Annotated in this window: 59 protein-coding genes and 1 pseudogene (1 of these 60 only partly in view); 37 read left to right on the top strand and 23 right to left on the bottom strand. The window is 71.8% G+C overall.

What is annotated here, in order from left to right; all coding sequences use genetic code 11:
- The 5 genes from AC067J_RS07920 to AC067J_RS07940 all read right to left on the bottom strand — a co-directional run.
- Positions 1-935: hypothetical protein (locus tag AC067J_RS07920; protein ID WP_478297376.1), on the bottom strand; the 935-nt coding region annotated here is incomplete at its 3' end.
- A gap of 95 nt (positions 936-1,030) precedes the next feature.
- Positions 1,031-1,603: a WhiB family transcriptional regulator gene (locus tag AC067J_RS07925; RefSeq protein WP_401001838.1), complete on the bottom strand. Its 573-nt coding sequence runs from the start codon at positions 1,601-1,603 to the stop codon at positions 1,031-1,033.
- Between the two features lie 102 nt (positions 1,604-1,705).
- The gene (locus tag AC067J_RS07930; protein ID WP_360012944.1) at positions 1,706-2,410 is read right to left on the bottom strand and encodes an ATP-binding protein; all 705 of its coding nucleotides are present in this window, start codon (positions 2,408-2,410) and stop codon (positions 1,706-1,708) included.
- On the bottom strand, positions 2,410-3,396 hold the full coding sequence (locus AC067J_RS07935; protein ID WP_401001837.1) for a hypothetical protein: 987 nt from the start codon (positions 3,394-3,396) through the stop codon (positions 2,410-2,412). The genes AC067J_RS07930 and AC067J_RS07935 overlap by 1 nt, the downstream gene beginning before the upstream one ends.
- On the bottom strand, positions 3,396-3,596 hold the full coding sequence (locus tag AC067J_RS07940; protein ID WP_401001836.1) for a hypothetical protein: 201 nt from the start codon (positions 3,594-3,596) through the stop codon (positions 3,396-3,398). The genes AC067J_RS07935 and AC067J_RS07940 overlap by 1 nt, the downstream gene beginning before the upstream one ends.
- A 913-nt stretch (positions 3,597-4,509) precedes the next feature.
- Here AC067J_RS07940 and AC067J_RS07945 point away from each other — a divergent pair.
- Entirely contained in the window at positions 4,510-5,457 is a 948-nt protein-coding gene (locus AC067J_RS07945; RefSeq protein ID WP_401001834.1) for a quinone oxidoreductase family protein, read from the top strand.
- A gap of 105 nt (positions 5,458-5,562) precedes the next feature.
- Positions 5,563-6,414: an IclR family transcriptional regulator gene (locus AC067J_RS07950; protein WP_478297063.1), complete on the top strand. Its 852-nt coding sequence runs from the start codon at positions 5,563-5,565 to the stop codon at positions 6,412-6,414.
- Positions 6,415-6,485: 71 nt separating this feature from the next.
- Here the strand turns inward: AC067J_RS07950 and AC067J_RS07955 are convergent, their stop codons facing one another.
- The 14 genes from AC067J_RS07955 to AC067J_RS08020 form a co-directional block, all read right to left on the bottom strand.
- Positions 6,486-7,478: a hypothetical protein gene (locus AC067J_RS07955; RefSeq protein WP_478297064.1), complete on the bottom strand. Its 993-nt coding sequence runs from the start codon at positions 7,476-7,478 to the stop codon at positions 6,486-6,488.
- A gap of 164 nt (positions 7,479-7,642) precedes the next feature.
- A complete protein-coding gene (locus tag AC067J_RS07960; protein ID WP_401001831.1) occupies positions 7,643-8,077 on the bottom strand; it encodes an NUDIX hydrolase in 435 nt (144 codons plus the stop codon).
- Between the two features lie 240 nt (positions 8,078-8,317).
- On the bottom strand, positions 8,318-9,226 hold the full coding sequence (locus AC067J_RS07965) for an aKG-HExxH-type peptide beta-hydroxylase (RefSeq protein ID WP_478297065.1): 909 nt from the start codon (positions 9,224-9,226) through the stop codon (positions 8,318-8,320).
- A gap of 94 nt (positions 9,227-9,320) precedes the next feature.
- Positions 9,321-9,458 carry a hypothetical protein gene (locus tag AC067J_RS07970; RefSeq protein WP_401001829.1) on the bottom strand — a complete coding sequence of 46 codons (138 nt, stop codon included), beginning with the start codon at positions 9,456-9,458 and terminating at the stop codon, positions 9,321-9,323.
- An 87-nt stretch (positions 9,459-9,545) separates the two neighbouring features.
- On the bottom strand, positions 9,546-11,426 hold the full coding sequence (locus tag AC067J_RS07975) for a radical SAM protein (RefSeq protein WP_478297066.1): 1,881 nt from the start codon (positions 11,424-11,426) through the stop codon (positions 9,546-9,548).
- Positions 11,427-11,465: 39 nt separating this feature from the next.
- Positions 11,466-13,229: an NAD(P)-dependent oxidoreductase gene (locus AC067J_RS07980; protein WP_401001827.1), complete on the bottom strand. Its 1,764-nt coding sequence runs from the start codon at positions 13,227-13,229 to the stop codon at positions 11,466-11,468.
- Positions 13,226-13,714 (bottom strand): NUDIX domain-containing protein, encoded by a 489-nt coding sequence (locus tag AC067J_RS07985; protein ID WP_401001826.1) that lies wholly within the window; start codon positions 13,712-13,714, stop codon positions 13,226-13,228. The genes AC067J_RS07980 and AC067J_RS07985 overlap by 4 nt, the downstream gene beginning before the upstream one ends.
- Positions 13,715-13,758: 44 nt before the next feature.
- A complete protein-coding gene (locus AC067J_RS07990) occupies positions 13,759-14,625 on the bottom strand; it encodes an isocitrate lyase/phosphoenolpyruvate mutase family protein (RefSeq protein ID WP_401001825.1) in 867 nt (288 codons plus the stop codon).
- On the bottom strand, positions 14,622-15,290 hold the full coding sequence (locus tag AC067J_RS07995; protein WP_401001823.1) for a dTMP kinase: 669 nt from the start codon (positions 15,288-15,290) through the stop codon (positions 14,622-14,624). Before AC067J_RS07995 ends, AC067J_RS07990 begins: the two co-directional genes overlap by 4 nt.
- A 3-nt stretch (positions 15,291-15,293) precedes the next feature.
- On the bottom strand, positions 15,294-16,028 hold the full coding sequence (locus AC067J_RS08000; RefSeq protein ID WP_401001822.1) for a hypothetical protein: 735 nt from the start codon (positions 16,026-16,028) through the stop codon (positions 15,294-15,296).
- Between the two features lie 117 nt (positions 16,029-16,145).
- The gene (locus AC067J_RS08005; protein WP_401001820.1) at positions 16,146-16,541 is read right to left on the bottom strand and encodes an ATP-binding protein; all 396 of its coding nucleotides are present in this window, start codon (positions 16,539-16,541) and stop codon (positions 16,146-16,148) included.
- Positions 16,542-16,564: 23 nt separating this feature from the next.
- On the bottom strand, positions 16,565-16,828 hold the full coding sequence (locus tag AC067J_RS08010; RefSeq protein ID WP_478297067.1) for a hypothetical protein: 264 nt from the start codon (positions 16,826-16,828) through the stop codon (positions 16,565-16,567).
- Between the two features lie 20 nt (positions 16,829-16,848).
- A complete protein-coding gene (locus AC067J_RS08015) occupies positions 16,849-17,784 on the bottom strand; it encodes an NAD(P)-dependent oxidoreductase (RefSeq protein WP_401001817.1) in 936 nt (311 codons plus the stop codon).
- Positions 17,781-17,936, bottom strand: a complete 156-nt coding sequence (locus tag AC067J_RS08020; RefSeq protein ID WP_401001816.1) for a hypothetical protein — start codon at positions 17,934-17,936, stop codon at positions 17,781-17,783. Before AC067J_RS08020 ends, AC067J_RS08015 begins: the two co-directional genes overlap by 4 nt.
- A 241-nt stretch (positions 17,937-18,177) precedes the next feature.
- On the opposite strand from AC067J_RS08020, the gene AC067J_RS08025 reads away from it, so the two are divergent.
- From AC067J_RS08025 to AC067J_RS08035, 3 genes are read left to right on the top strand one after another with little or no spacing between them, the layout of a single operon-like run.
- Positions 18,178-19,053, top strand: a complete 876-nt coding sequence (locus AC067J_RS08025) for a helix-turn-helix domain-containing protein (protein WP_401001815.1) — start codon at positions 18,178-18,180, stop codon at positions 19,051-19,053.
- Positions 19,050-19,277 (top strand): DUF397 domain-containing protein, encoded by a 228-nt coding sequence (locus AC067J_RS08030; protein ID WP_401001813.1) that lies wholly within the window; start codon positions 19,050-19,052, stop codon positions 19,275-19,277. The genes AC067J_RS08025 and AC067J_RS08030 overlap by 4 nt, the downstream gene beginning before the upstream one ends.
- Positions 19,274-19,540 carry a DUF397 domain-containing protein gene (locus tag AC067J_RS08035; RefSeq protein WP_401001811.1) on the top strand — a complete coding sequence of 89 codons (267 nt, stop codon included), beginning with the start codon at positions 19,274-19,276 and terminating at the stop codon, positions 19,538-19,540. Before AC067J_RS08030 ends, AC067J_RS08035 begins: the two co-directional genes overlap by 4 nt.
- Before the next feature lie 101 nt (positions 19,541-19,641).
- On the opposite strand, the gene AC067J_RS08040 is transcribed toward AC067J_RS08035, so the two are convergent.
- Positions 19,642-20,346: an HAD family hydrolase gene (locus AC067J_RS08040; RefSeq protein ID WP_401001809.1), complete on the bottom strand. Its 705-nt coding sequence runs from the start codon at positions 20,344-20,346 to the stop codon at positions 19,642-19,644.
- 2 nt (positions 20,347-20,348) lie between these two features.
- Positions 20,349-21,863, bottom strand: coding sequence for a helix-turn-helix domain-containing protein (locus AC067J_RS08045; protein WP_478297068.1), 1,515 nt, complete (start codon positions 21,861-21,863; stop codon positions 20,349-20,351).
- 403 nt (positions 21,864-22,266) lie between these two features.
- On the opposite strand from AC067J_RS08045, the gene AC067J_RS08050 reads away from it, so the two are divergent.
- The 14 genes from AC067J_RS08050 to AC067J_RS08115 all read left to right on the top strand — a co-directional run bounded on the left by AC067J_RS08050 (position 22,267) and on the right by AC067J_RS08115 (position 39,826).
- Positions 22,267-23,469 carry a helix-turn-helix transcriptional regulator gene (locus tag AC067J_RS08050; protein WP_401001807.1) on the top strand — a complete coding sequence of 401 codons (1,203 nt, stop codon included), beginning with the start codon at positions 22,267-22,269 and terminating at the stop codon, positions 23,467-23,469.
- A gap of 26 nt (positions 23,470-23,495) precedes the next feature.
- A complete protein-coding gene (locus AC067J_RS08055) occupies positions 23,496-24,137 on the top strand; it encodes an HAD-IA family hydrolase (protein ID WP_478297069.1) in 642 nt (213 codons plus the stop codon).
- A gap of 205 nt (positions 24,138-24,342) precedes the next feature.
- Entirely contained in the window at positions 24,343-24,729 is a 387-nt protein-coding gene (locus AC067J_RS08060) for a hypothetical protein (RefSeq protein ID WP_401001804.1), read from the top strand.
- 336 nt (positions 24,730-25,065) lie between these two features.
- On the top strand, positions 25,066-26,046 hold the full coding sequence (locus AC067J_RS08065; RefSeq protein WP_401001802.1) for a hypothetical protein: 981 nt from the start codon (positions 25,066-25,068) through the stop codon (positions 26,044-26,046).
- Positions 26,047-26,116: 70 nt separating this feature from the next.
- The gene (locus AC067J_RS08070; protein WP_478297070.1) at positions 26,117-27,610 is read left to right on the top strand and encodes an amino acid permease; all 1,494 of its coding nucleotides are present in this window, start codon (positions 26,117-26,119) and stop codon (positions 27,608-27,610) included.
- Positions 27,607-29,022 carry a glutamine synthetase family protein gene (locus AC067J_RS08075; RefSeq protein ID WP_478297071.1) on the top strand — a complete coding sequence of 472 codons (1,416 nt, stop codon included), beginning with the start codon at positions 27,607-27,609 and terminating at the stop codon, positions 29,020-29,022. The genes AC067J_RS08070 and AC067J_RS08075 overlap by 4 nt, the downstream gene beginning before the upstream one ends.
- A gap of 87 nt (positions 29,023-29,109) precedes the next feature.
- Positions 29,110-30,639: a Mur ligase domain-containing protein gene (locus AC067J_RS08080; RefSeq protein WP_478297072.1), complete on the top strand. Its 1,530-nt coding sequence runs from the start codon at positions 29,110-29,112 to the stop codon at positions 30,637-30,639.
- A 151-nt stretch (positions 30,640-30,790) separates the two neighbouring features.
- On the top strand, positions 30,791-31,033 hold the full coding sequence (locus tag AC067J_RS08085) for a hypothetical protein (RefSeq protein WP_478297073.1): 243 nt from the start codon (positions 30,791-30,793) through the stop codon (positions 31,031-31,033).
- Between the two features lie 70 nt (positions 31,034-31,103).
- Positions 31,104-31,637: a hypothetical protein gene (locus AC067J_RS08090; protein WP_478297074.1), complete on the top strand. Its 534-nt coding sequence runs from the start codon at positions 31,104-31,106 to the stop codon at positions 31,635-31,637.
- 32 nt (positions 31,638-31,669) lie between these two features.
- Complete coding sequence (locus AC067J_RS08095) at positions 31,670-33,562, top strand: glycoside hydrolase family 15 protein (protein ID WP_478297075.1); 1,893 nt, start codon at positions 31,670-31,672, stop codon at positions 33,560-33,562.
- 14 nt (positions 33,563-33,576) lie between these two features.
- The gene (locus AC067J_RS08100; RefSeq protein ID WP_478297076.1) at positions 33,577-35,706 is read left to right on the top strand and encodes a hypothetical protein; all 2,130 of its coding nucleotides are present in this window, start codon (positions 33,577-33,579) and stop codon (positions 35,704-35,706) included.
- Between the two features lie 187 nt (positions 35,707-35,893).
- Positions 35,894-36,877: a phosphotransferase gene (locus tag AC067J_RS08105; RefSeq protein WP_478297077.1), complete on the top strand. Its 984-nt coding sequence runs from the start codon at positions 35,894-35,896 to the stop codon at positions 36,875-36,877.
- Positions 36,878-37,102: 225 nt separating this feature from the next.
- Positions 37,103-39,262, top strand: a complete 2,160-nt coding sequence (locus AC067J_RS08110; RefSeq protein WP_478297078.1) for a Helicase associated domain protein — start codon at positions 37,103-37,105, stop codon at positions 39,260-39,262.
- A gap of 9 nt (positions 39,263-39,271) precedes the next feature.
- Positions 39,272-39,826, top strand: a complete 555-nt coding sequence (locus tag AC067J_RS08115) for an HD domain-containing protein (protein WP_401001785.1) — start codon at positions 39,272-39,274, stop codon at positions 39,824-39,826.
- Here the strand turns inward: AC067J_RS08115 and AC067J_RS08120 are convergent.
- Together AC067J_RS08120 and AC067J_RS08125 are read right to left on the bottom strand one after the other, a co-directional pair.
- Positions 39,814-40,284: an NUDIX domain-containing protein gene (locus AC067J_RS08120; RefSeq protein ID WP_401001784.1), complete on the bottom strand. Its 471-nt coding sequence runs from the start codon at positions 40,282-40,284 to the stop codon at positions 39,814-39,816. The genes AC067J_RS08115 and AC067J_RS08120 overlap by 13 nt on opposite strands.
- Complete coding sequence (locus tag AC067J_RS08125) at positions 40,281-41,030, bottom strand: helix-turn-helix domain-containing protein (RefSeq protein ID WP_401001782.1); 750 nt, start codon at positions 41,028-41,030, stop codon at positions 40,281-40,283. Before AC067J_RS08125 ends, AC067J_RS08120 begins: the two co-directional genes overlap by 4 nt.
- A gap of 304 nt (positions 41,031-41,334) precedes the next feature.
- On the opposite strand from AC067J_RS08125, the gene queC reads away from it, so the two are divergent.
- The 18 genes and pseudogenes from queC to AC067J_RS08215 form a co-directional block, all read left to right on the top strand.
- Complete coding sequence (queC, locus tag AC067J_RS08130) at positions 41,335-42,036, top strand: 7-cyano-7-deazaguanine synthase QueC (protein ID WP_401001780.1); 702 nt, start codon at positions 41,335-41,337, stop codon at positions 42,034-42,036.
- Positions 42,033-42,434, top strand: a complete 402-nt coding sequence (locus AC067J_RS08135) for a 6-pyruvoyl trahydropterin synthase family protein (RefSeq protein ID WP_401001778.1) — start codon at positions 42,033-42,035, stop codon at positions 42,432-42,434. Before queC ends, AC067J_RS08135 begins: the two co-directional genes overlap by 4 nt.
- Entirely contained in the window at positions 42,431-43,144 is a 714-nt protein-coding gene (locus AC067J_RS08140) for a 7-carboxy-7-deazaguanine synthase QueE (RefSeq protein WP_401001776.1), read from the top strand. Before AC067J_RS08135 ends, AC067J_RS08140 begins: the two co-directional genes overlap by 4 nt.
- A gap of 160 nt (positions 43,145-43,304) precedes the next feature.
- On the top strand, positions 43,305-44,087 hold the full coding sequence (locus tag AC067J_RS08145) for an RNA-directed DNA polymerase (protein WP_478297079.1): 783 nt from the start codon (positions 43,305-43,307) through the stop codon (positions 44,085-44,087).
- 9 nt (positions 44,088-44,096) lie between these two features.
- A complete protein-coding gene (locus AC067J_RS08150) occupies positions 44,097-44,663 on the top strand; it encodes a formylglycine-generating enzyme family protein (RefSeq protein ID WP_478297080.1) in 567 nt (188 codons plus the stop codon).
- The gene (locus AC067J_RS08155) at positions 44,660-45,103 is read left to right on the top strand and encodes a hypothetical protein (RefSeq protein WP_401001772.1); all 444 of its coding nucleotides are present in this window, start codon (positions 44,660-44,662) and stop codon (positions 45,101-45,103) included. Before AC067J_RS08150 ends, AC067J_RS08155 begins: the two co-directional genes overlap by 4 nt.
- On the top strand, positions 45,100-46,137 hold the full coding sequence (locus tag AC067J_RS08160; RefSeq protein WP_478297081.1) for a glycosyltransferase family 2 protein: 1,038 nt from the start codon (positions 45,100-45,102) through the stop codon (positions 46,135-46,137). Before AC067J_RS08155 ends, AC067J_RS08160 begins: the two co-directional genes overlap by 4 nt.
- A complete protein-coding gene (locus AC067J_RS08165) occupies positions 46,134-47,081 on the top strand; it encodes a radical SAM protein (RefSeq protein WP_401001769.1) in 948 nt (315 codons plus the stop codon). Before AC067J_RS08160 ends, AC067J_RS08165 begins: the two co-directional genes overlap by 4 nt.
- Complete coding sequence (locus AC067J_RS08170; protein WP_401001767.1) at positions 47,078-47,638, top strand: phosphoribosyltransferase; 561 nt, start codon at positions 47,078-47,080, stop codon at positions 47,636-47,638. The genes AC067J_RS08165 and AC067J_RS08170 overlap by 4 nt, the downstream gene beginning before the upstream one ends.
- Positions 47,635-48,768 carry a glycosyltransferase family 4 protein gene (locus AC067J_RS08175; protein WP_478297082.1) on the top strand — a complete coding sequence of 378 codons (1,134 nt, stop codon included), beginning with the start codon at positions 47,635-47,637 and terminating at the stop codon, positions 48,766-48,768. The genes AC067J_RS08170 and AC067J_RS08175 overlap by 4 nt, the downstream gene beginning before the upstream one ends.
- Positions 48,768-49,631, top strand: a complete 864-nt coding sequence (locus AC067J_RS08180) for a 5'-3' exonuclease (RefSeq protein WP_401001764.1) — start codon at positions 48,768-48,770, stop codon at positions 49,629-49,631. Before AC067J_RS08175 ends, AC067J_RS08180 begins: the two co-directional genes overlap by 1 nt.
- Positions 49,628-50,245 carry a PIG-L deacetylase family protein gene (locus AC067J_RS08185; protein WP_478297083.1) on the top strand — a complete coding sequence of 206 codons (618 nt, stop codon included), beginning with the start codon at positions 49,628-49,630 and terminating at the stop codon, positions 50,243-50,245. Before AC067J_RS08180 ends, AC067J_RS08185 begins: the two co-directional genes overlap by 4 nt.
- A gap of 133 nt (positions 50,246-50,378) precedes the next feature.
- Positions 50,379-50,612 (top strand): annotated as a pseudogene (locus AC067J_RS08190) (SAM-dependent methyltransferase); the annotation flags it as partial.
- Between the two features lie 17 nt (positions 50,613-50,629).
- Positions 50,630-51,532, top strand: a complete 903-nt coding sequence (gene folE, locus AC067J_RS08195) for a GTP cyclohydrolase I (protein WP_478297377.1) — start codon at positions 50,630-50,632, stop codon at positions 51,530-51,532.
- Positions 51,508-51,792: a hypothetical protein gene (locus AC067J_RS08200; protein WP_401001761.1), complete on the top strand. Its 285-nt coding sequence runs from the start codon at positions 51,508-51,510 to the stop codon at positions 51,790-51,792. Before folE ends, AC067J_RS08200 begins: the two co-directional genes overlap by 25 nt.
- 127 nt (positions 51,793-51,919) lie before the next feature.
- The gene (locus tag AC067J_RS08205; RefSeq protein WP_401001760.1) at positions 51,920-52,246 is read left to right on the top strand and encodes a MazG-like family protein; all 327 of its coding nucleotides are present in this window, start codon (positions 51,920-51,922) and stop codon (positions 52,244-52,246) included.
- A gap of 85 nt (positions 52,247-52,331) precedes the next feature.
- Complete coding sequence (locus tag AC067J_RS08210; RefSeq protein WP_401001758.1) at positions 52,332-54,323, top strand: ATP-binding cassette domain-containing protein; 1,992 nt, start codon at positions 52,332-52,334, stop codon at positions 54,321-54,323.
- A 205-nt stretch (positions 54,324-54,528) separates the two neighbouring features.
- Positions 54,529-55,652, top strand: partial view of an NUDIX hydrolase gene (locus AC067J_RS08215; protein WP_478297084.1) — the 5' portion only. Its footprint extends 247 nt past the window's final position; only the first 1,124 of its 1,371 coding nucleotides appear in the window; the start codon lies at positions 54,529-54,531; its stop codon lies off the right edge, out of view.

Raw genomic sequence — 55,652 nt, forward strand, 5'->3', positions numbered from 1 at the left:
CCGCCGGACCGAGAAGCCGGACCGTCCACGCCCGGACCGCCGGACCGAGAAGCCGGACCGTCCACGCCCGGACCGCCGGACCGAGAAGCCGGACCGTCCACGCCCGGACCGCCGGACCGAGAAGCCGGACCGTCCACGCCCGGACCGCCGGACCGAGAAGCCGGACCGCCCTCACCCGGACCGCCGGACCGAGAGCCCGGACCGCCCTCACCCGGACCGCCGGACCGAGAGCCCGGACCGTCCACGCCCGGACCGCCGGACCGAGAGCCCGGACCGCCCACGCCCGGACCGCCGGACCGAGAGCCCGGACCGCCCACGCCCGGACCATCCCGGTCGATGCGTCGGAGGATCCGTGTCGCGATGCGCTCGCGCAGCCGTGTGCCCTTGCGGTGCGCACGGAGCTTGTCCTCGGCGGACCTCGGCGCTGGCGTCGGTTTGGGAGCGGACTCCAGTTCCGCTCGGGCGGTCCGGGTGACGGCCTGCGGCCGCGTGCTCTCTGCAGTGTCGACGTGGTCGGTCGGCGCGGAGACGGGATGGGTGCCCGTGTCGGCGGTGGGGCCTACTGCGGCCCACGGGGTGGGTTGGTCTGCGGGTTCGGGCGTGGTGGTGCCGTGGCGGGTGACGATGATCCCGAGGTGGACGGCGCCGGCCAGTGCGAGTGGCGCGATGGTGCTCAGGGCTCCGACGGCGGAGTCGCCAAGCTGCAGCGTGTCCGCGTGTACGGCGGCCTGTTGGTTCAGGCGGACGGCGTGGGCGGCGTTGGCCCACACGCTGGTGCCGGTGGCGCTGGAGAACAGCGCCCAGGTGTAGGCGCGAGCGGTCCAGGGTGCTTCCCGCAGGATGACCAGCGCGCGGACGCCGTAGCCGATGAAGCCGTCGACAACCACCGGGAACAAGTAGGAGAGCTGTCCCCGGACATGGATCGCCTGTGCCATCTGCTGGAGAGCGTCGTAGGACAGGGCGAAGCCGAAGGCGCCGAGTACCCCGATCGCCGCGACATCCCAGGGGGATACCCGGGGTCGGCGGTTGATCACGCGGCCACCACCAGGCGCATCGTGGGGATCGTGCGCAGTTGCTTCGACAGTGCGATCTCCTGGTGGCGCATCGAGGCGGGGATGCTCTCCAGCTGGGTGTTGGCCCGGCTGCGGCGCTTGGCCGCGGCTTTGTAGCCGATGCCCAGTGCTTCGGACCAGACGGCGAGCGGGATGCCGGCCTCGATGGCGACGCGGACGACGGCGCGCTTCTCGCGTTCGGACAGGCGCGGGCGCTGGGTGCTGGTGAGGGTGGCGCGGACACGGTCGAGGTCGAGTCGGCGGTCCTCGTGGTAGGTGACGATCTCGTCGAGCTGGTCTTCGGTGTGGCCTCCACGGATGCCGTCGCGAACGCCGCACTCGACAGCGTCCTGGAGGCACTCGCTGCGGACGGGGCACTGCCGGCACAGGGCGAGGGCCTGGCGGTGGCCGGCGATGCGGGGCGGGGCGAAGAAGATGTCGGGGTTGGGGATGTCGGCGCACTCGGCCTTCAGGCGCCAGCGGGGGTCCGGGCGGTCGGGGACGGTGTAGGCGGCGTCGAGGTCGGCCGCAACAGCGGTGGTCGTGTTCATTCGGGGCAGGTCTCCGGTCGCGCCGCCGTATCGGCGGGCGGGCATGGCGGATCCCGGGGGCGGCTCGGCCGGCCTCGCGCGGGAGCGCTGGGTGTACGGGGATCAGAAGAGGGGGGCGCGTCGCCGGTCGGGTCCGGCGAGGACGGCCTTGTGGCACATCTGGCGCAGGCGGCTGGCCGTGCGGTCGCCGAGCAGGGCGGCCAGTTCGGCAGGGGTGATGTTGCTCGTGATGATGGTCGGCAGCTGCTGCTCGTACCGGTGGTTGATCAACCGGTAGGTCGTCTCCTCGGTGAACTCCGAGGCTCGGCCGGCGCCGAGGTCGTCCACGAGCAGCAGCGGGGTGCGCTCCAGGTCGCGCATCTCGCGTTCGGCGTCCGCGCCGGGGCGCGGACGCATCATGCCGTACAGGCTGACCGAGGTGACCGCCTGCCAGCGCAGCCGGACGCCGGCTCCGAGCAGCGAGCGGATCGCGCCGTAGGCCTGGTGGGTCTTGCCGGTGCCGGTCTCGCCGAGCAGCAGCAGCGAGGAGGCTCGGGCGATGCCGAGCTGCCCCTCGGGGCCGCGACGGGCGGCCTGCTTGACGTGCTCGACCCAAGCAAGGACCTGCGGGTCGTCGGCGGCGGCGTCGTGGAAGCGGGGCGGGATCCGCGAGGCAGCCAGCTCCAGGGCGTCCCGGTTGGGCCGCGGGGCAGCGGCACGCTCGGGCACGCCGATCACGGCCGGATCGACACCGAGGCGCGCAAAGCGGTCGACGATGCCCTGCAGGCCGGTGCCGGCACGGCGCGGTTCGCGGTCGCGGCCGGCCATCACAGCTCCCCGGTGTAGGCGGAGGCCCCGCCGGTCGGGTTGGTCCACGCCCGGTACGGCGCGCCGGCGCTGCGGGGGCGGCCGGGGGTGAGCGCTTCCTGGACGAAGCCCTCCAGCGCGGAGGGGTTCATGGGCTTGTGGGCCAGCAGCCGCAGACCCGCCCGGACCTGCTCCTGGCTGTAGCCAGAGGCAAGGAGCTGCTGCACCTCTCGCCCGAGGTGACTGCGGAAGCGCGGGCTGGGCGGCTGCGGGCAGGTACGGACGTACTCGGCGACCAGGGCGTTGGCACCGGTGGTGTGCGGGTGCATCGCGGCGACGCGCTCGGCGTCCGGTTCCTCCACCGCGCAGTCCTGGGTGGGCGCGGCGTAGCCGCCCCCCGGAGGGGGTGATCCAGGATCCGTGATCCTGGATCCGTTCGTGGAGGGTGTCGTCGAGGGTGTCGTCGAAGGGTGCGGGGTCTGCTCTTCGGCGCTCTCCGTGTGTCCGGCGGTGTCCTGGTTCCCGGTGCCGGGGACTTGGGTGGAGAGGTGCTCGGGGTGGCGGTCGGTGGCGGCCTTCCTGCGGGTGCGGGCGGCGGGGGCCGGCCGGTCGAGTGCGGCTTCCTGGGTCTGGTGGAGCGGGCAGGGGGCCAGTCTGCTCTGGCTGGGGCGGTCGATCTTCTGGTGCTTGTTGAAGGTGACGATGTGGAGGAGTTCCTCGCCGTCGTCAGCGGGGTTGAGGTAGCGGCAGACGAGGCCGACTTCGGCGAGCTGGCTCAGGTCCTCCTCGACGCGCTCGGCAGTGTGGACTCCGCCGTCCCAGCTCTTCTTCCTCTTCCAGATGAGCCCGCGGACGATTCCGGCGTCGTCGATGATCCGGCCGTTGTCGTCGACGTAGTTGAGCATGTACATGAATGTTCGCTCGGCGCTGAGGGAGACCTCCGCGAGCTTGGCGTCCCGGGACATCTCGGGCTTGTGGGTGCGGATGCGCCCGTCCTGGACCGCCATCACGCCGCCTTCGCGAGCGCGCCGGCCGGGACCACGGTTCCGGTGGCGAGGTCGACGTCGTGCTGGTGGCGCCAGTCCAGGGAGGGGAGGTCTCGGGCGACCCAGCTGGCCACCGCCTCCTCGACCGCGAGCGGCAGTCCGACGGACGTGTGGGCGCGGTCGTAGGCCCGGGCCAACCACAGATCGTGAGGCTCGGACACCGAGATCCGCACGATGCGGGCATCCGGGGCGACCCGTCGGAGACTGTCCGTGACGGCGTGCCGGGTGCCTTCCGACAGCCGGTCCAGGACTGGGGGGCGGTGCGCGGTGGGCCGACCCTGTGCCGGTCCGCCTGTACGCAGAAGCGCAAGCATGGTTCACTACCTTCTGTGTGGTAGCAGGCTGGCCGGGCTCGTCCAAAGGCAGGCCGCCTGCGGGTTGTGTCGAACAACTCACACGGTGTTACGACAGGCGCTCGGAGTTTCCCGCTCCGGGCGCCGTCGTCGTTTCCGCCCCAACCCTCGGGGCTCAGTCAGGGTCGCCGCCCTGAGTCACCACCGACCGCCGCCGAGATCGCGGCGGCGGGCGACGGCGGCGGGCGATGTCACTGTTCGTACAGGCCGCACCTTGCGCAGGTTTTCACCCACCGTGACAGCCGCCGCCGGGCGGTCGATGACCTGCGGAGCGACCCACGCCGGAACCGGCCATATATATTGGCCCGCCATCGAAATGTGACCCCCCGTCAACAATGCGGCGCAGGTCTGCACCGCCGGGGACGACAATAGGTAGCCACCTGGATACCGGTCAACGAATTCGCGGAATCTACGCGGGTAGCACGACCGGTTTTCCAGAGGCTGGAAAATGATCTTGGATTGCCAGCTGGAATTACCCTCCGCAAGGGGCCGCGCAGCCCATGCGCATACCTCCACCTGCAATCCTCACGGTGAGCAACACTCCGACTTCTGCAACTCTGAGTAACGTGACGCAGAACACTGGGTAAGGGATCTTGATCGATTCGACGCCCGGAGACCCCTATATGCAAAATCGAAGTCGTCGATTCGGCGGCCGGTATATTCCATAGCCGAGCCCCCCGGGTTCGCATGAATACCAACTTCGAATGTCCAGGATTAAACAATGCGTGCGATTGCTGTGAAGGAATTCGGCGGCCCCGAGGTCCTGGAGCTGTGCGAGATGCCCGAGCCCGAGATCCGGCCGGGCCGGCTGCGGCTGCGCACCATCCTCGCCGGAGTGAACTTCGCCGATATCCACCTGCGGGAGGGCACCTACCCCGCGCCGATGCCCTGCCCGTTCGTCCCGGGCAACGAGGTCCTCGGCGAGGCCGAGGACGGCCGGCGCTACGTGGCCCTCGGCAAGGGCGGCGGCTACGCCGAGGTCGTCGCGGCGCACCGGAAGCTGACCTTCGAGGTCCCCGACGGCGTCAGCGACCACGACGCCGTCGCGCTCATGCTCCAGGGCAACACGGCCTGGCACCTCCTGCACACGGACCTCAAGCTGACCGCCGAGGACACCCTGCTGGTGCCCGCCGCAGCGGGCGGCGTCGGCTCGCTCGCCGTGCAGCTCGCCAAGCGCACCGGGGCGAAGGTCGTCGCCATGGCCGGCACCGAGGACAAGCGCCGGATCGCCCTCGGCCTCGGCGCCGACGCCGTCGTCGACTCCTCCACCACGGAGAACCTCGCCGAGCGGATCGTGGAGGCCGCCGGCGGCCAGGTCACCGCCGCCCTGGAGATGACCGGTGGCGACGTCTTCTACGCCACGCTCAACGCCCTCACCCCCCGCGGCCGGATGTCCGTCTTCGGCGCGGTCACCGGCGTCGAGGGGCTCGTCCCGATCACGCAGCTCGTCGGCCAAAGCAAGTCGGTCACGGGCTTCTGGCTGCCTTCCCTCTACCCCTCGCGCACCCACATCAACGAGTCGATGACCGCGCTGTTCGACGCCGTCCAGGAGGGCTGGCTCAAGCCGCTGCCGGGCCCCGTCTACAAGCTCGGCCAGGCACGCCAGGCGCACACCGACCTCGCCGCCCGCCTGACCTCCGGCAAGGTCGTCCTCAACGTCCGCAACTGACCCCGGGGTCACCCACTCCTCGCCGGCCCCCACCGAGCAGGCCGGGCAACCGTTGTAGTCGCGCCCCTGACAGGGCGCGACGATCCTCCCTGGGGAACTACACACATGACCATCAGCACCGCACGCGAGGACAGCGTTCCCGCGCAGCGTCAGGGCAGTGCACAACCCGCGAAGTCCGGCTCCCTCGCCGCCCGCGCCTACGTGGTCCAGCAGGCGCTCGCCCAGCTGCCGGGCGACGTCCACGCACTGCGGGACATCGCCCGGCTGGCCAAGCTGCCCGAGGCCACCACCCACCGCATCCTGCAGGACGGCGTCGACAAGCACATCTTCGAGCAGGTCGGCAGAGGGATGTACCGGCTCGGCACCGGTACCGCCCGCGCCGGCGTCCAAGCCATGAACCGCCTCCCGGGAGCCACAGGCACGCACACCTACCTCGTCCGGCTCCACCAGGCCACCGGGGGCCTCGCCCTCCTCTACGTCCTGTCGGCGTTCGGCGGCGCGAAGCGCCTGTGTACCGACTACGAGATCGGCGGCATGGACCCGGCAGAGGTCGGCATGACGGCGGAGGACGTCGTCTCGGTCTCCCGGTCGCTGCGCACCGGAGCCTCCGGCCGGGCGATCCTCGCTCATCTGCCGCAGGACGCCCGCGACCAGGTCCTCGCGGAGGAGGTACCCCCCACCGCGGGCCCCGGCGTGATCAGGGACAACCGGGCGCTGGCCGACTCCCTGCTCGTCATCCGCGAACGCGGCTACGCCATCGGCCGCCAGGAGTGCATGGCGGGCTGGGACAGCGTCGCGGCCCCCGTGTTCTGGCGCTCCCAGGTCATGGGCTCCGTCCTGCTGCTCAAGCCCACCAGCACGATGCCGGAAGACCTGCGCCCGCTGATCCACCACACCCTGCGGGCCGCCAAGGACATCAGCGACCTGACCGCTACCCCGGTCTCCGCCGTCCTCTAGCCGCGCCGAGCCGTGTCGGCCGTCCCTTCGAGGGGAGGGGACGGCCGACGCCACCCTCGGCGCACCCGCTGTCACACCGTGGTCGGCTGCCGCCGCGCACGCATCGCAGCCCGCGCCCGCGCCGCACCGGCCGCCGTGTACGGCTCGCCGCTGCCGATCCCGGCGACAACGGGGCCGGAGCGTCCCGAGCACGGCCCGCACAGCCCCGGCCTGCGCATCGGGGCCTGGCAGTTGTCGCACTCGTGCTCGCGCACGGGCGCCGACGGCTCCGCCCTGCGGGGCGGGGGCGGCATCTTGCGAAGGAGCCGGTCGCGTACCACCGCCACCGGGGAGAAGATCTGCCCCGGCAGCCCCGGCAGCAGCGCGGCGGCCAGCTCCGCCGGACCGCAGCCCACCCCCAGCCAGCGCCCCACCAGCGGCGCCAGCTCCACCACCTCCGCCTCGCCGAGCCGCAGACGCGGCTCGTCCTTCAGCACCCGGTACAAGGCCAGGGCCGCCGCCTGCATCGGTCCCTTCAGGTCCTCGATCGAAGCCGTCGCCCTCCCGCCCTCCGCCTCCGGGCGCCGCGCTGGCGACGCGGAAGGCTTCCGGTCACCTTCGTCGCCACGGGCGGGGAGGGAGGGTTCTTTCTCCAGGTCCTTTAGTACAAGGACGCCAGCACCCCCGGAGTCCGGTACACCGGACGCCGGGCGCGCCACACTCGGCTCCACCTGCGGCTTTGCCGCCTCCAGCAGTTCCTCGGCGGCCTTCAGGCCAGGGAGCTGCGGGGTGTCGTAGACGTGCGCCTCGCTACGAATCCGCCCGTCGGCCCCGCGGATCTTGCGAACCACGTAGTAGCCGGCCTCGATCAGCTCCTTCAGCGCCTTGCGGACCGCCGCCCGGCTGTCGGGGCCCGAGTCGGCCATCTGCCGGGCGTCTTCCCGCCAGGTCTTGGGCCGGGACAGAAGGTCGCCGAGAAGGCCCCGGGCGGCCAGGCTCAGCCGCCGGTCCTGAAGGATCGAATTGGGCAGCACGGTGAAGTTGCGCGCGTGGGCGCTACGATGTACCTGCATCGGGAGTCGCATCTCCTGTTGCCGGACCCCGGGGTGTTAGCGCACCGCCGGGGTCACCTGTGTTCGATTGGACTACGGAACGTAGCACACACAAGGCCCTTGACCTGAAGCCCAGTTCGAGCGGCCTTGATCACGTCCGGTTCTCCTGCGTGAAGGGGCGCGAGGGTCGCCTGTGGCTAGTCGAACAGGCGCCCCAGTAGGGCGCCCTGGCCGGACTGGAGGACATGTGCAGCCTGCAGCGGGATCCAGAAGCACTCGAAGTGGGTGGGCTCCTGTTCGCCATCGTGGCCCTCCTGGCTAGCCCAGCGCTCCGGGGTGGGCTCGGTGAGTTCCAAGTGGAAGACGTGCCTGTGCTGGACCTCGGCCCGGTACGGGGTCATGTCGTACTCGGTTTCGCCGAGAGAGCGCACGATCTTGAAGCCGCTCAGGCCGGTCTCCTCGCTGGCCTCGCGCAGGGCGGCATCCTCCGGTGTCTCCCCCGGACGAATGCTGCCCGCTGGGACCTGGATCCCGACTTCCTCATAGCTGTAGTCGGTGTGACGGAAGACCAGGAGCCGGTCGTCCCGTACGACGTAGACCAGCACCTTTTCCTTGGTGACCTTCTCGGCCATGGAGCCTCCGGTTGTTCATGAATCTGCGTCCGGCTGCACCCGCGCCGGAGGTCGCCTGTTTGGGGCACGCCCAGTCACGTGGAGCCCCCGGCAAGTGGGCCGGCGCGAGGTAGGGAGCCTCCGGGCTCGCAGGTACCGGCGCGGCGGACCTGTCCTTGTTGAATGTCACCCCTGACAGAACATCACAGTACAGACCGGTAGCCCCCACGCTTCCAAGCACCGGGACTGACCGGCCAGCGTTCACAACGCGAGAGCGTGCCGGTAAACGGCCCGCAGCCGGGCCCGCAGGGGCGAGTCGCTGATGGTCTGCAAAGCGGTTTCGTGGTCGCCTGCAACGGTGCGGAGCTGGTCGCGCTGCCGGTCGAGGTAGGTGGCGAGGAAGTTGTGAGTCTCGCCGCCGATGGTAGGCAGGACGGCGGCGACGTACAGGGAAACGAGGGAGAAGGACCAGCAACCGTGGATGAAGCCGTACGCCGGGCGCTTGGTCTTCTTCCACGGGGAGTAGAAAGTCTGGGTGTTGTCGATCTCGCACCTGGTGGCAGTGAGCGCGTCGTTGAGCCAGTTGTGGCCCGCTTCGTGGACGAGGTCGCGTCCGACCATGACGGGGTTGTCGGGGACGTAGTCGAGGACGACGGTGCCGGGCATGCGGCTGATGGTCCAGCTCCGCAGCGGGCTGCCGAGGGACTTGCCATCGAGAAGGACGACGACGGGGGCGTGGTCGGCGACCAGGTCGCCGAAGCCGTGGTCGGCGGCAAGGTCGGCCGCTCCCCGGGTGAGCTTGGGCAGGTGCTCGGGGGCGGCCTGGGTGGTGGGGCCGAGAACGTAGTACGGGGTGTCGGAGATGCCGGAGGTGAGCAACCCGTCCTCGCCGGGCTCGACGGTCAGCGGGCCGGCGGCCTCGGTGAGGTGGGCGGCTCCGGCGTCGGGGTGCTCGGCGTACCAGGCGAAGGTGTCCTGGTCACTGTTGCGGGCGGCGTGTTCGGCGCCTTCGAGGATGTGGTGGGCGAGCGCGTACGCGGCGGCCTGCGCCTGCGCGGGTGCCGTGATGGTGCGGCCGGTGCCGCGGCCGATGGCTTGGTGGATACGCTCGGTCCTGGCCTGGTGGTGGGTGTGGATCGCGGGCATGTGGAAGACAGTGCTGAGGTCCATCGCAGTCTCCTTCGCGCGGGGTGGGGTGGGGCCAGGGCGGGTGGGCCCTGGCCCCTGCGGGTGCCCGGTGGGACGGGCACCCGCCGTTTCGCTGTCAGGCGTGGACGGTCGGCTCGGTCGGCCAGTCGTCGGCGCCCTCGCGGGAGGAGTGCGCGGTGAAGCGGATGGAGCCGTCGTCCTCGCGGAGCTCGTCCACAATGTCGAGGAAGTCCTTGGCCCAGCTGTCGCCCATCGTTGATTTCCTTTCTGTACTGGCTGGTTGGGGTTGCACTGGGTGTTCGGCGGGGGTTCGGGGGGCCTCTCGCCCGCGTTGCCGGGCTCACGCGGCCGGAAGGGGCTCGGGGAGGGTGCCGGCCCAGGCCGGGCAGCCGCAGCCGGTCTCGCCGTCGGGCCTCTCGGCTTCGAGGGCGGCCGCCAGGAGCTCGGTGGCCTGGTCGAGGGCGGCGAAGTAGGCGGTGGCAGTGGTGCCGGTGGCGGGCAGCAGTCGCAGGTCGAGGACCGGGTGGGTGCGGCCGGTGTTCTCGCAGGTCAGGTTGTTGCGGGCGATCAGGAGCCGAACGGCGGACGGCATCGCCCGCTCGCACCGTTGGGCGGCCCGGCACAGGGCGGCCGCGGTGGCGGCGTATTCGGCGCTGCCTCGCGGGAGGATGCCGACTTCCCTGGTCTGGTTCTTCCGGCCGGGCTGGTCGTAGTGGTGGCCTTCGCAGCTGTCGTAGGTGACGAGGTTCCAGCGGCTGGTGAGGTGGTAGACGAGGGGTTTGATGCCGGGCTCGATCGCGTCGGCCCACTGGGGGTGGGCGGGGTCGAGGTCGTCGGCCGGCTGGGTGCCGGGCAGGCCGACGGTGTTGATGTTGCCGAAGTCGCTGGTGCGGAGCTCCGCCTGCTGGCGGCTGGCGGCCGGGTTGTCCCAGGTGGCGAGGAAGCCCTGGACATCGCGCATCCGGTTGACGGGGGTGGGCCGCCAGTGGGCGGTGCGGCACCGGGCGCCGTCGGGGTGCTGGGGGTTGGCGAGGAGGGCGGCGGTGCCGTCGATGAGCCGTATCCGGTGGTCGCAGTACGCGTCGTGCTGCCCGGCGAGGTTCATGCGCCAGCGGGTGGCGATGCAGCCGCCGCCGCAGGTGGTGCGGTAGTCGCAGGTCAGGCAGCCGGTCATGAGGCCGCGGCCTTGGCCGAGGAGGTTGGAGCGGCGCTGTGCGGTGGTGATGTCGGCCGGGCTCGTGGCGGGTTCGAGGACGGTGAGCTGGGCCTGTGGCCAGGGCAGTTCGTCGCAGCTGCCGAGGCGGCCGCCGGGGTAGAGGGTGAAGACGTGGTCGCACTTCATGTCGGAGAAGTGGCAGAAGGAGACACCGAGGCCGCGCAGGCGGCGGATGGTGGGCACGGCCGGGGAGAGCTTGAGGCGGCGGAACAGGCCGGTGGTGATCCAGTGGGCGGTGGCGGCGAGGACGAAGTCGGTGTACTGGTCGGGGGTGATCGCCCAGGCCGGGCCGCCCGCCCGGGTGAGGGCGGCGCGCTGCAGGGTGCGGCTGGCCGGGCGGCGCCGGCCGGTGTGGGGGGTGGGGCGGGTGATCGCGGTGTCGAAGCACGGCACGAAGCTGACTGAGGTGACCGCGTCGAACCCGGCCAGGCGGTCCAGGACCTCGGCCGGGCGGCCGAGGACGGCGGGGGTGACGGTGGTGATGATCCCGCAGCGGCGGCCGCGCTCGGCCAGCAGGGCGAGGGCCTTGATGACGGCCGGGTAGGTGGGCTCGCCGTCGTAGCCGACGCGCCACCGGTTGCCCTCCGCGTCGCCGTCCAGGGAGATCCCGATCTCCAACTCCGGGTAGTACGCGTCGAAGAGGTCGAGCCATTCGTTGTCGAGCTGGACGCCGTTGGTCTGCAGGGATACCCGCTTGACCTGCGGGGTCGCGGCGAGGGCCTTCAGCAGGCCCGCGATGTGCTCCTTGCCGGCGGTCAGCGGTTCCCCGCCATGGAGTTCGACGGCGAGCGGTCGGCCGGGGAAGACCTTCGGGAGGACGTGGACCTGGTCGGCGCTGATGACCCGGCCGCCGGGGGCTTCCTTGCGTTTCTCGTAGCAGTGCAGGCAGTCGATGTCGCAGGTCTCGCCGCGGACCTTGAGGATCACCGAGACGGCGTCGTCGTCGGAGGTCTCCAGCGTTCGGTACAGGTGAGTGATCTGCTCGACCGCGGTGGTGGGGTGCATCGGGTGCCTCCCAGGAAGAAGGGGTTGGGCGGGGCCAGGTCAGGGGTGGATGGCCTGCTGCCACGCGGCGAGTTGGCCGGGGGTGAGGCGGATGGTGGTGTCGGCGCGCTTGATCCGCCAGCCGTCGCTGTAGCGCTGGGGCAGCCAGCCGGGCTCCAGCCAGAGCACGGGCACCGCACCGTCCGGTTCGGCGGTCTCCGGCCACACCTCAAGGAGCGCGGCGAGCAGCCGGACCCTGGCCTGGCGGAGGGCCTGGCCGACCGGTCCGGCGGGCGGTGGCGGCGTCGCGGCTGCGGCGAGGACGGGGGTCCACTTGTCGCCCAGCAGCGGGTGGCCGGCGGCGGTGTTCTCGGCCTGCTGGACGGCGGTCTGCAGCTGCATGGCGACCAGTTCGGCGGCGTCGGTCATCCCGGCCCGGGACAGGCCATCGAGGTCTTCGGCCAGGCTGATCGCGTGCTGGATGCGGTCGGCGAGCGCCCACTTGCGGTAGACGTCCTGCTCGGCCTGGTCGAGGACCGGCTGTTCGCCGCCTGGCAGGGTGCGGGCGGTGGCCAGCACGGTCAGGGCCGCGAGGCGGCGGCGGACGGTGCGGAACAGGTCGACGTCGTCGGCGAGGATGTGGAACTTCCGCAGCAGGCAACGAAGTTCGTCCACCTCGGTCGCCGCTTGGGCTTCCAGGTCGACACGGATGTCGTCGACGATGCGGGACTGCAGCACCGGGACGGGGCCGTCCGGGATCAGGACGCGCAGGTCGACGTCGCTGCGGGCGTGGGCGAGGCCGCAGGCCACGGGCCCGGTCATCCACACCGGCGAGCCGGGGTACTCCTCGGCGAGCTGCGCGGCGACCTGGCGGGCCGCCCGCACCCTGGCATCCACGAGCTCGGCCGCGCTCCCGGGTGCGGGCCGTCGAAGGAGAGCGTGGGCGGTGTCGGTGACCCAGTCGTCCAGCACGCGGCGCACGTCGCGGCGCTGGGCGCCGATGTGCGGGGTGACCAGCAGGTTCAGCGGCTTCGGCCCGGTCCGGAAGAGGTGGGCGTCGGTTGCCTCGACGGGGTCTACGGCCAAGCCCGACAGGCGCCCGTCGGCCAGCGCCTCCAGGCACGCGCCGGTGTCGATGGTGGCCAGGCGGCCGGCGACGACGAGCAGGGGTGCCCGGCCGGAGGCCGCGTCGAGGAACGCGGTGTTGAACAGGGCGGTGTTCTCGGCGGTGGCGGGCAGCGCGACGACGTGGGCGTCCGCCCAGCCCGGCAGGTCTGGGGCGGGCATCTGCGGCAGGCCGGTGATGCTCCGCCGGGCGGCGAACGCGATGTCGCTGACGAACGGGGCGAGCAACGTGGCCGCGGCCCGGCCGACCGGTCCGGCGCCCCAGATCGCGACGTTCGCCGACGACAGCGGCGCCCCGGTGCAGGCGGCCTTGAGGTGGTCGCCGGCCGCGAGGCCCTGGGCGCCGAGCGGGATGCGCCGAGCGAGGGAGAGCAGAGCCGTCAGGCACCACTCGGCGACCGCGTGGGCGGAGGCGCCGGGGTTGCGGTGCAGGCCGATCCCCCGCTCGGTAAGGAGGGCGGTCTCGATGCCGTCCAGGCCGGAGCCGGCCCGCACCACGTGCCGCAGGTTCGGGAGGGCCGCGAGCTGGTCGGCGCCGAGGTGGGTGCCGGAGCGGATGACGATCAGCTCCGCCCGGCGCGCGGGCCCGACGACGTCGGTGAGGTCGGTGAACTCGTAGACATCGTGCGAGCTGATGCGGCGGACCAGGGCAGCCGGGTTGCAGGCACCCTTGGCGACCAGGATCGTCGGCGACCTCACCGGCCCCGCCCCACCTGGGCATGGTCCACGAGGACGTCGCGGCTGTCCGCGAGGCCGGCGAGGACCGCAGGGGCGACCTGCGGGATCAGCACCTTGTCGGTGAGTTCCTCCAGCGGCACCCATTCGAAGCCGACCTGGTCCGGGTCGCGCGGGTCGGAGAACCGGGGTTCGGTGCGGCCGTCGGTGATCTCGGCGAGGAAGTTGTGCTGGGTCTTGTGCTGGGGTCCGAGGTCCTTGCCGAAGCGGCCGGGCACGTACTCGACGACGAACATCTGACGCACGGTGCGCACGGTGAGGCCGGTCTCCTGGAGAACCTTGCGGACGACCGCGTCCCGCAGCGGCTCGCCCTCGATCGCCTTGCCGCCGGGCAGGTTGTAGTGGAAACAGCCGCCGTCGGCGCTGTCGTCGTAGGACAGCAGCAGGATCTTGCCGTCGTGGACGATGGCGGCTTTCACGGACACGCTGATGCTGGGCAATTCGCTCAACTGGTGCCTCCGGGCAGGGACGTAGGGACAGGAGGTCGTGCCGGTCACAGGGCGGCGCGGGCGTCGGGGTCGCCGACGCGCATCAGGTCCTGGACGTCGGCGAGCCGGCGGTTCTCGAACACGCCGGTGGTGCGGAACTCTCCGGCGGCCCCGCGCATCGCGGCCAGCGCGGCACGGGAGAGCTGATTGGCGTAGATCGCCAGGCGGAACCCGGCGTCACCGAGGGCCTGGTGGTCGAGGTGCGGGAAGGCGGTGGGGACGGTGGCCAGCGGCGCCCCGGTCCACCGGTTGCCGACTTCCAGCGCCTGGCGGCCGGTGGCGTCCTTGCTGTGCACGAGGACCGCGTCCGCGCCGGCCGCCTCGAACAGCTCGGCGCGGGTCAGTGCGTCGGCGATGCTGCCGCCGCAGATCAGCGTCTCGGTGCGGGCGATCAGCAGCAGGCCGGGGGCGGCGGCCCGCACCTCCTTGATCTGCTCGCACACCACCTCGGTGTCCGCGAGCTGCTGGGCGCGGTGCTCGGAGAAGGAGTTGCACTTGGGGTAGCGGGAGTCCTCCAGGCACAGGGCGGCGGCGCCGGCGGCCTGGAGGTCGAAGCCGTACCGGGCGGCCGACGGCCCGGTACCACCGGCGTTGTCCACGTCCACGATCACCGGCAGGTCCGTGACGCGGCGAAGGGAGGTGACGACGTCGGCCAGGTCCCGGGAGCCGAGCACGTTCTCGTCGGGGAGCCCGGAGGCCGCGGAGACCTCCAGGCCCGACACCCACAACGCGTCGAATCCGGTCTCGACGGCGACGCGGGCGGCGATCGCGTTAACCGCACCGATCGCCTGCACCGGAAGCCCCTCACCGGCGGCGAGGGCGGCGCGCAAGCGGCGGCCGGCCGGGGCGAGCGGGGATATGGCGGTGCTCATCGGGGGCTCCCTGCTAGGTCGGGGGTCAGGCCGCGCTCCAGCAGCGCGGTCCAGGCGTCCGCGAGCACAGCGGCCCGGGACTGGGAGGCATCGATCCGCAACGTTGGGCCGATCTTCGGGAAGCCAGCCGGGTCGGCGGTGATCGCCCGGTAGGTGTCGCGGACGGTGGTCTGCACGTGGTCGACGTCCCAGTCCTCTCGCACCGAGTCGCCGGCGGCGCGAGAGGCGGCGCGCTCCATGGAGGTACTGGTCGCGGCGTCCAGGATCAGCGTCAGGTCCGGGACCGGGTCGATCTCGGCGGCGAGTTCCGCGTAGGTGAGCTGGGGGTCCTGGCCGTGCTTGACGTGGAAGAACGCGAGTTCCGACAGCAGCCACCGGTCAGCGATCACTGGCCGCACTGGGAGGGAGGGGGTGATCAGGATCTCGACGGTGGCCCGCTTGTCGGCGGCGAGCGCCGCCAGGTAGCGGTCCCGGTTAGTGGGGGTGGGCGTGTACTTGCCCTCCGCCAGGTCCGCAGCCACGTAGGGATCGAGCCAGTTCGTGGTGAGGACCGCCAGCGGCGTCACCCCGTACAGGTCTTCCAGCAGCCGGTACAGGCCCTTGCGGAGTGTGGTCTTGCCGCTGCCGTCCAGGCCCTCGATCACGATGAAGGGAAATCGGTCCATTGCCTACTCCACCTGCCCCGCTCCGGTGCCCGACTGGTACTTGGTGAACTGGCCGCGCCACGGGACCGAGGTGGTCACCAGGTCGGTCAGCCGCATCCCGCCGATCTCCTGCAGCAGGTCCGGCAGCGTCGGTTCCAGCACCACGCTCTCGGCGACGGCCCGGCAGTATGCGGCCCGCAACTCCCGGTCTTCTTCGCCCTGGTGCCGCAGGGCCGCGCGCAGGACGCGGATTGTGCTGCCGAGGGCAACGGCACGGGCGGCGTTCTGCAGCATCGGCAAGGTGGCGGTGCGACCGCTCTCGTGGTGGATTACGGCGAACACTCCGACCCACCAGGCACTGGCACGACTCGCTCCGTGAACAGCGGCTTCCGTTGCACCGTCGAGGCCTTCGGCCAGCAGCCAGGCGACCTCGTCCACCGCGCTGGTGAGCCCTCCGGCGGCGACGCGGTGGAGGCCAAGCTGCTGCGGCACGGTGATCCACGGTTGCAGGCCGGCCGCCCGGATCAGGATGTCGTCCACCGGGACGACGAGGGCGGGGCGCGACACCAGGTCGGCGGGGTCCAGCTCGGCGGGCAGGGCGAGTTGGCCGGCCGGAAGCGCGGCGGCCTTGCGCCACTGCTCCAGGTGCAGGTGCGCCCGCTGGACGTGCAGTGCGTCGGCGAGCGCCTGCCAGGTGTCCCGGACGGTGGGCTGCCCGAGCCTCCCGGGCGGGCCGACGGTCGGCGTGGTTCGTTCCACGGATTCTCCTCACGAATCGAACAGGGAAACAGCGAAAGGTGGTTGCCGAATCACGGAGCGCGACGGGCCGGTGTGGGGGTCGACCGCTGGGCCGGGTTGACCGGGCGCCCGGAGCCGTCAGGAGGCGGAGAGGTCCGCGTGGACGGTCTTGCCCCGGGGATGGAGCGTGGTGCCCCATTGGTGGCCGGTGAGCTTGTCGACCAGGGCGAGGCCGCGGTGGCACTCCTCGTCGTCGCCGGCCGCTATCAGCACGGGCAGTTCGCAGGAGCCGTCGCGGACGAGGATGCGGACCCCACCTGCGGCAGTGCGGCGGACGGCCACCAGCATGAAGGTCTGGCAACCGGTCCTCAGGGCGTTGGAGACTAGCTCCGAGACGACGACCTCGGCGGCGTCCGCGAGGTCGCCCCGGCCCCATTCGCCCAGCTTTCCCCGCACTAGCAGGCGGGCGGTCCGCGCGGCCTCGGGCCGGTAGCGGAGCAAGGTGGTCGACGGGCCGGGCACAACCGTCCTCACGGCGAGCGATGCCAGCGACGCCGTCATCGAAGCCCCCGGCTCCGCCTACGCCGCCGGCCTTCCTGCACGCCGTGGAGGACCGCGGCCCAACGACGGGCCCTGTCAACGCGGATCCCGTCGACCGTCCGCGAGACGACCTGGACCGGGTGGCCGGCCGGGGTGACGATCCGCAGGTCGCTGTCGGAACGGGCGTGGGCGCGGCCCTGGACGAGGGCGCCCTCCAGCCGGGTCTGCGCGCCCGGGTGGTCGGCGGCCAGCACTGCGGCGGTGGCGTGCGCGATCCGCAATTGCTCGGTATACCAGGGGCTCACGGGCGGGCCGCCTCACACCGGCCGACCAGAGTGCGGGCGGTGGCGCCGACCCAGTCGTCCAGCTGGGCGCGGACGTCGGTGCGCTGGGCTCCGATGTGCGGGGTGGCGATGAAGTTGCGGGGCGGGCCGCCGCGGGGCAGCAGGCACACGTCCTCGCGCTCCACCGGGTCCAGGGCAAGGCCGGCGAGGTCGCCGTCGTCGAGGGCTTCCAGGCAGGCGGGCACATCCAGGGTGGCGAGGCGTCCGACGCAGACCAGCATCGGGCGGCGCTCGCGGGCGGCGGTGAGGAAGTCGGCGCCGAACAGGCCGTGGTTCTCCTCGGTGGCGGGCAGGGCGACGAGGTGGATGTCCGCCCAGTCGGCGAGCGCGGAGGCCGGGAGCTGGCGGGTGCCGTCGGGGATGCTGGGCCTGGCCGCGTAGGCGATGTCGCCGACGTGCGGGGCCAGCGCGACCTCGCACGCCTGGCCGACCGGTCCGGCGCCCCAGATCGCGAGCCGGGCCTCGGCGAGGGGGCGGGTGACGCAGCCCGCCTTGAAGTGCACGCCCGCGGCCAGGGCCGACTGCCCGAGCGGGATGCGCCGACCCAGCGACAGGACGGCGGCCAGCGCCCACTGCGCGACGGACACGGCGGCGGGCCCGGGATTGCGGTGCACCGAGATCCCGCGGCGGGCCAGCTCCGGCAGGTCCAGCCCGTCCAGACCGGAGCCCGCCCGGATGACGTGCCGCAGCGCCGGGAAGTATTGGAGCTGCTCGGCGCCCAGTCGCGCCCCCGAGCGCAGCACCACGATCTCGGTGGTGTCGTTGACGGGTTCGCTGCCATCGAGGGCGTCGGCGTGCCGCACGTTCCAGCCGGGCAGCGCCTCGGCCAGGGTGGTGAGGTCGATGGCGCCGGCCATGACGAGCGCTGTGGGCCGGAGCACGGCTGCGGTCACCACCGGTCCACCAGGATGTCGCGGGAGTGGGCGAAAGCATCCAGGAGTGCGCGGTGGAGGTGGACCCGCTGGACGGCCAGGCCGTACGAGAGCGCTTCCCAACCGTCGGCCACACCGCCCGGACGTGGGGATCTCAGGAGTTCGCGAGCCATGGGTGTCCTCTCAAGGGCAAGCCGAGGGCCGCGCAGCGGTAGCACTCCGAGAGTTCAGGAGTGCGCTGCGTCACATCGAGAAGCGTCCACCCATCGGCCGCATCGCGTCAAGCACGTGACTGGCAAAATGCCATTTGAGGTGCCAGTCATATGAACGGCACACTTGCCTACACTGATCCGAGCCGGGCCGGGGTGGCCTACTCTGGCCGGGCAGACGCGCTTCAACCTCGGAGGGGACCAGATGGCAGCTACCGTCCCGAGCAGTCCGACCGCCGCCCGGAAGGCGTTCGGCGCTGACATAAGGCGCCGGCGCGACGACCGGGACCTGACCGCGGCGGAGGTCGCGGTCGTCATCGGGTGCAGCACCTCCAAGGTGACCCGCATCGAGACTGGCCAGCGCAGTGCCAACCCGGACGACTTCGAGGCATTGATGGACCTCTTCCAGGTCCCCGATACCGACCGGACCCACCTGGAAGCCCTTTTCAAGCGCGGTCGCAAGCGGACGACGATGTGGTGGGACGCCTACGGCGACGTCCTGAGTTCGAAGTACGTCGAGTTCATCCGCTACGAGCACGAGGCGGCCGGCGTCTTCGACTACCAGGTCGTCTACGTTCCGGCTCTGCTCCAAACCGAGGAGTACGCCCGCGCCGTCACTGGCGTCGGCTTCGCCGCGCTCGGCCCCGACCAGATCGACAGCCTCGTCGAGGTCAAGATGCGCCGCCAGCGACGCATCCACGAGGACGAGGATCTCCGGTTCTCCGGGGTGATCACGCAGGCCGCGCTCGAGTTCCACGTCGGCGGCCGAGTTGTTCAAGCCGCTCAGCTCCGTCATCTGCGCGCCATGATGGAACTGCCCAACATCGATCTCCGCGTGATCCCCTTCAGCAAGGGAGCGGACGGAACCCAGACCGGCGCGTTCAGCACCTTCACAAACGAAGGACAGGAGTCCCCAGAAGCTGCCTTCGCGGAGGCCGTGACTGGTACCGTCTTTGTCGATGATGCACTGGGTCTGCGGCGCCTCCACCGCCTTTCCACCTACCTCGCCGGCGCAGCACTCAGCGCCGACGAGAGCCTTGACTTGATCGAGCAGACCGAGAGAAAACTGGCATCAGCATGAACGTTCTGGACCTGTACGCGGCTCCTCTCGAAGGAGCCAGCTGGCACAAGAGCACGTACACCGCCAATAACGGCAACTGCGTGGAACTGCTCCCGGTGCCCTCGTTGCCGGCCGTGGCCATCCGCGACTCGAAGAACCTCCAGATCCCGCCGATCAGGACCAGCAACCAGTCGATGCGGAGCTTCGCCGACGCCCTCCTCAACGGCGAGCTGGTAGCGGCATGAGCCACCCCCGGACCACCGCCAAGGAAGCCCTCTACGCCCTCGACCTCAGCGACGCCGCGTGGCTGGTAGCGCCGAGCAGCGACCCGTCGGACCGCCTGGAGGTCGCATTCCTCCAAGACGGCGCCGTTGCACTTCGGCACTCCGCGAACCCTGCGGGCACCATCCTGCGCTACGACGCCCAGGAGTGGGTCGCCTTCCTGCGAGGACTCGAAGACGGCGAGTTCGACGCCGACATGGAGCGCATCCTCACCGCCACGTTCTAGGGCATCGCTGTCGCTGCTTGGCCGAAGGGAAGGCCCGCTTCAGCAACGCTCAGGGCGGGCTCGGCCTCGAAGCCAGCAGCCGCTGGACCTGCCGCTGCCGGTCAATTCGTGACGGCCTCAAGGAGACCGGCGAGGTCCCGCAGGTCACCGAGTACCCGGTCGGCGCCCGCAGCGGCCAACTGCTCTGCGGACGTGGTGCCAGAAGCAACGGCGACCACCTTCGCGCCGCCTTCGGCTCCGGTCCGCACGTCCTCCAGCGAGTCACCGATGATCACCGTGTTCGCCCGGTCGAAGGCGATGCCGTAGCGATCTGCGGCGCGGCGTTGGGCGATGCCGACCAGGGCCGGCCGGTGAGAGTGGTCGGAGGCGAAGCCTCCGACGCCCAGATCCACATACCGTTCCAGGCCGAAGGCGCCCAACTTGATGGCAGCGCTCTGTCGGAGGTTGCCGGTCACCACGGTCGGTACGAGGGCTGGCTGGACGTGGACGGCTTCGAGGGCTGCCACGGCGCCGGGCATGACCTGACCGCTGCTGCGCAGTTGCTCGGACCGCTCAGCGAGCAGCGGGGGTAGGAGCCCGACGATCCGCTCCGCCAGGGGCTCGATGTCGTTCTGGTCCACGTCGTTGGCCGTGAGCAGCTCCCGGACCGCGAGCGGCATGGTGCGGCCGGTCCCGCGTTCGGGGAGCTTCGTAGCATCGCGGCCCACCACCGCGCGGAACGCTGCCCGGTAGACCGCACGGTCCGTCTCGCCCACGTACAGCAGGGTCCGGTCGATGTCCCACAGAACGAGCACGGTGCTGGTCACCGTCAGAGCTCCTTGGCCGCCATCACTTGTCGTGATCGTTCTACCAGCTCGCTCGACTGCAGTCCCGGGATCGCCCGTACGTGCTCAACCGCCTTTGCGAGATGGTCGGCCAGACGGGCCGACTGGACATTCGCGGCGAGGGTCAGCGCGGAGTCGGCGGCGGCGAACCCCCCGTCGCGATCCCCGGCGAGGAGGTGGGCGGAGGCAGCGCGAGAAGCGAAGAGGGCTCTGGTCCGCAGGTCGTTGGGATTCAGGGTGGAGGCGGCCTGTTCGAAGTAGGCAGCTGCGAGCCGGTGTTCGCCGAGTTCGAGGTGGCAGCTGGCGGTCTGGCCGAGGATCTCGCCGCGGTTCATCCAGTAGAGCCAGCCGGGGTCCTGTTCGGACGAATCGTGCGAGGCGAGGTCCGCTGCTCGGCCGAGCGCGCGCAGGCATGCCTGGTTCTCGCCGAGTTTGGCGTGCCCGCGGGCCTGGCGGGTCAGCAACATGGCTTCCAGGACAGGCGAACCGACTGTGCGGACCTTCTCCCGGGCGGCCTGCATGGCGGTCACGGCGTCGCGGGGGCTGCCGACGGAGTAGCTCTGGATGGCCATGTAGGAGAGGGCTCCCGCGCCGTAGCGCGGGTCACCGGAGGCGTGGGCGGCCCGCAGGGCCGCGAGCAGGGCGCGCTGCGCTTGTTCGTGGCGGCCGGCGTCGAAGTGGAACCAGCCGAGCTGGGTCGCAGTGTCGGCTGCGATGCCCGCTAACTGCCGTCCCGTCTTCTCGTCGTAGCTGGCCGACTTCAGTGTCTCGTAGACGAGGCCGAGATGGGCCCGCGCGAGACCGGCGACGAGTCCGCTGCCCGAATTGGCGTCCATGGTGCGGAGGCTGTCGATGGTTCCCTGCAGGCTCCCGACGAGGTCCGGGGCCACTCGGGCTCCGTCGAGTGCGCGTTCGAGGGGTTCGGCGTCGGCGATGCCCCACTGGTGGATGTAGGCGGACAGCGCGGCCCCGGTGAGGACCAGGACTTGCCGGCGATTCGGACGCATGGCGGGCTCCCCTCGCATCGCCTCCTGCAGTCCGGCCACCATACGACGGGCCGTCCACGGCTCGGCGGCGTCCTCGTGGGCCTGGAGTGAACTGCCGACTGCTTCCGGGGAAGATGACTGCGTACTACCTCGAAGCGGGAGCCGCACAAGGTCGGCGGGCGCGCCGATCGTATTGAGGAACTCGACGATCCTGTCGATGTGCGTCAGCTGTACCCGTCCGGCCTCCAGTCGGGACAGGTAGCCCTGCGTTAGTCCGGTAATCCCGGCCAGGTCGTCCTGGCGCAGGGGGACGATTTCCCGCAGGCGCCTGCTCAGGCTGCCGAAGTCCAGCTCAGTGAGGGTCTCGCGCACCTCGGCATCGCGCCACACCCAGGCCGGCACTCTTGTAGAGACCGGCTCGGCGACCTTCCTCGCGCATGGGCCGCACACACTGCCGTCGTCGTTGTAGCGGCTGAGCGTGCAGCCGCACCGCTGGCACCGTCGTCCGCTCATCCTGCCCCCTCCGCAGACGGGAGGATCGGACCCCCGCCGACGACCGCCGAGATCATATTTCGCTGTGAATATGACTACTCGAATGGCCGCCAGTGAACACTCTCAGGCACCCTACTGTGGCAGGCAGTTGCTCGTGGCCGAAAGCAATCACTTCGCCCGTCGCGGTCGCGACAGTCCCGATCGGCCCCCGACCTGGCGGTCCAACCTCACCTGCACCGGGCGGGTCGATGTCTACCTTGACGTCCGGGCCCAGGGGCTGCGCAGGAAGGCGCGCGTGCTTGCAAGCGATCAGCCATGCCCGACAGCGTCGCGTCCTGCCTGGAGTCCTGTTCACAGGAACGCCAGCTGCCAGCGTGATTAGTGGGTACCGTCCACGGGACGGAAGCAGTCGAGGGGGATTCCGATGGGCCAGTGGCAGGACTTCACCACGGGTGAGCGGATCAAGATGCTCCGGGGGAAGGACACCCAAGCTGATCTCGCCGCGCGCAGCGGCCTGTCGATGCACACGATCCAGAAGGCCGAGCAGGACAAGAACGTATCGTTGCCGACTCTGCTCCGGCTGGCGGAGGCGTTGCACTCCGACGTGTCGGTGATCCTAGGGCAGCAGGCTCCGCGGCGGGGGATGGGCCGGGACGACCGGTCGATGCTTCGCGAACTGTCCCGGACAGTGCACGACACCGCCGCAGGTGTGTTGGTCGATCCGGCCGAGGGCGCCGCTCCGGGACCGGCTGATCTCGCCGAAGCCGCCGAGCGACTGTGGCGGATCTACTGGCGGGGCGCGTATACCGAGGCCGGCGTCCTCGCCGCGCCGTTCCTGCGGTCGGTCGCGCTGTACGCGCAGGCGGCTCCGGCCGGACAGGAGGCCGCAGCGAGCGCTCTCCTCTCGGATGCCTACCGAGCGGCCGGACTGATCGCGAACTTTCTCGGCGCGCGGGATCTGGCGTACGCCTCGATCGGTCACGCCCTGCGGCATGCGGAGCTGGCGGCCGACCCGGTACGGGTGTCGATGCTGGGGTCCGCCCGAGCGCGGGTGCTACTGCGCGACGCGAGGGTGGAGCAGGCGCTCCGGGAGGCGGAGGCGGCAGCGTCTCGTACCGAGCCGACCTTCTCCGAGCAGGGCGCGGCCTTGTTGGCCGCGTACGGGAAGAACATCACCTTCGCGGCGGTCGCGGCGTCCAGGCTGGGTGACTCCGACCGGTCGGCGGACTTGCTCTCCCAGGCCCACGCGGTGGCGGCGCGGCTGGGTCGCGACGTCTTCGGGAACGGGCTCCAGTTCGGTCCGTCCTACGCGGGCGCCCAGGCCGTGGGGATCAACGTCACCCTCGGGAACGCCGGCCGGGCGCTGGAGATCTCCCGCCGGTTCGATCGGTCCGGTCTGACGCAGGCGGCGCACAACCGGATGATGCTCGACGTCGCGCTCGCGCAGTGCGATTCACGGCAGTGGGACACCTCGCTGGACACGCTGCTGGAGGTCTGCTCGGCTCATCCCGAGTGGGCGGCGCACCAGGCTATCCCCGGGGTGATCATCCAGAGGGCCGGCCGCGCCGGGAACAGCCGGATTCGCAAGCTGTCTGAGATCCTGGGGACGTCTCCGACCATCCGGTGAGTACCGAACCCTCTGCATTGGAGTGCGTGTTGTCCTACCGCGGCCTGATACTCGACTTCGCGGGAGTGATGACCACTCCGATTGGCCAGTCCTCCCGGGCGTGGTGTGCCAGCGAGGGCCTTCCGCCCGACGCCTGGCGGCGCACGCTCGAAGACGATCCGGCGGGTCGGGCGCTCTACGTGGAGCTGGAGCTGGGCCGCATGCCGCAGGCCGAGTGGAACCGGGAGACCGCTGCGCTCCTGGGGGTGGCCGCCGAGAACCTCATGGGGCGTGCCCACGGCGGTGTGCGGGCGGTGGCGGCGATGGTGGAGCTGGTGGAGCGGGCCAGGGACAAGGGGATCATCGTCGCGCTGCTGTCGAACTCCTACGGCTTCGATCCGTACAACCCGTATGTGGAGACGGGGGTCTGGGACCAGTTCGACGTGCGGGTCATCAGCGGACAGGAGGGCATCGCGAAGCCGGACCCGGTGATCTTCCGGCTGACGCTGCAACGCATGGGCCTGGCCGGCACCGACTGCGTGTTCGTCGACGACCACGCGCCGAACCTCGCGCCGGCCGAGGCACTTGGCATCACGACAGTGTTCGCAGACGGCCCCGACACCGCCGCCCGAGTAGCTGGACTGCTGGACCTCGACCCCGTCGAATCGGCTGCGACTGACAGTCACTGACGGCTCACCAAGAACTATCCGGCCGCAAACTCCTACGCACCGTACGACTTGGCTCTCCCCCGATCTCTGGAAGTCGTACGCACCGCCGGTTCGCTCAGAGCGACGCTGGCGTGACAGTAGTGACATGCCTTCGGACGTACTTCAATCGCCAGGCCGTGTCCCTGTAGCGATCTACATCGCTTCCCCGGGCGCGGACCCAGGCGGGGTGCTGGAAACGCACTGCCGCCAGTACGCGGAGACCCGCGAGTGGGTGGTGGCTGCCGTCTTCGCGGACGTGGGGCCGCTGCCTCCTCTGGAGGAGCGGAAGGGCTGGACCGGCGTTCAGAACGCCCTGGCGGCGGGCACCGCGCGAGGCGTCGTGACGTGGACGCGGTCGATGGTGGCCGAGAGTGCCGAGGCGTGGGAACGCTTGGTGGTGCGGCTTGGCGAGCTGGCCTGGTTCCTGGCGGCCGGAGCGCTCGACACACCCGGGCAGGCACTGTACGGCCGCGGCTGCCCGGACGAGGTATCCGCCAGCCACGGCCAGGGTGTGCGTCGTGTGCCGAACCGAGGCAGTTCCTCCCCCCGCGCCGACCCGCCTACGAGGCGCTGACCTAGGGCGGGGCGAGCTCGCTCAGCACCTGCAGGCGGCTGCCAACGCGCTCATCCCTTCCGACAGGAAGGGATCGGCTCTCCAGAGGAAAACGGCAAGATCATATTTCGCTGTGCATATGACCGCTCGAATGGTCGCCAGCGAATGCTCTCGGGCACGTTACTGCGGCTGGCAGTTGCTCAGGTCGAAGGTGATCACTTCGCTTGTCGCGGTCGAGACAGTCCCGATCCGCCACCGAGCACGCCTCCGTACATCACCTCTGCCATTCACCTCGGCGGCCTTCTGGCTCCGGTGTCGCGGCTCCTCCTAGCAACATCTTCCTGGAAGGGAACGGCGATGGACGTCTCATACGGCCCCGGGCCGCAGCTCGTTCAGCATCCCGCCGGCCACGACGAAAAGTTGCGCGGGGCGGTGGAGGAGCTGCGAGCCGGACGTTGGTGGGCGGCCCGGGCGCTGCTGGCCGGCTCGTGGCGTGACCGGGCGCTGTGGACCTCGCGCACCCAGGCGCTCGGTGCGGTCGCAGCCCACACGGATGTCCTTCAGCACTGGGCCGGCGAGGAGCCGAACGGTTTCGGTCTGGTCACGCTGCAGGCCAGGGCATCCGTCGAACTGGCTCTCATGGCCAGACAGTCGGGTTCCGCACCGCGAGAGGTTGCCGCCCGTGAGCACTCGGCCCGGGGGTGGTGCTGGCAGGCGGCTTCCACGCTTGCCCGCGACCCCGTTCCGTGGATCGGTCTGCTGGCGCTCGCCCAGTTGGACACCGGCCAGGCACGTCCTGAGCATCGGGCCGGGGCACCGGACCAGATGCTCCCGCCCGGCCCGTGGGCCCTGCTCGACCAGGCTCTCATGGCCGACCCGTGGAACAGGGAAGCGTTCCACCGAATGCTCCGCTTCTGGATGGCTCGCGGTGAGAGCGGCCCGGCGATCGAGTTCCTGGCCACCTACCTGCCCAGCGCACCGGGCGGTTCCGCCCTCCACGCGCTGCCGCTGTACCTGTACGTCGACCGCTACCGCCGTGCCGAGCGCAAGGAAGCGGTCCAGATGCAGTGGACGGACGACGAGACGGTCCGCAACACGGTGCTACGCGCCTTCGGGCACTGGCAGGCTGCGCTCGCGCAGGGAGTGCGATGGCCGGTGGTGGACGAGAGTCACCTCGCGCACGCGCTCTGGGCGAGTCGCCAACGCCCGCAGGCGGCCGAGGTGTTCGCCGCCATGAGCCCGTTCATTTCAGCGCAGCCCTGGCAGAGCATGGCAGCGGACCGGCCGGGCGACCTGCTGCGGCAGGCGATGAACCAGTCCTACGCCGTCGCAGGCTGACCGCCACCGACCAGCCTTCCGCCCGGCCCCGCGCCGGGCCCGATCCCCCTCTTCCTCTGGAGGTTTCGCCATGTCCTGGCCCCAGCGCACCGCGTCCGGACCCGAGGACCAACATCTTCGCGCTCTCGGCTACGAGCCCGAACTCGTCCGCAGGATGGGCGGGTTCGGCAACTTCGCGGTCAGCTTTTCCGTGATCAGCGTGCTCAGCGGCTGCATGACCCTGTTCGGGTTCGGGCTGGTGACGGGCGGCCCGGCCGTGATGATGTGGGGCTGGGTCGCCGTCGGCCTGGCCGTCCTGCTGGTCGGCGCGGCGCTCGCCGAGGTCACCAGCGCCTACCCCACCTCCGGTGGCCTCTACTACATGGCCCAGCGGCTCGGCGGTCCGCGGTGGGGCTGGACGACCGGCTGGTTGAACCTGCTCGGGTTGTTGGGCGGGATCGCCGCCATCGACTACGGCGCCGCCAGCTTCATCACCGCGTTCGCCGGGCTGCAGTGGGGGGTCGCCCCGACGCCGGGCCTGATCCTGACGATCTTCGCGGGCGTCCTGGTGCTGCACGCCCTGCTGAACGTCGTCGTGGTCCGCGTCGTGAGCCTGCTCAACTCCGTCTCGGTGTGGTGGCACCTGCTGGGCGTCGCGCTGATCGTCGGCGTGCTCACCGTCGTCCCCTCCCACCACCAGTCCGTGGGCTGGGTGTTCACGCACTTCGAGAACGGCACCGGCTGGTCCAACCCCATCTACGTGAGCGCCATCGGGCTGTTGCTGGGCGGCTACACGTTCTGCGGCTACGACGCGAGCGCGCACCTGTCGGAGGAGACCAAGGACGCCAGGCTCGCCGCGCCGCGCGGCATCGTCCGCTCGATCTGGGTCTCCCTGCTGGCGGGCACGGTGCTGCTGGCCGGCCTGCTGTTCGCCGTCCACGACTACGCCGGCACTGCCGCCTCCGCCGTGCCGCCCGCACAGATCTTCCAGGACGCGGTCGGGGCGACCGGCGCGAAGCTGCTGCTGCTCGTCGTGATCGGGGCCCAGCTGTTCTGCGGCAGCGCGGAGACCACCGCCGCATCGCGCATGATCTACGCCTTCTCGCGGGACGGTGCGCTGCCCGGCTCGGCGACGTGGCGTCGGGTCTCGGCGGGCGGCGTGCCGGTGCCCGCGGTGTGGCTGGCGGTGTCGGTCGCCTTCGTCCTGGCTGTCCCGTCGCTCTGGTCTCAGGTTGCCTACGGCGCGGTGACGGCCGTGAACGTGATCGGGATGAGCTGCTCCTACATCATCCCCGTCTACCTGCGGCTGCGGCGGGGCAGCCGGTTCGTCCCCGGGCCCTGGGAGCTGGGCCGGTGGAGCCGGCCGATCGGGATCGCCGCCGTGGTGTGGGTGGTCACCCTGACGGCGCTGATGTGCCTGCCGCAGCGCGCCCCCGTGACCGTCGAGACGTTCAACTACGCACCCATCACCCTCGCGGCGGTCCTCGTACTGGCGTGGGCGTGGTGGAAGCTGGCCGGCAACAAATTCTCCGTGCCGGTGGTGGCCGACCCGCACATGGCCCGGGTCGAGGCGCAGATCGTATGAGGGCAACGACACGGGCCGCCCGCTCCCGCGCGGCCAAGCCCCCGACCACGGCGGCGCTCTCGCCGACCGGGCCGCTGGAGCAGCTGGTGTCCGCCTTCGGCCTGGAGACGGTGCTGCTGGCGACGGTCGACGCGCAGGGCCGGCTGAAGGGCAAGGAGTACGACGCCGCCCAGCTGGTGGAGCGGCTGCGGTCGGGGGCGCTGTCCCCGGAGGTGTGCACGTACGTGCTCGGCACCGACCTGGGCATGACCCCGGCGCAGACTGGTCCGTTCTCCTGGCAGTCCGGGTTCGGCGACGTCGCTCTGCTGCCCGGCACCGGGCGGGCCCGGGTGCTGCCGTGGCTGCCGGGCACCGCGGTGGTGCTCGCCGAGCCGATCAGCGGCGGATACCCGCACCCGCTGGCTCCGGGCACGGTGCTGGCCGAACAGCTGTACCGGCTCGCCGGGGTCGGCGTGGTGCCGGCGGTGGGGATCGAGACCGAGTTCGTGCTCTACGAGGGCACCGCCCGGGACTCGGCGGCCTCCGGCTGGAGGGGCCTTAGCCCCGCGGTGCGGGACAACGGCGACTACGGCCTCGACCAGCCTGGCCCGGTGCGGGAGTTCGGCCGCAGGCTCCGCGAGGTCCTGGCCGCCGCCGGTATGCCGGTCGAGGCCGTCAAGGGCGAAGGTGCGCCCGGTCAGGTCGAGGTGACCTTCCCGTACGGGGAGGCGGTGGCGGCGTGCGAGCAGCACGTGCTGTTCAAGCACGCCGCCCGGACGGTCGCGGACGAAGCCGGTCTGACGGCGTCGTTCATGGCGGCCCCGTCCACCGGGGTCGGCAGCGGCCTGCACCTGCACGTGTCCCTGGCCGACTTCGACGACCGGCCGGTGCTGGCCGCCGACCCGCAGGACGGGACCGAGCTGTCGGAGCTGGGCGGGCAGGCGGTGGCCGGCCTGCTGGCCGTGCTGCCCGAGGTCGCCCCGCTCTGGGCGCCGTACGTGAACAGCTACAAGCGGCTCAGCGACCACTCCTTCGCGCCGGCCCGCCTCACGTGGGGCCGGGACAACCGGACGTGCGCCGTGCGGGTGGTCGGCCACGGCCGCAGCCTGCGGCTGGAGGTGCGCCTGCCGGGTGCGGACGCCAATCCGCTGCTCGCCCTGGCGGCGGTGTTCGCCGGAATCCGGCACGGCATCGAGGCCGGCCTCAAGCCCCCGCCCGCCGTCAGCGGCGACGCCTACGAGCAGCGCGATGTGCCCCTGGTGCCGCAGTCGCTGGAGGAGGCCGTCGGCAGCTTCGAGGCCAGCTCCCTGGCCGGTGAGCTGCTGGAGGAACCGGTGGTCGCGCACCTGGCCCTGATCGCCCGCATGGACCTGGACCACCACGCCCGTGTGGTCACCGACGCCGAGGTCGAGCGCGGTCTCCTCCAGGCATGAGCCCCGGGCCGGTCGCGGGTCGAATCCCCCTCCCCGCGCCCGGCCCGGATCCAACCCCCACACCACGCTTCCCCGTTGGAGAACACCATGGACACCACCACCCGGCCCGAGACCGTGGTCGGAACCAATCCGCGGCCGGCCGTTCCCGGTCTGCTGGCGGCCGTGCACCTGGTCGACGTCGTCGCCTCCGGCATGGAGGGCCTGGCCCGGTGGCTGGCCGAGGCCGGAGCCGACGTCACCGGCAGCATCCCCGAGACCGCCAGGAACAGCCCCGTCGTCGCCGCGCTCGAAGCGGCGGGCGTACGGGTGCACGTCGGCTTCGACGCCGGGCACGTGCGCACCGACCGCACGGCGGTGGTCTGGTCGGGCGTCGTCGCCGGACCGCACCCCGAGCTGGACCGCGCCCAGGTGCTGCGGCTGCCGATCCTCGGACGTGCCGTCGCGCTCAAGGCCCTCTCCGTCCAGGCCGGAGCCGGGGCGGTGGCCGTGGCGGGCAGCCACAGCACCGCGACCGCTGCAGCAGCCCTCGCGCACGTCCTCGACGACGGACGGACGGGCTGGGTACTGACCGCCCCGGCCCGCGACGGTGCCGCCGGGCACGCGGGGGACGGCAGCCGAATCGTCGTGGACCTGTGCCCGGACGCCGGCACCCACGAGGCCGCTCCGCCCGGCGCCTGGCAGCACCGCCCCGCCCCGCACTTCCTGACGACCGAGCCCAGGTTCACCGCCGCGCTGATCCTCGCCACCAGTACCAACGCCCCGCACTTCGAGGACAACATCGCCGGGCTCAACGCCGCCGACAGGCTCGCCCGCAACGCGAGCGTGGTCGTCCTGCCGACCTGGGACACCAGCACGGCGAACCTGCGCGAACGCCTGGGCGACCGTCCCGTGCCCGACCAGCGGGTGGTCACGGTCGGCACCGACCCCGACTCCACCGTCTGGATCATGACACCGCGCTGGACCGGCACGGACTTCCGCGTCGTCCTGCGCTACCAGAACACGGACCACGCCTTCGTCCTCCCGGTGGCCGGCCGCCACCACGCGCTGGCGGTGTGCGCGGCCCTCGCCACCGCCCTGGTGCTCGGCGAGGACCCGCAGGCCGTCGCCGAGCGCGCCGCCTCCTTCCGCGGGGTGGAGCGCTCGCTCTCCACGGTCGGCTCGCAGCGCGGCATCACGGTGGTCGACTCCCGGGCCCGGCACCCGCGCGAGGTCGCCCAGGACGTGGAGGCCGCCCGGATGCTCACCGACGGCTCCCTGCTCGTCGTCCTGGAGCCGGACGGCATCGCCCGCACCAGCAAGCACGCGGCCGAACTCGGCGCCGCGCTCGTCGGCGTGGACCACGCGCTGCTGCTGCCGGTCAGCACTCCGCTGGTCCACCACACCGTGCCCGACCCGCTCGACGACGTCGAGCAGGCCGCCCGTCACAAGCTCGGCGAAGGCAAGGTCCAGCGGGCCCGCTCCGGCCCGTGCGAGCCCGGCCCCGAGCAGCTCGTCGGTGAACTGGCCGCCGAGGGCGACCTGGTCCTGGTCATCGGCAGCGGGCAGTCCGAGCGTCTCGGGGCCCGTCTGCTGTTCCACCTGGCGGCGCCCGGTGCGCCGATCCCTCAGCACCTGTGAACCGTTCGAACCGCCCTGTTGGAGACGCCGCCGTGCCCACCGCGCCCTTGCCCGTCCTCGCCTCCACCGAACGTCGGCTGATCGTCCTGGCCTCCGCCGGAGCCACTTTCGAACCGCTCGCCCGCACCGCCGGGACGAGGAGCGCTGCACCGTGAGCGCCCGGCCGAGACCCGGGCGGATCGCGCTCGCCGTGCTGTGCTTCCTGCTCGGCGTGATCATCGGCGGATGCACCGTACACCTGCTGGAGCACTTCGCTGAGATCGGCCGACCGGTCTACCTCGGCATCTTCGCCGCCGCCGCCCTGACCACCCTCGGCGTCGCCGACCGCCTGGTCAACCACCGCACGCCGCCCCCGAACGACCCCGGCCGTACCGGCACCCGCCGGTTCGGCTGACCAGCACGACCCGCACCACCCATGGCGGCCGTTCGGGCCAGGGCCGCACCCCTTCGATCACAGAGACCAGATGACCACACCACCCACCCACCAGCGTGCCCCGGGCCGTCGCGACGGCGGACCGGAGCGACTGCGCTACATCGAGGCGCCGGAGCCGTTCGAGCCGGACGGCTTGCAATCCGTATTCCTCGCCGGGGCGACCATCGGCTGCCCGGACTGGCAGCTGGAGGCGGTCGACCTGCTGGCGAGCGCCGGCTTCGACGGCACCGTCCTCAACCCGCGCCCCTCCCGCAACCCGGCCACCGACCCCTACGCCGCGTGGGCGCCGTTCGGCTGGCAGGACACCAACATCCGCCGGGCCTCTCTCGTCCTGTTCTGGAACCCGATCGGCCACGTGCGTGTCCAGGACTGCTACGAGGCCGGCCTGTTCAGCCCCTACGGCGGGGCGGTGGTCGTCGGCTCGGACCCGGCCGACCCGGTCCAGAAGGCCAACCGGGTGCTGCTCGGCCACCTCATGCCGTGGCTGCCCGTCGCCGACACACTCGCCGAGACCGTCACCGCAGCCCTCGCCGCGCTGGCCACCCCGGCCGCCGTCCGCGGCTGACCACCAACTCTCCCGCTCACGTCAGGACCACCATGCTCCGCGCCGCCACCCCGTTCCGGATCGAGGACCTCGCCCTCCTCGGCAACACCCGCACGGCCGCCCTGGTCCGCCCGGACGGCGCCATCAACTGGGCCTGTATGCCCGACTTCGACTCCCCGGCCGTCTTCGCCTCGATGCTCGGCGGCGAGGAGTACGGCTTCTGGCGCGTCGGCCCGGCCGTCTACGACGGCTCCCCGCCGCCGCCGGCCGACCGCCGCCAGTACCTGGGCGACACCATGGTCCTGCGCCAGGAGTGGGACACCGACACCGGCGTCCTCGCGGTCACCGACTTCATGCCCGGCCCCGGCGTCACCGACGACGCCGACCCGCAGATCATCCGGATCGTCGAGTGCGTCAGCGGCGTGGTGCGCGTCGCCTCCGTCTTCCGGCCCCGTACCGACTACGGCGCGACGCTGCCGACAATCCAGCGCTTCAACCACGGCACCCCGCGCCTGTCGGCGACCACCCACCCGCACTCGTACTGGCTCGACGGCCCCTCGCACACCGTCAACCGCGACGGGGTGTGCCGGGCCGACGTCACCCTCCACGCCCACCAGAGCATCGCGCTCTCCCTGACCTGGAAGCCCTCCAACAGGCCCGCGCCCATCCCGCCGGACGCCTTCGCGGAGCTGGACGCGACCGTGGAGTTCTGGGAGGAGTGGGCACGGGGGTGCACCTACCGGGGCCCGTACCGCGAGGCCGTGGTGCGCTCCGCCCTCACCATCAGGGCCATGTGCCACCCGGGCGGTGGCGTGATCGCCGCGCCCACCACCTCCCTGCCCGAACAACTCGGCGGCGAGCGCCAGTGGGACTACCGGTTCGTGTGGCTGCGCGACAGCGCGCTGGCCATCGCCGCCCTGATCCGGCTCGGACAACTGGAGGAGGCCCGGCGCTGGCGGCGCTGGATCGTCGCCACGATCACCCCCGAACGCCTCCAGCCGATCTACCGCCTCAACGGCGACGCCGACCTCGACGAGGAGGTCTTGGACCACCTGCCCGGGTACGAGGATTCCCGGCCCGTGCGCATCGGCAACAGCGCCGCCGGCCAGCTCCAGCTCGACGTGTTCGGTGAGCTCGCGGACACGCTGCTGCTCGCCGAGGACGCGGGCCTGCCGCCCTCACCGCAGGTCGACTCCCTGCTCCTGGCGCTCGTTGCCCAGGTGGAGCTGCGCTGGCGGGAGCCGGACGAGGGGATCTGGGAAATCCGGGGCGAGGCACGCCACTTCACGCATTCGAAGGTCATGTGCTGGGTCGCCGTGGACCGGACCCTGCGGCTGCTGGAGCGCCGCCCCGGCGCCGACCCCGCCGTCCTGGTCGGCCTGGCCGCGCTGCGCGAGGAGATCCACCACGACGTGTGCGCCCACGGCGTCGACGAGCGCGGAGTGTTCACCCAGTACTACGCCGGCCAGACCCTCGACGCCTCCCTGCTGCTGATCCCCCAGGCCGGCTTCCTGCCCGCCGACGACAAGCGCGTCATCGCCACCACCGAGGCCGTCCAGCACGACCTCACCGAGCACGGCCTGGTCCTGCGCTACGCCACCCACGAGGCGCCCGGCGCCAACGTGGACGGCCTCGCCGGCCACGAAGGCGCCTTCCTCGCCTGCTCGTTCTGGCTCACCGAGAACCTCGCCGCCATCGGCCGCACCGACGAGGCCCGCGAGCTGTTCGACCGGCTCCTCGCCCTGCGCAGCGACCTCGGCCTGCTCGCCGAGGAGTACGACCCCCTCGCCCAGCGTCAACTCGGGAACTACCCGCAGGCGTTCTCGCACTGGAGCATGGTCGACGCCGCCGTCCGCCTCGCCCCCAGGCCCCAGGCCCGGCGGGCCGCACCGCCCCGCCCCCGGGCAGCTGTCGAGCAGGCGGCACCCGCCGCCGTGGTCGCGTAGTGCGCGGGGGCGAGGTGCGCAACACCGTCGACAGCTCATCGGTCGCCACCGCCGTCCAGGCCGGCACCATCACCGGCGGCGTGCACCTCCACCCGGGCCCGCCCTCGCTGCCGACACCGGTGCCGCGCCAACTCGCCCCCGTCCCCGCCGTGTTCACCGACCGGGAGGAGGCCCTGCTGTCCCTGGACGCCGTCCTCGGCCGGGCCCCCGCCGACGAAACGGCACCCGTCGTGGTGATCACCGGCCCGGACGGCGTCGGCAAGCGCGCCCTCGCCACGAAGCTGGGCCACCAGCTGGCCAGCCGATACCCGGACGGCCAGCTGGTGGCCCGACTTCGCGCAGGTTCCCCGGGCGGCCCCGCCACCGCGGCCGAGACCGCGCGGTCACTGCTGCGCTCACTCGGCCTCGGCGACCACGCCCCGCTGCCCTGGACCGAACAGGACCTGCTCGGCCTCTGGCGCAGCGAGACCGCCCGGCGGCGCGTGCTGGTGGTGCTGGAGGACGCAGCCGACGCCGGTCAGGTGCTGCCGCTGATTCCGGCGACGCCGGGCTGCCTGCTCGTGGTCACCAGCCGCGACCCGCTGCCCGCGCTGCTGGCCCACGGCGCCGTCCACCACCGCCTCGAACCGCTGGCGGCCGAGCACGGCCTACGGCTGCTGTCGCGGATCGTCGGCGAGGAACGCACCGGGCGCGACCCGCAGGGGGCGGCGGCCCTCGTCGGGTTCCACGGCGGGATGCCGCTGGCCATCGCGCTCGCCGCAGCCGACCTCGTCCTCCAGCCCGACCTGCCGCTGCGCGCCGGCCTACCCGCGCCCTCCCCATCAGGGGCAACCCGATCGGACAACCCCGTGCGCCACGCCGTCGATACCGCCCTCGCCCACCTGTCACCGCAGGAGGCCGGGTTCCTGCGGCGGCTCGCCCTGGTCCCGGCCCCGGACCTCGACCTCGCCTCCGGTGCCGCCGCGACCGGCACCACCCGCGACCAGGCCCGCGTGCTCCTCACCGAGCTGGCCGCCCGGGGCCTGCTCGACACCGCCCACCGCGCCGCCGTCCGCGGCGACCTCTACACGCTCCGCCCCGCCGTCCGCAGCGCCGCCATCGGCGTCGGAGCACCCGCGAGGCTGGCCGCCGACGACGCCTGCACCGGCTACCTCACCCACCTGCTCCAGGCCGCCCGCGCCTGCGCCCAGCTCCTCACCCCGCACCACCGTGCCCTACCCCGCCCCGCCTTGCTGCAGCGCCCGGTCGAACCCCTGCGCTTCACCAACCGGCACGAGGCCCTCGCCTGGCTGGAGGCCATCGCCCCCGCCGTCGGCGCCGCCATGATCACCGCCGTCGACCGCGACGACCCGGCGATCGCCTGCGCCCTCGCCTCCGACCTGTGGCCCCTCTTCCACTACCACCGCGACGTCCCGATGTGGATCACCGTGTACGAGGCCGGGCTGCGCGCCGCACTGCGCTGGGGCGAGCCGATGGCCATTCGCGAGATGTCCTCCGCCCTCGCCCTCGGCCTGGTCGCCGCCGAACGCCACAAGGAGGCCGCCACCCACTACTCACGGGCCGCCGCCCTGGCCCAAGCCGCAGGCGACCGCGCCGGCGTCGCCCAGTACACCTCCGGCATCGGGGCCGCCCTCCACGACGCCGAACTGTACGACGAGGCCCAGTCGTTCCTCGGAGAAGCCCTCAGCCTCTACAGCGACCTCGACGACCGCCGGGGCGCGGGACTCGCCGGGATGCTCCTCGCCTCCGCAGCCGCTCGCCAGGGCCATGTCGACTTCGCCCTCCCGATTCTGCGCATGGCCCGTACCGATCTCACCGGCCTCCAGCCACCGGACCCGCTCAACGCCGCGAGGGCGCTGGCCTACCTCGGCGAGGGCTACTCCCTCGCCGGCCAGCACGATCTCGCCGTCTCGACGCTTGTCCAAGCCCGGCGCGAGTTCGCCGACCTCGGCCACCGCCACTGGATCGCCCGCACCACCGAGTTCCTCGGACTGGCCGCCGAACGCGCCGGACAGTCGGACGTCGCCCTCGGCTGGTACACCGCCAGCCTCCACCAGTACACGGGCCTCGCCAGCACGAGAGACGAGAAGCGACTCAACGACCGCCTCGCCGCCGTGCTCGCCCCGTGCCCCGACACGCGGTGAGCGTCGCCCCGACCGCCGGCGCGATGTCCCCGCCCCCGCCACCGACCACCACCACCCCGGACTCCGACATGCCAACCGCTGCCCCACCCGTCCACCACCGCACCCCGCCCCGACCGGCGGCCCACCGCCAGCACCCCCGCGTCCGCCCCGCGTCCGCGAGCGCCCCCCTCTCCGCACCGGGCATCCGGTGAGCCCCGCAGAGCGGGAACCCCGCACCCTGGACCCGGCAGGCGAGGCAGCGCTCGCCGAAGCCGCCGCGATGACGGGGCTCGACCCGGCCGGCGCGGTCGTGCTCCAGCACCGCCAGCACACAGTGGTGCGCCTGCCCCGCGCCACCGGCCGGTCCTCCGCCATCGCCAAGATCTACAAGCCGGGCGAGGACCACTCCGCCGTGCAGTGCCAGACGACGGCCGCCCACTGGCTACGGGACAACGGGGTGATGACGGCCCGTCCGCTGAGCGCGCCCGCCGTGACACGCCAGGGCCGGCTGGTGACCTTCAGCGAGGACCTGGGCGACGGCGGCCCCGTCTCCTCCGCGCAACTGGCACACCTGCTGTCCGCGCTCCACGCCCTCCCGGTGCCCGAACACCTGCGCCTGCCGGCACTCGACCCTGCCCGCCAGCTTCTGGCCAGGATCGCCGCCCTGCCCCGGCGGGTCCTCGCACCGGCCGACCGGTACTGGCTGTACGGACAGGTCACGGCAGCCGGCCAGCAGTGGTCCGCCCACCTCTGGCCCCAAGCCCCGGCCGTCGTGCACGGCGACCTCAACACCTTCAACACCATGCTGAGCCCCAGTTACGGACCGGCACTGCTCGATCTGGAATCCCTCGCCGTCGGACCTGCCCTCTACGACCTCGCGTTCGTGGCGTGGACCCGGGACGGCTTCGCTGCGGACCCCCACGGGTACGAAGAATTCCGGACGGCCTACGGTCTCGACGTCACCACCGTCCAGCGCGGCGCGGCATACAGGGTGCTGGCCCGCCTGCGAGCGGCATGCGGCGTCGTCATAGCCCTGGAAGCCGCAACACACGACCCGGCGTGGATGCCCGAGGCCACGCACCGGACGGCCTGCCTGCGGCGCCAGAGCGAGGGCCCGCCCGCCTACCCGTGGGACTGGAACAGCCGCGAGGCCCCCGTGATGCGACGGCCCGGGGAGGCGCGCAGCGACTGATCAGGCAGTGGCCGGGCCGGGCGGGTGCGTGCCCGGCCCCGGACCGGCCGCCGGTCCTCGATGCCCGGCGGACCACCCGCACCGGCCTGCGGGAGAGGACGCCATGACGAGCGGCCCCCGCCCGTCCGGGCTCCGTCCGGGCTCCGGCCGGGCCCTTGCCGACACCCCGCTTGAGCGCACTGCCACGGACCGCCGACGCCACCAGTTACTGCTGCAAGGACACCCATGCTTCGCACCACCCCCCGGATCGAGGACACCGTCCTGCCCGAAACCGCCCCTTCCCACCCTGCCCGGCGTCCGCGTGCGTTCGCCGGCGTGACCTTGTGGCCGGACCAGGACGAGGCGGTCGACAAGGCCACCGCCGCGCTGAATGCCACTCCACAGGTCGTCGTCCTAATGGCCTGCGGATCCGGGAAGACCGTGGTCGCGGGCGCCATCGCGCAGGAGGTCCTCCCCCGCACCGGCAGTGTGCTGATCGCCGTTCCCACACTTGACCTGGTCAGCCAGACCCTCGACCAGTGGGCCGGCGCCTTCGGCCCCGATGCCCTCGGCGAGGTGATCGCGATCTGCTCGGACCGACGGGTCCTCGGTGACGCCTCCGCCGGCCGCGGTGCCCGGGTCGTCAGCGATCCTCAGGAGCTTGCCGACCTCAGAACGACGGGGCGGCGGATCACCGCGATCTGCACCTACCAGAGCCTGCACATCGTGATCGCCGCCCACCAGGCCGGCGCCGGCGCCTGGGACCTCGTCATCGCCGACGAACTGCACCGCTCGGACAGCAACACCTGGGCACGGATCCACAACGACCAGAGCATTCCGGCCCTGCGCCGGGTCTCCCTGACGGCGACTCTCAGGGACCTCGTCGGCACCGACGGCATCCCGGTCCGGCCCGACCGGTTCGGGCCCGTCGTCCACCGGCTGTCCGTGGGCGAGGCCATCGAGCGGGGCCGGCTCGCCGACTACGAGCTGGTCATCGCCGACACCTCCACCCGGACCGTTACCGACCTCGTCCGCCAGGGCACCTTCCTGACCGTGGGCCCCATGCACGTCGAGGCCACCGTCGTGGCGAAAGCCGTCGCGGTCCTGCGCGCGGCCACGGAGCGCGGCTCCCGCCGCATGATCACCTACCACTCGACGGTCGCAGCGGCCCGCGCCTTCGCCCAGCTCCTGCAGCACCTGGTCGCCCACCTGCCGCCAGAGCACCGGCCCGCCTCACTGTGGACCGGACACGTCCACGGCCGACAGGACCGTACCGTGCGCCGCCGGATCCTCGACCGCTTCCGGTCGAGCACCGAGAGCCTCGCGGTCCTCACCAACTCCCGGCTCCTGATCGAGGGATTCGACTGCCCGGAGACCGACGCCGTCGCCATCGTCGACCCGCGCCGCTCGAAGATCGAGGTCACCCAGATCGCCGGACGGGCCCTGCGCCGGGGCGACCGGAGCCGCGAGAAGGTCGCGGCCATCATCGTCCCGGCCATCACAGCCGCGAACGCAGGTGAGGACAACGGGTTCAACACCGCCCTGGCCACCGTCGCGGCCATGGCCGCCATGGACGAACGGCTCTACCGCCACCTCACCCGCATGCGACGCTCCCGCGACCGCCCCGCCCGACCGGCCCAACCACCGGGCCTGCCGAACTGGATCTCCTTCAGCGGGACCGGCGAGATCCCCGCCGGCTTCATCGAAGCGATCACCACCAGGGCCGTCCTGTCCACCGGTTCCCGCCGGGAGCGCCACCTGGCCGACCTGAAGGCCTTCCACGCCCAGACCGGCCACCTGCGCGTCGCCCGGGACTGGATCGGCCCCAGCGGGGAGAGGACCGGGCAGTGGCTGAACAACGCCAAACACCGGCACCGCCAGAACTCCCTGCCCGCCTCCGTCACACGCCGGCTCGAAGACCTCGGTGTCGTCTGGCACACCGGGGAAGCCGAGTGGAAGCAGCTCGTGCAGGACCTGACCGACTACAAGGCCGAGCACGGCAACCTCCTGGTGCCCAGCACCTACGTCACCCCCGGCGGCCGGCCCCTCGGCTCGCAAGTCCGCGTCAGGCGAAGGCAGGGCGACTCCCTCAGCACCGCCCAGCGCCACGAGCTGGACGCCCTCGGATTCGTGGGCTCCGTCGCGGAGCACCGGTTTCGGAGCAACATCACGCTGCTGAAGGAGTTCGTGGCGCAGCACGGCCATGCCCGTGTCCCGCCGTCGGACCGAGGCGGTGACCACGGCCGCCTCGGGGACTGGCTGAAGAACTGCCGAAAGAACGCCCGTCAGGGACGGCTGCCGCTGTGGCAGCACACTGAACTGACGGCATGCGGCGTCGACCTCCCCCCGCACCACGACAGCACGACCGGGCCGCAGCACGAGGAGCGTCGACCACGCCTCGCCTAACCTGGGTTGATGCACTTACTCGCTGCGCATCGCCTTACGGGCATACTTCTGTCGGACCTTCCTGCGCGATGGGCTCACTCCCAGCAAGTGTTGTCTCAGGCACGGAAGCTGGCGCCCGTTGTGGGTAGTGCTCGTGAGGTTCTCGCGGTGAGCGCGATCCTGCACGATGTGGGCTACGCGTCCGCGGCGGTTGATACCGGCCAGCACATGATCGACGGTGCCCGCTACCTTGCCCGGTTGGGATGTGATCCGCTGGTCTGCTCGCTGGTGGCCTACCACTCCTCGTCGGAGTGGGAAGCAGCCGAGCTTGGGCTGGCGCCCGCGCTGGCGGAGTTCGAGCGGCCCCCGTCCGATCTGTTGGACGCCATCACGTTCTGCGACCTCACGAGCGGGCCCGGCGGCGCTCTGGTGGATGCCACCTCGCGGCTCGATGAGGTCCTTTGCCGCTACGCTCCGGACCACGTCGTTCACCGGGCCGTGTCGGCGGCGCGCCCGGCCTTGCTCTCGATGGTCGCCCGGGTCGAGGAGCGGCTGGCGGCTCGTCCGGGCGGTTACCCGATGTAGGGGGCGGGGTCGTTCTCGAATCCGCGGTCGAGGCGAAGCCGTGTCGTCGGCGCGATATCCAGGGCGTCAAGTTCGGACCGGGGCGTCCACCGGACCTCGAACGACTCCGAGCTGGCCCTCAGCGTGCCCCCCTGGGGCTGTGCGCGCAGCGTGATGGAGAACTCCTGGCGCACCTCGCCGTCGGAGAAGGCGATCACGTGGCCGGGGTCGCTGTAGATGCCCACCATGCCGGTCACCCGCACCCGGATGCCGGTTTCCTCCTCGACTTCGCGGACGGCGGCTTCGGCGATGCTTTCGCCGATCTCCTGGACGCCTCCGGGCATTGCCCAGCGTCCGTTGTCGGAGCGTCGCTCCAGGAGCACCTCGTCGTGGTCGTTGAGCACGAAGGCGGTGACGGCGGGGACGATCCGCTGGGCTTCCGGGGCGTCGGGGTCGTTGAAGTAGTCGGTGCGGCTCACGGGGTGCTCCTCTTCAGCGGTTCGGCTCGGGCCCAGACCTTGTCGAAGCTCTCCTGGTAGCTGAGTACGAGCAGGGCTCCGGCGACGCGGCGCAGGTGCAGGACCGGGGTCAGTGGTGCGCTGATTCCGTAGATCTGGGTGTTGACCAGCAGTTCGTCGTCGGATCGGTAGAGGGAGTTGTGCAGGGTGGAGCGGTGCGAGCGGAACTCGATTCCGGGTACCCCGTAGAGCGGCCTGTACAGCTTGATGACTTCCCGGACCTTGTAGGCGACTCCCTCGCCGATCTCCTCCTCCTCGCCTCGGCGGGCGACCTCGGGGCTGTCGGGGTCTCCCAGCAGGATGCGGATGCGAACGCCGGCGTCCGCCTTGGTTCGCAGGAGGCGGTGCCAGCGCGGGTTCTCCGCGAGATGGACCCCGGCGTGTACGAGGATTCCCAGCTCGGACGTGGCCCGCTCGGCGAAGGTCAGCCAGAGGTCCGGTGGCACGGAGGAGCGGTGGGGGTAGACGTGGACGATCTCGGCGTCCGCGGCGTCGATCCGCTGTTCCTCAGGCTTCGCGTTCGGCCAGAGGTAGTCCTCTTCGAATCCGAGGAATGCTGCTGTGGCCTGCCGGTGCTTGCGGTAGGGCTCGCGGCCCTTGGTGATCCAGCGCTCGACGGTCCTCGCGTCCACCCCGGCGTGCTCCGCGAGGTCTTCTTCCTTGACGCCCCGGCTCACCAGCGCGGAACGCAGTCGCTCATTGGCCATTCGACCCCCACTTCGGACGTCTTGGGACGCACTCGGACGGCCTGACGCTAGCGGGGACGTCCTGATACGTCCAGCTCATGTCTGATCATGTCCCGCACGGTGGAGGCACTCTGAGTTATCGCCAGCTCACGCGCGGGTGCCCCATCCCCGTCCGAGCCGGCTATGGACCACTCGCCTGCGTGCGCATCGGCCCTAAGCCGCAGCCGCCGCCGGCAACTGAAGCACCCACTTCGGTCCGCCCGCGCATCGTTCGCGGGACTCACTCCGCCCTCCGTCATGGAGGACTACAGGAAGAAGTACGGAGATGACTGGACACACGCCGCGTCATGCGGTCGTCATCGCCTCCGGTGGTCTGGACAGCACCACCGTGGCCTACTGGCTCGCCGACCGCGGCAGCCGACTCTCGCTGCTCTCCTTCGACTACGGGCAGCGGCACCGCAAGGAACTCGACTTCGCCCGACGCATCGCCGGCCACCTCGGCGCCCACCATGAGGTGGTCGACCTCAGCGGACTCGGCCGCCTGCTCAGCGGCTCCGCGCTGACCGACCCCGGCATCCGGGTCCCGGATGGCCACTACACCGCCGAGAGCATGCGCAGCACCGTGGTGCCCAACCGCAACGCGATCATGCTGGACATCGCGGTCGGCATGGCGGTCGTCCTCGGGGCGGACGCGGTGGCGTTCGGCGCGCACGCCGGCGACCACGCGATCTACCCGGACTGCCGCAGCTCGTTCTTCGACCTGTTCGCCGAGACTGCGAAGGCCGGCAACCAGGGATTCCTCGCCGACGGATTCGAGGTGCTGGCGCCGTTCATCGACCTCGCGAAGGCCGACATCGTGGAGATCGGGCGCCAGGTCCAAGTGCCGTTCCAGGACACGTGGTCCTGTTACAAGGGCGGCGAGCTGCACTGCGGGACGTGCGGGACGTGCACCGAGCGGATCGAGGCGTTCTCGCTGGCCGGTGTCGAGGACCCGACCGAGTACGCCCGCGCGGAGGCGGCCCGATGAGCGCCGGGGTTCTGGCCGGCCGCCACCGGATCGGCAAGGTGTTCCGGTTCGAGGCCGCGCACTTCCTGCCCGGCCTGCCGGACGGCCACCAGTGCGCCCGGATGCACGGCCACTCCTACACGGTGGAGTTCGTCCTCACCGCGGACCGGCTGGTCGAGCCCGGCTTCGTCACCGACTTCGGGGACCTGGCACCCGTGAAGGCGATGATCGACTCCACGCTCGACCACCGCGTGCTGAACGAGGTCCTGCCGTCGGCGCCGACCTCGGAGAACCTCGCGGCCTGGTTCGCCGGCTGGTTCGTGGAGCACGTGGAGCCGGGCCTGCCCGGCCGCCTGGCGGCGGTACGGGTGTCGGAGACCGCGAGCAGCTGGGCCGAGTTCCAGGTGGGTGAGCGATGAGCCTCATGGGCGGCGCGGTACTCGGCGGCCGGGGGCTGCTGATCGCGGAGTGCTTCGGTCCGACGTTCCAGGGCGAGGGCCCGAGCGTGGGGGAAGAGGCGCTGTTCATGCGTCTGTCGCGATGCAACCTCAAGTGCCCTCGGTGTGACACACCGCAGACCTGGGACTGGTCGAGGTTCGACCCGCGAGAGGTGTCCACCCGGCACGGCGTGGAGGACTTGGCCGCCTGGGTGATGTCCCACTCGCCCCGCCTCCTGGTGGTCACGGGCGGTGAGCCGCTGCTCCAGCAGAGCGAACTGATCGCCCTGGTGCAGTTGCTGTCCGGCCGGCGGGTGGAGGTGGAGACGAACGGGACCGTGGTCCCGCTGCCCGGCCTGGTGGAGGCGGTAGAGGCGTTCAACGTCTCGCCGAAGCTGCAGGCGTTCGCGGCGCCCGGGGACCGCCGTATCAACCCGGAGGCGCTTCGGGCGCTCGCGGCCTGCGGGAAGGCCCGGTTCAAGTTCGTGGTCCGTGACATCGGCCAGCTCGATGAAGTGGCCTCCCTGGTAGAGGAGTTCTCCCTCACTCAGGTGTGGATCATGCCGGAGGGTACGAGCAGTGCCGAGGTGATCGCCGGCCAGCGGGCCCTGGCGGAACCCGTCCTGGCCCGTGGCTGGAACCTCAGCACCCGGCTCCACACCCTGATCTGGGAGGACGAGGGTGGCCGCTGACAGCGCCAGGGCACCTGAGCGGCGCGGTCGTTCCGGTTTCCCCGGACCGCGCGTGTGCGGTAGCGGTCCTCGGTCGAACGATGGGCGAAGCGGGATCCTGCTTGCCGCTCAGGCTGTGCCCACTATATCCAACTCCGCTGTTCCACGGGCCCATTCGCTGATGTCGTTCGTCGTGGACGTGCGCCACCTCAAGCGGGCGGCGCGGGCGTGTATGCGCCGGGCCGGAGCGCCGGGCGCCGACGGTATGGGGTGGGCCGAGTACCGGCAGGGCCTGAACGGCCGGCTGGAGGTGCTGGCCGAGCAGCTGCGCGCGGGGATCTGGGCTCCGAGCCCGGTGCGGGAGGTGGAGATCACCGCCTACACCGGGAAGGTCTTCACCGCCGTGATTCCGACGGTGGAGGACCGGGTCGTGCAGCGGGCGATCCGCCAGGCGGTCGAGCCGGTGCTGGAGGCGCGGGCGTTCGCCGACTGGGTGTCGGGCTACCGGGCCGGCCGCAACCGGATCACCGCGCTGCGCGACGCGGACCGGCACCTGCGGGAGGGGCTGCGGTGGGTGGCGGACGTGGACGTGCGGCAGGTGTCGGCCGGGTCGAGCGCGAGCGAGGTGACCGGCTGGCTGGCCGAGCACGTCGCGGACGGCCCGTTCCTGCGGCTGTTCGAGCGGGTGCTGGAGCCGCTTCCGTATCCGATCGTTCCGGGTACCGCACTGGCGCCGCTGCTGATCAACCTGCGCCTGTCGCGGGCGGACTCGGCGCTTGCCGGCTACCGGGTGGTGCGGTTCGCCGACAACTACTGCCTGTTCTGCGAGGACCGCGCGCAGGCGCAGGAGGCGATGGCGGCCGTCGCCGAGGCGCTTGGCCGCTGCGGGCTCGAACCGCATCCCGGCAAGAGCCAGGTACGCGCCGGGGTGAACACCGAAGACCTGTTCCTGATCGCCGGATGAGGGGCGACGATGACGACACCTGACGCCTTCGCGTCCTCGATCGGATGGGTGCCGGTGCCGGGCGGCGTGTGTCTGTTCGGCGACCGGCGGCGGCCGATCACGGTGGCCGACCTGGAGTGGACGGCCACGCCGCTGACGCCCGCCCAGCTCGGGCTCGGCGACGACCACCGGCCGCTGGTGGACCTGGACCAGGCACACGCGGTGCGTCTGGCTGCCGGGCTCGGCGGTCGGCTGCCCAAGTCGGTGGAGTGGGAGTGGGCCGCCGCCGGAGTGGACCTGCGCGCCTACCCGTGGGGCGAGCAGGCGCCGGATGCGAGCCGGGCAAACCTGCGTGGCAACTGTGGACGGCTCACCCCGGTCGACTCCCACCCCGGCGGGCGTACACCGGAGGGCCTGTGGGACATGGCCGGCAACTGCTGGGAGTGGACCGCGTCGCCGACGATCGGCGACGGCTTCGTGGTCCGCGGCGGCTCCTACAACTCCCTGCCCCTGTACGCGCGGTCGACGTTCCTCAACGCGGCGCCGGCCGAGCTGCGCTCCCCGGGTATCGGCGTACGGGTGGTGAGGCCGGCATGATCGGCGACCTGCTCATCGCCGGCTGCTCGCGCCGCAAGGCCGAAGAGCCCCGGCCGGTACCGGCGCTGGAACGCTACACCGGCGGTATCGCTCCCCAACTGCTCGCCCGCTTCGCCGGGCACCCGCCGGCCCGCGGCAGGATCCGCTTCCTGTCCGCCGAGCACGGCCTGGTCCACGCCGACGACCCGCTCGCCCCTTACGACCGCCGCCTCACGCGCGAGCGTGCCGTGCAGCTGCGCCCGATCGTCGCCGCTCAGCTGCGCCACGACTTCGCCGCCACCGGCACACCCCGCCGGGTGCTGCTGGTCCTGGAACCCGACTATCTGATCCCGCTGGCCGACCTGCTGGCGCTGCCCGAGCGCCCGGTCGTGCAGTGGGTCAGCGACCCGCGCGGCTGGCCGCAGGCCGCCGCCGTGCTCGACGAATGGAGGTGGCCGTGATCGGCCCCACCCTCGCGGATGTACTCAAGACCCGTCCCAACATCCACCGACACCTGACCGGGGCGTTCACCGAGCGCACGGGCATCGGCTGGCACCAGCCCACCCCGGCCAAGGCTGCCGCCGGCCGCGAGCTGTCGGTCGTCCTGCCGGCCCGCAACACCGCGTACGCGCTGCCCGCGGTTCTGGACGCGCTCGCCGCCCAGCAGACGGCCGGGCCGGTGGAGGTGATCGTGGTCGACGACGCCTCGACCGACGCCACCTTCGAGATCGCCCGCCGCCACCGGGCGGTCACCACCGCCGTCCGGCTCCCCACCCGGAGGGGTTCGGCCACCGCGCGCAACATCGGGGCCCACCTCGCCCAGGCCCCGACCCTACTGTTCGTGGACGCCGACATGGTGCTGCCCCCGCACGTCCTGGCCGATGTCGCCGCCCGCGCGAGCACGGAGACCGTGCTGACCGGGTTCCGGCACAACACCGTCCTCCGGTCCTCCCCCTGCGGCTGGGTGCTCCCGGACGGCCCGCCGTCCCTGGCAGCCGATCACCGCGTCACCTGGACACCACCGGCGAACACCATGCTGCCGTACTCGGGGATCACGCTCAGCGAACGCCTGGACGGCCGCCCCCTGGATGCCACCGACGACTTCCAGACGCTGGGGTGCGGCCGCTTCTACCACGACTGGGACCTGCCGCGGATGGTGGTCACCGCGCTGCTCGCCGTACCGCGCGAACCTCTGGCGGACGTCGGCGGCTTCGAGGAGGAGTTCGGCCGCCTCGGCTGGGGGATGGAGGACACCCACCTCGGTGCCGCACTGATCGCCTCCGGCTGCCTCGTCATCCCGATGCGCCAGGCGGTCGGCTACCACCTCGATCCGCCCGACGCCGCGGCCCAGTGGCAGGCGAAGCTCGCCACCTGGCCCGCCACTCTCGCCCACTACCGCCGTCTGCTCGACCGGCCGGCGCCTTCCGGGCGCGGCCACGAGTTCGCTACCGCCACCGACAAGCACCTGACAGAAGCCGAGGTAGTCACCCCATGATCCGCTGCTTCGCCACCGCCACCTTCGGCGGCACGACCGTGGTCCACGACCCGGCGGTCGGAACCAACCACCTGGCGCCCCAATCGATCCCGGCCGGACGGGTCTTCCTCGACGACCGGCAGGTCGCGTCATGGATCGAGGCCGAGCTGGCCAAGCTCCGACTCACGGCCCCGGTGAGCATGTGCTGGTCGCCGATCGTGCGGTGCAACCTGGCCTGCCCCCAGTGCCTGGACGACAAGAGCGTGCGCGAATCCACGGCCGACGAGCGGCGGGCCCTTGCCGAGCACATCGCGAACTCCGGCGTCCTCGGCGTCGACATCTCCGGCGGGGAGCCGCTGCTGCTGGGCGACCTGCCCGACCTCGCCCGCGCGATCCGCTCACACAACACCGCGGTGGTCAGCTGCACCACCAACGGCTGGCACCTCGCCCGCCGGGCCGCCGAGCTCGTCGGCGCGGTCGACGCCGTGCGTGTCTCCCTCGACGGCGCAACCGAAGCCACCCACGACCACTGGCGCGGGGCCGACAGCTACCGGCGCGCGATGGCCGGCATCCGCGCCGCCGTCGACGAGGGACTGCCCGTCCAGCTGCAGATGGTCCTCATGCAGGCCAACCAGCACGAGGCACAGGCCCTCCTGGAGCGGGCCGCCCACCTCGGCGTCGGCGGCGTCACCTTCCTCCAGATGCTGCCGATCGGCGACGGCGCGGGGCTCGCCGACGAACAGATGCTCACCGACGACCAGGCCCGCACCGCCATCGACGCCCTCACCGTCCCCGACGGCCTGCGGGTGCGGCTTCGCACCCGCGGCAGCGCCGACGGCTTCACCGTCCTGCGCGCCGACGGCTACGCCTGGCGCAACACCGGCGGCGCCACCCGCATCTCCGCGTTCAACCCCGTCACCGGCCCCCAGGACCTCCACCTGCCCACCGTCCGGAGCAGCTCATGACCGCCACGACCCAGCCGAACGGGCAGCGCCGGTTCACCCGCACCGCCCCGTACGCGCCGACGCCCTACCAGTGCACCGACGCCGCCCGGCTCCTGGCCGAGTCCACCGTCGGTAGTGGGCCCGCGGTGACCTGTGTGATCGGCATCGCCTCCGGCGGCATCAGGCCCGCCACGGTGGTCGCCGACTACCTCCAAGTCCCCCTCCACACCATCACCGCCCGCCACAACACCAGCGACGCCCCGTGGCAGCAGGCCACCGGCGAGGTGCAGGTGCTCCTTCCCGACCGGCTGCCGGACCGGTTCGAGGGCAGGATTCTGCTGGTCGACGACATCGCCGGCTCCGGCGCCACCTTCACCGCCGTCACCCGGGCCCTCGCCGGCCGCCTCACCGACGGGGCCCTGGTCGAGACGCTCGCGCTGTGCCGCAACCAGGGCTGCACCGACGCGCCGGCCCGCTGGATCTGGACCGTGGACGACTGGGTCGTCTTCCCCTGGGAACAGGCCCACGCCGGCGACACCCGGGTTCTTCCGCCCGTTCGGCGGGTGATGACCCCGTGAGCAGCCTGACCACGTCCAGGGGTGTCCTGCTGGTCCTTGTCTCCTGGCGCCCGGACGCACCGGCCGGGATCGAGCGGGCCACGGCCGCCCTGGCCGCCGGCCTCGCCGAGGCCGGCCACCGCCCGGTGATCGCCACCGCGGCCCCGCAGCCCGACGGCCCGACCCTGCCTGGCGTCACCGTCGAGCGCCTGCGGCTCGATAACGTCGCCTTCCCCTGCGAGGACGACGTCCTGCGCCGGGCCGTCACCGGGCAGGACAGCACAGTAGCCCGCCAGATCCGCGACCTGATCACCACCCACCGCATCGACACCGTCCTGTTCACCGATGCCCTGTGGGGCCTGGGTCGCCTGCGCGGCGACTTCCCCGGCCACGTCCGCCGCGCGCTCGCCGCCCACGTCAAGCCCGCCGTCCTCGACGCCGGCCCGGCCTTCGCCCGTGCCACCCGCGTCCTCGTCCCCTCCGACACCGTCCTCGGCGAGCTGGCCGGCTGGCAGCCCCGCAACCTGCGCGTCGTGCCCAACGCGCTGCTCCCGGACCCCGTGGTCCTGCCGCCGGGTCCGGATCGGCGCGAGGAGCTGCGCCGCCGTGGCCCGGTGCGCGTGCTGGCCCGGCTCGGCCCGGAGAAGGGAGTTCTCGAACTCCTGGACACGGCCGGAGGATGGGACCGGCCCGTCGAGGTGGCACTCGCCGAAGCCGGGTTCGAGGCCAGCAACGGATCGCAGGCGGCCCTGCTCGACCGATGCCGCAAGGCGGCGGCCCGAACGCCGGGCGTGAGCCTGCGCGGGGCGCTCTCCTGGCGCGAGGTCCTGCCCTGGCTCGCCGGGGCCGCCGTGGTGATCGTGCCCAGCCACCGCGAGACCTTCGGGCTCGTGGCCCTGGAGGCGATGAGCGTCGGCACCCCCGTCGTCGCCTACCGCGTCGGCAACCTCCCGGCCCTGATCGAGCCCACCGGCCACGGCGACCAGCTCCTCGTCGACCACGACGCCGGCCCCGCGGCGCTCCACAAGACCGCCCAGGCCCTCTTGGAAGATGACATACTGTACGGCGCGACTACACAGACCGTGTACCGGCGGGCGGCCGACTTCGCACCGCACCGGATCGCTAACCTCTTCCTGGAGGCGGTGTCGTGATGTCCGCAATCGCAACAACCCCCAAGCCGCTGATGCTCGTTGACGGCTTCAACGTCCTGTGGGCCGGCACGTTCGGGTTCCCCGCGCCGATCTTCTCCCGCGACAAGAGCAGGGAACTCACCGGCCTGTTCGCCTTCTTCGCCCTGCTGCGCGCCACGATCCGCGACGACCTCGACGTGGACCCGCCCGAGGTCCTGGTCGTCTTCGACGGCGAGCACGGCACCGCCGAGCGCGTCGCGGCCGACGAGGAGTACAAGGCCAACCGCGAGGCGACGCCGGAGGCGCTCAAGCCCCTCCAGTTCCTCGCCCCGGTCAAGCAGGGCCTCGACCTCCACGGCATCCGCTGGATCGAGCTCGACGACGCCGAGGCCGACGACGTCATCGCCACCCTCGCCGTTCAGTCCGCCCCGACCCGGCCGGTGCGGATCATGTCCCGTGATGCCGACTACTACCAGCTCCTCACCGACCACGTGAAGATCATCAACAGATCGCGCAAGGCCACCCGGCGGCTCATTACCGCCGACGAGGTCGTGGAGCGCTACGGCGTCACCCCCGAGCAGTGGCCGGACTTCCGTGCCCTGACCGGCGACAGCGCCGACAACATTCCCGGCGTCAAGGGCGTCGGTCCCAAGGTCGCCGCCGGCCTCCTGCGCGACGGCATGCGCCTGGACGCCCTCCCCGGCTCCGATCGGCTGACCGGCGCGAAGGGCCGCGCGATCACCGAAGCGTGGGGCGACGTCCAGCGCTGGCGGGATCTGATCACCATGCAGCGCGACCTCGTCCTGCCGTTGTCCCCGGACGGGGAGGTCAGCCCCCAGCTGCCCAAGCCCGCCGACGTCGTCGAAAAGCTGGGGCTGTGGTGAGCGCCGGCGCGCCGGGACCGGTCCTGGCCCTGCTCGCGCACCCCGACGACGCCGAACTCTGGGTCGGCGCCACCCTGGCCCACCACGCCCAGCACGCCACGGTCACCATCGCCGTGCCCCATCGCGATGAGGAGCGCGACGCCGAAGCGCGCGAGGGAGCCGCCGTCCTCGGCGCGCAGCTGCGGCAACTCGACCGGCTCGACGAGGAAGCGGTCCGCCGGCTGCTGCTGGAGACCCTTCCCGAGGTCGTCATCACGCACCCGCTCAACGACGTCCACCCTGAACATCGCGCCGTCGCCACCACCGTGCTCGCCGCACTGCCCGAGCCCAGGATCGCCACCGGCTGCCCCAGACGCTTCTACACGTGCGACAGCTACAACTCCCTCACCCTCGACGGCCCCGTGCGCGCCGACGTGATCGTGGACGTCACCGCGACGTTCGACACCAAGATGGCGGCCCTGCGGAAGCACGTCAGCCAGCCGATAGACGAGCACTTCGGGCCGATGGCCGAAACCCTCGGCCGACTCTGGGGAGCACGCATCGGCGCCGGCTACGGCGAGGCGTTCACCGCCGTGCCGCTCCTCGGCTGCCTGCCCGGCGCCACCCAGCTCTGACCCCCCTCGCGCAGGCTGCCCGCGCCGACCGGCCGGTGGCAGGCGGCCTGCGCGCGCCCCTCGCCATGGAGCACCACATGGAGACCAGCGCCGCCAACTACAAAGACAGCAGCTCCTGGTTCCGCTGCCGACCATCCACCGCACGACTGCGGCCGTATCCCGGGGCACCACCTACGTCGACTTCGACCCGCTCGCCATGAACCACGCATGCACCCACCTGACCCCCGGCGATGCCGTCCGGACCCTGGCGGCCGACCTCCTCGACACCGCCAGACTCTTCGCTGCACCGGAGGTGGCTGACCGCCTGGACCTGACCAGCCCGATCGCCGTCAGCGTCCACGCCGACCTGCACTGGATTCCGGACGACGACGCGTCGGCCACACGCTGCACGGACTCGTCTCCCGTCTCCCCGCCGGCAGCACAGTGTCCATCACCCATGCGACCGCCGACCACACTCCCGCGATCCGGCGAGCCCTCGCGGACGCCGTCGCGGACAACGACTTCACGCTGCACCTGCGCACCGCGCACCGGCTTCACGATCTGCTCAACGGCCTGGTCCTTCTGCCGCCCGGCCTGGCACCGGCCGGCAGCTGGAACGCCGGCCACGCTGCGAGCACCGACACAACGACCTGGGCCGGAATCGGCCTCAAGGCCACCTGGCCTGACCCCGTAACCCACCAAGAAAGCGAAGGCACCGTGACGCCCATACCCTCGCCCGCCCGCCCCCGGGTCGACACCCCCCGCGTCGAAAGCCTCACCAGGGAGCTGCTCATCGCGCTCGGCGAGGACCCCGACCGCGAAGGCCTGGCCGACACGCCCCGCCGCGTCGCCGCCTGGTGGACCGAGTTCCTCAACCGCGACCCCGGCACGTTGGGAACCACGTTCGCCCACGCCACCACCACCGACGACTTCGTCCTCGTCCGTGACATCGAGGCCTGGAGCGTGTGCGAGCACCACCTCCTCCCCTTCCGCCTCAAGGTCGCCATCGCCTATGTCCCCGGAGCGCGGGTCCTCGGCCTGTCCAAACTGGTCCGACAGCTGCGCGTCCACTCGAACGCGCTGCAGCTGCAGGAGCGGGTGGTCCGGGACGTCGCCCACGACATCGCCAAGGCCTCAGGTACGGACGACGTGGCCGTCATCGCCGTCGGCGAACACCTGTGCATGAGCATGCGCGGTGTGGAGGCCGCTCCGGCCCGAACTGTCAGCTCGTGCCGGCTCGGACGCACCGCGAGCGACTCCGAGCTCGCGGCGCGAATAGACCGTTGGGTCCTCAGCCCCGTCCTCTGACGCATCGCCATCAGGCAGTTGAGCTGGCAACGTCGCCGCCCCTCGACACGAAGCGAATCGATCCCGAGAAGCTGGCCGAATGGAGCGACGACCGCCCCGACGACCCCGACCACTCCGGCGAACTCGGTAACACCTGGGGCTGCGACATCGCGGCGCAGGCACTGCTCCTTGGCATCGAGCGCTTCCTTCGCCTCGGCTACGACGTCGTTGACGTGCGCAGCTTCGTAGATCGCGCCCTTGGGTCTCCCGACGACCACTAGCGCGCCCGGCGTACCCGGCATCGCCGGTCGGGCCGCCGGGGAATCGAAAAGTGCCGGGCTCGCCGGGAACCGCCAGATTAGAAATCGGCTTGATCGCCCCATTCGAACAGGGACAGGATCCTCACTCATGGAAAAGACCTGGGAGATTGTCAACTCCCTTGCTGCCAGGCTCGATGCACACTTCGACCGCGGCGACGAGCTGCGCTGGACCGTGCAGGCCCTGAAGCTCCAGGAGGAGGCCGGGGAGGTCGCGGAGGCCGTCATCGGCGCCCTCGGCGCCAACCCCCGCAAGGGCTTCTCCCACGACTGGGACGATGTGCGCAAGGAGACCTGCGACGTGGCGCTGTCCGCCCTGGTGATGCTCGCCCGGATGGGCGGCGACCCCCGCCGGTTCTTCGACGAGCACCTTCGCTCGGTCGCCGCCCGCGACACCAACGGGACCACCCCGGCCTGAGCACCCACCGCAGCCCGAGGCCGGGAGTCCGCTCCCGCCCTCGGGCTCCACGCCCGCACCCCCACCCGTCGACGGAAGGACCCGGATGAGCAGGACTCCGAAACGCGCCGAGGAGGTCTCCGACAGCGAGCAGCTGCTGTTCGGCGGCCCGATGCGCTACGACTACGGGTGGGCCAAGCACGAGATGGCCAGCGGGGAGGTCACGTTCTGGGCGGTGGCCCGCCAGATGCCCCGCTTCCTGCGCCTCGCCGGGCGGATGGCGTGGCAGGCCGACCCCCGAGCCCTAGTCGCCCTCATCGGCGCGGAGGTGCTGCGCGGCCTGGCGGCAGCCGCCGCTCTGATCGCCACCAACCGTGCGCTGACCGCGATCCTCGCGCCCGGCGAGGTCGGGCACGTCCTGCGCGCCGCCGCTCCGGCGGTCATCGCGGTCGGGCTCCTGGCCGCGCTCTCAGCAATCCTCTCCACCGTCTCCGGCTGGGCGGGTGGACGGCTGGAGCCCGCGGTCTTCCGCCGCGCGACGGTGGAGTTCCTGGGCATCGTCAGCCGCTCCGAGCTGGAGGCCATCGAGGACGCCGAGTTCCTCGCCGAGGTCGACAGCGCCCGCTGGGGCGCGATGTCCCTGCAGAACATCATCGGCCAGGCCACCTCCGTCCTCACCGCCAGCCTCTCCCTCGTCTCCGCCGCCGGCGTGCTGTCCGTCCTCCACCCGGCGCTGCTGCCGATGCTGGTACTGATCACCGCACCGCGCGGATGGGGCGCCGTACTCACCGCCCGCCGCCAGTACGCCTCCACCCGCGCCTGGCTCCAGCACTCCCGCGCCAGCAGCGCCTTGGCGGACATGATGATCCGCCCCTACTCCGCGGCCGAGCAGCGCGTCCACGCGAGCGGTCCCTTCCTGCTCCACCACTACGAACAGATGGCCGCCTCCGCCGAACAGGAACAGGCCCGCCTCGCCGGTGCCCGCGCCCGGACCGACCTGTTCACCGCCGCCCTCGCCGGCCTCGCCACCACCGCAGCCTTCGCCCTGCTCGGCTGGCTCGTCGTGGACGGCTCCATCCCGCTCGCCGCAGCCGGCACCGCCGTCGTCGCCATCCGCACCGGATCCGCGAGCATCGGCGGCCTCGTCTCCCAGGTCAACCGCCTCTACGAGGAGTCCCTCTTCGTCCGCGACCTCGACCAGCTACGCCGCGACGGCCACCGCCGGGCCATCCCCACCGGCGGCACGCCCCTGCCGGAGCGCCCGGAGACGATCACGGTCGAGGAGGTGACGTTCAGCTACCCCGGTCGCGAGGTCCCGGCACTGGACAAGGTCAGTCTCACCATCCCGCGGGGGAAGGTCGTCGCCCTGGTCGGCTCCAACGGGTCGGGCAAGTCGACGCTGGCCAACGTCCTGTGCGGCGTTTACCAGCCACACCAGGGCAGGGTGCTGTGGGACGGCGTCGACACCGCCTCGGCCGACCGTCACCAGCAGTTCCGCAGCGTCGCCCTGCTCGCGCAGAACTTCCAGCGGTGGATCTTCACGCTGCGGGCCAACCTGCTGCTGGGCCGCCCCGAGGTCCCCCTCGGTCAGGAGCACCTGGACGCCGCCGCCGACTACGCCGACCTCCAGCCGGTGCTCGACGAACTTCCCGGCGGCTGGAACACCCTGCTGGCCAAGGGCTTCGAGGGCGGTGTCCAGCTGTCCGGCGGCCAGTGGCAGAAGGTCGCCCTGGCCCGGACCCGCCTGCGCCTGACCACCCCGGACCAGGACGGCCGGCTGCCGGCGCTGGTCGTCGTCGACGAACCCACCTCCGCACTGGACCCACAGGCCGAAGTCGCCGCGTTCGAGCAGATCCGCCACCTCACCGACCTCGGCGTCACCGTCGTGCTGATCACCCACCGCCTCGGCGCCACGGCGAAGGCCGACCACATCTTCGTCCTCGACCACGGCCGGCTCATCGAGGAGGGCACTCACGCCGACCTCATGGCCCGCCAGCCAGCCAGTCGCTACCGCGAGGCGTATCTCCTGCAGGCTCACCAGTACGAGACCACCGTCCCCGGCCAGGCCCGCGGCCGGGACGTCGCCGACACCCACTGATCTCCAGTACAGCCCCGGACAACCGAAACTCTCCCAACTCCTGGAGGCGACGATGAAACCGATATCGGGGCCGAACCCGGGCAGTGAAGCCCACGGTCCGACCGCCACAGACGCTCCTGCTGCGGCAGGGCAGTTCGAGGCTCCGCCCGCGCTGTCGGCACCGTCGGCCGGCGAAGCGTACCTGCCCGACAAGACGAGAAGCCCGTTGATCGACTTCGATGGGCTGACCGCGCTGGCCCTCCGCGAGGGCATCGAGCGGATCGGCGTTGGCGTGGTGGTCCGCGACAGCGCCGACCGGATCCTGATGATCCGCAGGTCCCAGCACGACGCGCTGCCCGGCCTGTGGGAGTACCCCGGCGGCGGCCGTGAGGCGGGCGAGGGTGTGGAAGCGGGCGCGGCACGGGAGCTGACCGAGGAGACCGGGCTCACCGGCCTGCCGCTGGAGTACGCGCGGCACCTCGACTTCACCAGCCAGTACGGCAACCGGGTACGGCAGTTCGTCTTCACCACCGTCGTGCCGGACGGCACCCCGATCGCCCTCTCCCGAGACCACGACGACCACCAGTGGGCGAGTGCAGCCGCTCTGCCTGCGGCCGGCGACGGGCAGCGGGAGGTCGTCGAGTGGCTCGTCCGCCGTCTGGCCCTCCCCCGATGGCGGCCGGTCGGCGGCTACATCACCACCATCGCCCGGCCCACGGCCTACGGCAGCTTCCTGGTCACCGACCCGCAGGGCCGCATCCTCGGCATGCGCTCGACCATCGCCCCGGAGGTGTGGAACTTCCCCGGCGGCAACGTCGAGCACGGCCGAACACCGTTCGCCACCGCGCTGATCGAGGCCATGGAGGAGCTGGGCCTCGATCTCGCCGCGGAGAATCCCGAGATCATCGCCCAGCGGCGCCTGGTGGCCGTCATCCACGAGCAGGCGGGCACGGAGTACCCGGTGCCGGTCTGCGGCTATGTCTTCGACGGCGGCGTCCTCACCCCCGAACAGCAGACGAGGATCCACCTCGATCCGGCTGAGCACACCGAGTGGCGGTTCGAGACCGCGCACGACTGGCGCGCGCTCATGGAACCGCACCGCTACCAGCGGCTTCTGCAGGTGCTGCGCGCCCACCGCAGCGGCACGCCGCTGTACGTGGAGCGTCCGGCGCCACCGGAGGACGACTTCGAGGGTGTCATGGTCCTGGTCACGGACGCCCGGGGTCGACTGCTGATGCACCACCGCGACCGCAACCCGGGCATCGCGTGGCCGGGTCACTGGACGCCGATCGGAGGCTGGCGCGAGGGCCGGGAAACGGCCGAGGAGACCGCTGCGCGCGAGGTCGCCGA

The sequence above is a fragment of the Kitasatospora sp. NPDC042419 genome, assembly GCF_056437345.1.

Excerpts from the sequence above, each read along its gene's own strand:
- AC067J_RS08170 (WP_401001767.1), top strand. The coding sequence starts at position 47,078 with ATGACCGCCACGACCCAGCCGAACGGGCAGCGCCGGTTCACCCGCACC.
- AC067J_RS08165 (WP_401001769.1), top strand. The coding sequence starts at position 46,134 with ATGATCCGCTGCTTCGCCACCGCCACCTTCGGCGGCACGACCGTGGTC.
- AC067J_RS08030 (WP_401001813.1), top strand. The coding sequence starts at position 19,050 with ATGAACGTTCTGGACCTGTACGCGGCTCCTCTCGAAGGAGCCAGCTGG.
- AC067J_RS08090 (WP_478297074.1), top strand. The coding sequence starts at position 31,104 with ATGACCACACCACCCACCCACCAGCGTGCCCCGGGCCGTCGCGACGGC.
- AC067J_RS08045 (WP_478297068.1), bottom strand. The coding sequence starts at position 21,863 with ATGAGCGGACGACGGTGCCAGCGGTGCGGCTGCACGCTCAGCCGCTAC.
- AC067J_RS07965 (WP_478297065.1), bottom strand. The coding sequence starts at position 9,226 with ATGGACCTCAGCACTGTCTTCCACATGCCCGCGATCCACACCCACCAC.
- AC067J_RS08210 (WP_401001758.1), top strand. The coding sequence starts at position 52,332 with ATGAGCAGGACTCCGAAACGCGCCGAGGAGGTCTCCGACAGCGAGCAG.
- AC067J_RS07995 (WP_401001823.1), bottom strand. The coding sequence starts at position 15,290 with ATGGACCGATTTCCCTTCATCGTGATCGAGGGCCTGGACGGCAGCGGC.
- AC067J_RS07990 (WP_401001825.1), bottom strand. The coding sequence starts at position 14,625 with ATGAGCACCGCCATATCCCCGCTCGCCCCGGCCGGCCGCCGCTTGCGC.
- AC067J_RS07960 (WP_401001831.1), bottom strand. The coding sequence starts at position 8,077 with ATGGCCGAGAAGGTCACCAAGGAAAAGGTGCTGGTCTACGTCGTACGG.
- AC067J_RS08050 (WP_401001807.1), top strand. The coding sequence starts at position 22,267 with ATGGGCCAGTGGCAGGACTTCACCACGGGTGAGCGGATCAAGATGCTC.
- AC067J_RS08180 (WP_401001764.1), top strand. The coding sequence starts at position 48,768 with ATGTCCGCAATCGCAACAACCCCCAAGCCGCTGATGCTCGTTGACGGC.
- AC067J_RS08080 (WP_478297072.1), top strand. The coding sequence starts at position 29,110 with ATGGACACCACCACCCGGCCCGAGACCGTGGTCGGAACCAATCCGCGG.
- AC067J_RS08095 (WP_478297075.1), top strand. The coding sequence starts at position 31,670 with ATGCTCCGCGCCGCCACCCCGTTCCGGATCGAGGACCTCGCCCTCCTC.
- AC067J_RS07945 (WP_401001834.1), top strand. The coding sequence starts at position 4,510 with ATGCGTGCGATTGCTGTGAAGGAATTCGGCGGCCCCGAGGTCCTGGAG.
- AC067J_RS07935 (WP_401001837.1), bottom strand. The coding sequence starts at position 3,396 with ATGGCGGTCCAGGACGGGCGCATCCGCACCCACAAGCCCGAGATGTCC.
- AC067J_RS07970 (WP_401001829.1), bottom strand. The coding sequence starts at position 9,458 with ATGGGCGACAGCTGGGCCAAGGACTTCCTCGACATTGTGGACGAGCTC.
- AC067J_RS07925 (WP_401001838.1), bottom strand. The coding sequence starts at position 1,603 with ATGAACACGACCACCGCTGTTGCGGCCGACCTCGACGCCGCCTACACC.
- AC067J_RS07975 (WP_478297066.1), bottom strand. The coding sequence starts at position 11,426 with ATGCACCCCACCACCGCGGTCGAGCAGATCACTCACCTGTACCGAACG.
- AC067J_RS08025 (WP_401001815.1), top strand. The coding sequence starts at position 18,178 with ATGGCAGCTACCGTCCCGAGCAGTCCGACCGCCGCCCGGAAGGCGTTC.
- AC067J_RS08145 (WP_478297079.1), top strand. The coding sequence starts at position 43,305 with ATGTCGTTCGTCGTGGACGTGCGCCACCTCAAGCGGGCGGCGCGGGCG.
- AC067J_RS08135 (WP_401001778.1), top strand. The coding sequence starts at position 42,033 with ATGAGCGCCGGGGTTCTGGCCGGCCGCCACCGGATCGGCAAGGTGTTC.
- AC067J_RS08035 (WP_401001811.1), top strand. The coding sequence starts at position 19,274 with ATGAGCCACCCCCGGACCACCGCCAAGGAAGCCCTCTACGCCCTCGAC.
- AC067J_RS08070 (WP_478297070.1), top strand. The coding sequence starts at position 26,117 with ATGTCCTGGCCCCAGCGCACCGCGTCCGGACCCGAGGACCAACATCTT.
- AC067J_RS08125 (WP_401001782.1), bottom strand. The coding sequence starts at position 41,030 with ATGGCCAATGAGCGACTGCGTTCCGCGCTGGTGAGCCGGGGCGTCAAG.
- AC067J_RS08150 (WP_478297080.1), top strand. The coding sequence starts at position 44,097 with ATGACGACACCTGACGCCTTCGCGTCCTCGATCGGATGGGTGCCGGTG.
- AC067J_RS08075 (WP_478297071.1), top strand. The coding sequence starts at position 27,607 with ATGAGGGCAACGACACGGGCCGCCCGCTCCCGCGCGGCCAAGCCCCCG.
- AC067J_RS08110 (WP_478297078.1), top strand. The coding sequence starts at position 37,103 with ATGCTTCGCACCACCCCCCGGATCGAGGACACCGTCCTGCCCGAAACC.
- queC (WP_401001780.1), top strand. The coding sequence starts at position 41,335 with ATGACTGGACACACGCCGCGTCATGCGGTCGTCATCGCCTCCGGTGGT.
- AC067J_RS08155 (WP_401001772.1), top strand. The coding sequence starts at position 44,660 with ATGATCGGCGACCTGCTCATCGCCGGCTGCTCGCGCCGCAAGGCCGAA.
- AC067J_RS08020 (WP_401001816.1), bottom strand. The coding sequence starts at position 17,936 with ATGGCTCGCGAACTCCTGAGATCCCCACGTCCGGGCGGTGTGGCCGAC.
- AC067J_RS07950 (WP_478297063.1), top strand. The coding sequence starts at position 5,563 with ATGACCATCAGCACCGCACGCGAGGACAGCGTTCCCGCGCAGCGTCAG.
- AC067J_RS08115 (WP_401001785.1), top strand. The coding sequence starts at position 39,272 with ATGCACTTACTCGCTGCGCATCGCCTTACGGGCATACTTCTGTCGGAC.
- AC067J_RS07930 (WP_360012944.1), bottom strand. The coding sequence starts at position 2,410 with ATGGCCGGCCGCGACCGCGAACCGCGCCGTGCCGGCACCGGCCTGCAG.
- AC067J_RS08140 (WP_401001776.1), top strand. The coding sequence starts at position 42,431 with ATGAGCCTCATGGGCGGCGCGGTACTCGGCGGCCGGGGGCTGCTGATC.
- AC067J_RS07955 (WP_478297064.1), bottom strand. The coding sequence starts at position 7,478 with ATGCGACTCCCGATGCAGGTACATCGTAGCGCCCACGCGCGCAACTTC.
- AC067J_RS08065 (WP_401001802.1), top strand. The coding sequence starts at position 25,066 with ATGGACGTCTCATACGGCCCCGGGCCGCAGCTCGTTCAGCATCCCGCC.
- AC067J_RS08205 (WP_401001760.1), top strand. The coding sequence starts at position 51,920 with ATGGAAAAGACCTGGGAGATTGTCAACTCCCTTGCTGCCAGGCTCGAT.